This is a genomic window from Neobacillus niacini, from assembly GCF_023715415.1.
GTDB lineage: Bacteria > Bacillota > Bacilli > Bacillales > Cytobacillaceae > Neobacillus > Neobacillus niacini_C.
Window position 1 is genome coordinate 1 of record NZ_JAMBOB010000006.1, and the last position, 57,671, is coordinate 57,671.

At 37.3% G+C, this 57,671-nt stretch carries 61 protein-coding genes, 2 tRNA genes and 1 riboswitch (1 of these 64 running past the window's edge); of the genes, 18 read left to right on the top strand and 45 right to left on the bottom strand.

Features of this window, described 5'->3' with window-relative positions:
- Nucleotides 1-50: 50 nt before the first annotated feature.
- Together M3189_RS14565 and M3189_RS14570 are read right to left on the bottom strand one after the other, a co-directional pair.
- A tRNA-Gly gene (locus M3189_RS14565) sits at nt 51-125 on the bottom strand.
- A gap of 67 nt (nt 126-192) precedes the next feature.
- Nucleotides 193-274 (bottom strand) — tRNA-Leu (locus M3189_RS14570).
- Between the two features lie 265 nt (nt 275-539).
- Between M3189_RS14570 and M3189_RS14575 the strand changes: the two genes are divergently transcribed.
- The gene (locus M3189_RS14575; protein ID WP_251634802.1) at nt 540-686 is read left to right on the top strand and encodes a hypothetical protein; all 147 of its coding nucleotides are present in this window, start codon (nt 540-542) and stop codon (nt 684-686) included.
- Nucleotides 687-736: 50 nt separating this feature from the next.
- Here the strand turns inward: M3189_RS14575 and M3189_RS14580 are convergent, their stop codons facing one another.
- The 6 genes from M3189_RS14580 to M3189_RS14605 form a co-directional block, all read right to left on the bottom strand.
- Nucleotides 737-1,507, bottom strand: coding sequence for a class I SAM-dependent methyltransferase (locus M3189_RS14580; RefSeq protein WP_251634804.1), 771 nt, complete (start codon nt 1,505-1,507; stop codon nt 737-739).
- Nucleotides 1,508-1,600: 93 nt separating this feature from the next.
- Complete coding sequence (locus tag M3189_RS14585; RefSeq protein ID WP_251634808.1) at nt 1,601-2,356, bottom strand: exodeoxyribonuclease III; 756 nt, start codon at nt 2,354-2,356, stop codon at nt 1,601-1,603.
- Between the two features lie 94 nt (nt 2,357-2,450).
- Complete coding sequence (locus M3189_RS14590) at nt 2,451-3,236, bottom strand: divergent polysaccharide deacetylase family protein (protein ID WP_251634809.1); 786 nt, start codon at nt 3,234-3,236, stop codon at nt 2,451-2,453.
- A gap of 112 nt (nt 3,237-3,348) precedes the next feature.
- The gene (locus M3189_RS14595; RefSeq protein ID WP_251634810.1) at nt 3,349-3,789 is read right to left on the bottom strand and encodes a peptidylprolyl isomerase; all 441 of its coding nucleotides are present in this window, start codon (nt 3,787-3,789) and stop codon (nt 3,349-3,351) included.
- Between the two features lie 222 nt (nt 3,790-4,011).
- Nucleotides 4,012-4,395 carry a CBO0543 family protein gene (locus M3189_RS14600; RefSeq protein WP_251634812.1) on the bottom strand — a complete coding sequence of 128 codons (384 nt, stop codon included), beginning with the start codon at nt 4,393-4,395 and terminating at the stop codon, nt 4,012-4,014.
- A complete protein-coding gene (locus tag M3189_RS14605; protein WP_251634813.1) occupies nt 4,388-5,524 on the bottom strand; it encodes a DUF2515 domain-containing protein in 1,137 nt (378 codons plus the stop codon). The genes M3189_RS14600 and M3189_RS14605 overlap by 8 nt, the downstream gene beginning before the upstream one ends.
- An 81-nt stretch (nt 5,525-5,605) precedes the next feature.
- Here M3189_RS14605 and shc point away from each other — a divergent pair, with 81 nt between their 5' ends.
- Nucleotides 5,606-7,465, top strand: a complete 1,860-nt coding sequence (gene shc / locus M3189_RS14610) for a squalene--hopene cyclase (protein WP_285889672.1) — start codon at nt 5,606-5,608, stop codon at nt 7,463-7,465.
- 152 nt (nt 7,466-7,617) lie between these two features.
- On the opposite strand, the gene mug is transcribed toward shc, so the two are convergent.
- The 18 genes from mug to M3189_RS14695 form a co-directional block, all read right to left on the bottom strand.
- On the bottom strand, nt 7,618-8,124 hold the full coding sequence (gene mug / locus M3189_RS14615; protein WP_435368088.1) for a G/U mismatch-specific DNA glycosylase: 507 nt from the start codon (nt 8,122-8,124) through the stop codon (nt 7,618-7,620).
- A gap of 46 nt (nt 8,125-8,170) precedes the next feature.
- A complete protein-coding gene (locus M3189_RS14620) occupies nt 8,171-8,746 on the bottom strand; it encodes a YitT family protein (protein ID WP_251634815.1) in 576 nt (191 codons plus the stop codon).
- Nucleotides 8,747-8,830: 84 nt separating this feature from the next.
- Nucleotides 8,831-10,144, bottom strand: a complete 1,314-nt coding sequence (locus M3189_RS14625; protein WP_251634816.1) for a Na+/H+ antiporter NhaC family protein — start codon at nt 10,142-10,144, stop codon at nt 8,831-8,833.
- A gap of 205 nt (nt 10,145-10,349) precedes the next feature.
- Nucleotides 10,350-11,342, bottom strand: coding sequence for an L-glyceraldehyde 3-phosphate reductase (gene mgrA, locus M3189_RS14630; protein ID WP_251634818.1), 993 nt, complete (start codon nt 11,340-11,342; stop codon nt 10,350-10,352).
- A gap of 89 nt (nt 11,343-11,431) precedes the next feature.
- Nucleotides 11,432-13,309 (bottom strand): ribosomal protection-like ABC-F family protein, encoded by a 1,878-nt coding sequence (gene abc-f / locus M3189_RS14635; RefSeq protein ID WP_251634819.1) that lies wholly within the window; start codon nt 13,307-13,309, stop codon nt 11,432-11,434.
- Nucleotides 13,310-13,455: 146 nt separating this feature from the next.
- A complete protein-coding gene (locus tag M3189_RS26955; protein WP_285889677.1) occupies nt 13,456-13,590 on the bottom strand; it encodes an RAxF-45 family protein in 135 nt (44 codons plus the stop codon).
- 98 nt (nt 13,591-13,688) lie between these two features.
- Nucleotides 13,689-14,102, bottom strand: coding sequence for a hypothetical protein (locus tag M3189_RS14640; protein WP_251634820.1), 414 nt, complete (start codon nt 14,100-14,102; stop codon nt 13,689-13,691).
- A 23-nt stretch (nt 14,103-14,125) separates the two neighbouring features.
- Complete coding sequence (locus M3189_RS14645) at nt 14,126-15,019, bottom strand: peptidylprolyl isomerase (protein ID WP_251634821.1); 894 nt, start codon at nt 15,017-15,019, stop codon at nt 14,126-14,128.
- 21 nt (nt 15,020-15,040) lie between these two features.
- Nucleotides 15,041-16,441 carry a S1C family serine protease gene (locus M3189_RS14650; protein WP_251634823.1) on the bottom strand — a complete coding sequence of 467 codons (1,401 nt, stop codon included), beginning with the start codon at nt 16,439-16,441 and terminating at the stop codon, nt 15,041-15,043.
- Nucleotides 16,442-16,600: 159 nt separating this feature from the next.
- Nucleotides 16,601-18,025 (bottom strand): sensor histidine kinase, encoded by a 1,425-nt coding sequence (locus M3189_RS14655; RefSeq protein ID WP_251634825.1) that lies wholly within the window; start codon nt 18,023-18,025, stop codon nt 16,601-16,603.
- Nucleotides 17,997-18,698: a response regulator transcription factor gene (locus M3189_RS14660; protein WP_251635556.1), complete on the bottom strand. Its 702-nt coding sequence runs from the start codon at nt 18,696-18,698 to the stop codon at nt 17,997-17,999. The genes M3189_RS14655 and M3189_RS14660 overlap by 29 nt, the downstream gene beginning before the upstream one ends.
- A gap of 180 nt (nt 18,699-18,878) precedes the next feature.
- Nucleotides 18,879-19,853, bottom strand: coding sequence for a quinone oxidoreductase family protein (locus tag M3189_RS14665; RefSeq protein ID WP_251634826.1), 975 nt, complete (start codon nt 19,851-19,853; stop codon nt 18,879-18,881).
- Between the two features lie 15 nt (nt 19,854-19,868).
- Nucleotides 19,869-20,648 carry an enoyl-CoA hydratase/isomerase family protein gene (locus M3189_RS14670; RefSeq protein ID WP_251634827.1) on the bottom strand — a complete coding sequence of 260 codons (780 nt, stop codon included), beginning with the start codon at nt 20,646-20,648 and terminating at the stop codon, nt 19,869-19,871.
- A gap of 286 nt (nt 20,649-20,934) precedes the next feature.
- The gene (locus tag M3189_RS14675) at nt 20,935-22,008 is read right to left on the bottom strand and encodes a phosphotransferase family protein (RefSeq protein ID WP_251634828.1); all 1,074 of its coding nucleotides are present in this window, start codon (nt 22,006-22,008) and stop codon (nt 20,935-20,937) included.
- 116 nt (nt 22,009-22,124) lie between these two features.
- Nucleotides 22,125-22,688: a TetR/AcrR family transcriptional regulator gene (locus tag M3189_RS14680; RefSeq protein ID WP_251634829.1), complete on the bottom strand. Its 564-nt coding sequence runs from the start codon at nt 22,686-22,688 to the stop codon at nt 22,125-22,127.
- A gap of 97 nt (nt 22,689-22,785) precedes the next feature.
- A complete protein-coding gene (locus M3189_RS14685) occupies nt 22,786-24,399 on the bottom strand; it encodes a long-chain-fatty-acid--CoA ligase (protein ID WP_251634830.1) in 1,614 nt (537 codons plus the stop codon).
- A 61-nt stretch (nt 24,400-24,460) separates the two neighbouring features.
- The gene (locus tag M3189_RS14690) at nt 24,461-25,669 is read right to left on the bottom strand and encodes an acyl-CoA dehydrogenase (protein WP_251634831.1); all 1,209 of its coding nucleotides are present in this window, start codon (nt 25,667-25,669) and stop codon (nt 24,461-24,463) included.
- Nucleotides 25,670-25,778: 109 nt separating this feature from the next.
- Nucleotides 25,779-25,973: a hypothetical protein gene (locus M3189_RS14695; protein ID WP_251634832.1), complete on the bottom strand. Its 195-nt coding sequence runs from the start codon at nt 25,971-25,973 to the stop codon at nt 25,779-25,781.
- 216 nt (nt 25,974-26,189) lie between these two features.
- On the opposite strand from M3189_RS14695, the gene M3189_RS14700 reads away from it, so the two are divergent.
- A complete protein-coding gene (locus M3189_RS14700) occupies nt 26,190-27,071 on the top strand; it encodes a VanW family protein (protein WP_251634837.1) in 882 nt (293 codons plus the stop codon).
- 28 nt (nt 27,072-27,099) lie between these two features.
- Here the strand turns inward: M3189_RS14700 and M3189_RS14705 are convergent, their stop codons facing one another.
- Nucleotides 27,100-27,369: a hypothetical protein gene (locus M3189_RS14705; RefSeq protein ID WP_251634838.1), complete on the bottom strand. Its 270-nt coding sequence runs from the start codon at nt 27,367-27,369 to the stop codon at nt 27,100-27,102.
- A gap of 148 nt (nt 27,370-27,517) precedes the next feature.
- The gene (gene pssA / locus M3189_RS14710) at nt 27,518-28,009 is read right to left on the bottom strand and encodes a CDP-diacylglycerol--serine O-phosphatidyltransferase (protein ID WP_251634840.1); all 492 of its coding nucleotides are present in this window, start codon (nt 28,007-28,009) and stop codon (nt 27,518-27,520) included.
- A gap of 143 nt (nt 28,010-28,152) precedes the next feature.
- On the opposite strand from pssA, the gene M3189_RS14715 reads away from it, so the two are divergent.
- Nucleotides 28,153-28,404, top strand: coding sequence for a sigma-G-dependent sporulation-specific acid-soluble spore protein CsgA (locus tag M3189_RS14715; RefSeq protein ID WP_251634841.1), 252 nt, complete (start codon nt 28,153-28,155; stop codon nt 28,402-28,404).
- 267 nt (nt 28,405-28,671) lie between these two features.
- On the opposite strand, the gene M3189_RS14720 is transcribed toward M3189_RS14715, so the two are convergent.
- Nucleotides 28,672-29,541, bottom strand: coding sequence for a YitT family protein (locus M3189_RS14720; RefSeq protein ID WP_435368094.1), 870 nt, complete (start codon nt 29,539-29,541; stop codon nt 28,672-28,674).
- An 842-nt stretch (nt 29,542-30,383) separates the two neighbouring features.
- On the bottom strand, nt 30,384-30,515 hold the full coding sequence (locus M3189_RS26960) for a hypothetical protein (RefSeq protein ID WP_285889678.1): 132 nt from the start codon (nt 30,513-30,515) through the stop codon (nt 30,384-30,386).
- Nucleotides 30,516-30,689: 174 nt separating this feature from the next.
- Between M3189_RS26960 and M3189_RS14725 the strand changes: the two genes are divergently transcribed.
- The 4 genes from M3189_RS14725 to M3189_RS14740 all read left to right on the top strand — a co-directional run bounded on the left by M3189_RS14725 (nt 30,690) and on the right by M3189_RS14740 (nt 33,388).
- Nucleotides 30,690-31,943 carry an erythromycin esterase family protein gene (locus M3189_RS14725; protein ID WP_251634843.1) on the top strand — a complete coding sequence of 418 codons (1,254 nt, stop codon included), beginning with the start codon at nt 30,690-30,692 and terminating at the stop codon, nt 31,941-31,943.
- Nucleotides 31,944-32,036: 93 nt separating this feature from the next.
- Complete coding sequence (locus M3189_RS14730; RefSeq protein ID WP_251634844.1) at nt 32,037-32,240, top strand: DUF1657 domain-containing protein; 204 nt, start codon at nt 32,037-32,039, stop codon at nt 32,238-32,240.
- A gap of 66 nt (nt 32,241-32,306) precedes the next feature.
- Nucleotides 32,307-32,510 carry a DUF1657 domain-containing protein gene (locus M3189_RS14735; protein ID WP_251634845.1) on the top strand — a complete coding sequence of 68 codons (204 nt, stop codon included), beginning with the start codon at nt 32,307-32,309 and terminating at the stop codon, nt 32,508-32,510.
- A gap of 17 nt (nt 32,511-32,527) precedes the next feature.
- A complete protein-coding gene (locus M3189_RS14740; protein WP_251634846.1) occupies nt 32,528-33,388 on the top strand; it encodes a DUF421 domain-containing protein in 861 nt (286 codons plus the stop codon).
- 43 nt (nt 33,389-33,431) lie between these two features.
- Here the strand turns inward: M3189_RS14740 and M3189_RS14745 are convergent, their stop codons facing one another.
- Complete coding sequence (locus M3189_RS14745; RefSeq protein WP_251634847.1) at nt 33,432-34,400, bottom strand: DMT family transporter; 969 nt, start codon at nt 34,398-34,400, stop codon at nt 33,432-33,434.
- Nucleotides 34,401-34,630: 230 nt separating this feature from the next.
- Between M3189_RS14745 and M3189_RS14750 the strand changes: the two genes are divergently transcribed.
- On the top strand, nt 34,631-35,245 hold the full coding sequence (locus M3189_RS14750) for a PH domain-containing protein (protein ID WP_251635558.1): 615 nt from the start codon (nt 34,631-34,633) through the stop codon (nt 35,243-35,245).
- 49 nt (nt 35,246-35,294) lie between these two features.
- Here the strand turns inward: M3189_RS14750 and M3189_RS14755 are convergent, their stop codons facing one another.
- From M3189_RS14755 to asnS, 3 genes are all read right to left on the bottom strand, one after another.
- Complete coding sequence (locus M3189_RS14755; RefSeq protein WP_045523885.1) at nt 35,295-35,495, bottom strand: cold-shock protein; 201 nt, start codon at nt 35,493-35,495, stop codon at nt 35,295-35,297.
- A gap of 245 nt (nt 35,496-35,740) precedes the next feature.
- On the bottom strand, nt 35,741-35,962 hold the full coding sequence (locus M3189_RS14760; protein ID WP_095251123.1) for a helix-turn-helix domain-containing protein: 222 nt from the start codon (nt 35,960-35,962) through the stop codon (nt 35,741-35,743).
- Between the two features lie 441 nt (nt 35,963-36,403).
- On the bottom strand, nt 36,404-37,795 hold the full coding sequence (asnS, locus tag M3189_RS14770) for an asparagine--tRNA ligase (protein WP_251634848.1): 1,392 nt from the start codon (nt 37,793-37,795) through the stop codon (nt 36,404-36,406).
- A 249-nt stretch (nt 37,796-38,044) separates the two neighbouring features.
- Between asnS and M3189_RS14775 the strand changes: the two genes are divergently transcribed.
- Entirely contained in the window at nt 38,045-38,275 is a 231-nt protein-coding gene (locus M3189_RS14775) for a hypothetical protein (RefSeq protein WP_251634849.1), read from the top strand.
- Here M3189_RS14775 and M3189_RS14780 read toward each other — a convergent pair.
- On the bottom strand, nt 38,272-38,748 hold the full coding sequence (locus M3189_RS14780) for a GNAT family N-acetyltransferase (RefSeq protein ID WP_251634850.1): 477 nt from the start codon (nt 38,746-38,748) through the stop codon (nt 38,272-38,274). The two genes, M3189_RS14775 and M3189_RS14780, sit on opposite strands and share 4 nt — an antisense overlap.
- A gap of 84 nt (nt 38,749-38,832) precedes the next feature.
- Between M3189_RS14780 and M3189_RS14785 the strand changes: the two genes are divergently transcribed.
- Nucleotides 38,833-38,970, top strand: coding sequence for a BA3454 family stress response protein (locus tag M3189_RS14785; RefSeq protein ID WP_251634851.1), 138 nt, complete (start codon nt 38,833-38,835; stop codon nt 38,968-38,970).
- A 37-nt stretch (nt 38,971-39,007) separates the two neighbouring features.
- On the opposite strand, the gene helD is transcribed toward M3189_RS14785, so the two are convergent.
- Both helD and M3189_RS14795 read right to left on the bottom strand, forming a co-directional pair.
- Complete coding sequence (gene helD / locus M3189_RS14790; RefSeq protein ID WP_251634852.1) at nt 39,008-41,335, bottom strand: RNA polymerase recycling motor HelD; 2,328 nt, start codon at nt 41,333-41,335, stop codon at nt 39,008-39,010.
- Between the two features lie 184 nt (nt 41,336-41,519).
- Nucleotides 41,520-42,413 carry a hypothetical protein gene (locus M3189_RS14795; RefSeq protein WP_251634853.1) on the bottom strand — a complete coding sequence of 298 codons (894 nt, stop codon included), beginning with the start codon at nt 42,411-42,413 and terminating at the stop codon, nt 41,520-41,522.
- Between the two features lie 595 nt (nt 42,414-43,008).
- Between M3189_RS14795 and M3189_RS14800 the strand changes: the two genes are divergently transcribed.
- Nucleotides 43,009-45,414: an immune inhibitor A domain-containing protein gene (locus tag M3189_RS14800; RefSeq protein WP_251634854.1), complete on the top strand. Its 2,406-nt coding sequence runs from the start codon at nt 43,009-43,011 to the stop codon at nt 45,412-45,414.
- A gap of 207 nt (nt 45,415-45,621) precedes the next feature.
- On the opposite strand, the gene M3189_RS14805 is transcribed toward M3189_RS14800, so the two are convergent.
- The 5 genes from M3189_RS14805 to M3189_RS14825 form a co-directional block, all read right to left on the bottom strand.
- A complete protein-coding gene (locus M3189_RS14805) occupies nt 45,622-46,119 on the bottom strand; it encodes a L,D-transpeptidase family protein (RefSeq protein WP_251634855.1) in 498 nt (165 codons plus the stop codon).
- Nucleotides 46,120-46,184: 65 nt separating this feature from the next.
- Nucleotides 46,185-47,693 carry an aminotransferase class V-fold PLP-dependent enzyme gene (locus M3189_RS14810; RefSeq protein ID WP_251634856.1) on the bottom strand — a complete coding sequence of 503 codons (1,509 nt, stop codon included), beginning with the start codon at nt 47,691-47,693 and terminating at the stop codon, nt 46,185-46,187.
- Nucleotides 47,694-47,817: 124 nt separating this feature from the next.
- Nucleotides 47,818-48,201: a hypothetical protein gene (locus tag M3189_RS14815; protein WP_435368089.1), complete on the bottom strand. Its 384-nt coding sequence runs from the start codon at nt 48,199-48,201 to the stop codon at nt 47,818-47,820.
- Between the two features lie 107 nt (nt 48,202-48,308).
- A complete protein-coding gene (locus tag M3189_RS14820; RefSeq protein WP_251634857.1) occupies nt 48,309-48,704 on the bottom strand; it encodes a sporulation protein in 396 nt (131 codons plus the stop codon).
- A 108-nt stretch (nt 48,705-48,812) separates the two neighbouring features.
- Nucleotides 48,813-48,955, bottom strand: a riboswitch (cyclic di-AMP (ydaO/yuaA leader).
- A 161-nt stretch (nt 48,956-49,116) separates the two neighbouring features.
- Nucleotides 49,117-49,839: a polysaccharide deacetylase family protein gene (locus M3189_RS14825; protein ID WP_251634858.1), complete on the bottom strand. Its 723-nt coding sequence runs from the start codon at nt 49,837-49,839 to the stop codon at nt 49,117-49,119.
- Between the two features lie 121 nt (nt 49,840-49,960).
- Between M3189_RS14825 and M3189_RS14830 the strand changes: the two genes are divergently transcribed.
- The 3 genes from M3189_RS14830 to M3189_RS14840 all read left to right on the top strand — a co-directional run bounded on the left by M3189_RS14830 (nt 49,961) and on the right by M3189_RS14840 (nt 52,374).
- Nucleotides 49,961-50,749 (top strand): Cof-type HAD-IIB family hydrolase, encoded by a 789-nt coding sequence (locus M3189_RS14830; protein ID WP_251634859.1) that lies wholly within the window; start codon nt 49,961-49,963, stop codon nt 50,747-50,749.
- A 171-nt stretch (nt 50,750-50,920) separates the two neighbouring features.
- Nucleotides 50,921-51,793 (top strand): MerR family transcriptional regulator, encoded by an 873-nt coding sequence (locus tag M3189_RS14835; protein WP_251634860.1) that lies wholly within the window; start codon nt 50,921-50,923, stop codon nt 51,791-51,793.
- Nucleotides 51,794-51,846: 53 nt separating this feature from the next.
- Nucleotides 51,847-52,374 (top strand): MerR family transcriptional regulator, encoded by a 528-nt coding sequence (locus tag M3189_RS14840; RefSeq protein ID WP_251634861.1) that lies wholly within the window; start codon nt 51,847-51,849, stop codon nt 52,372-52,374.
- Between the two features lie 75 nt (nt 52,375-52,449).
- Here M3189_RS14840 and M3189_RS14845 read toward each other — a convergent pair whose 3' ends face one another.
- Entirely contained in the window at nt 52,450-53,424 is a 975-nt protein-coding gene (locus tag M3189_RS14845) for an acyltransferase family protein (RefSeq protein ID WP_251634862.1), read from the bottom strand.
- A 271-nt stretch (nt 53,425-53,695) separates the two neighbouring features.
- Between M3189_RS14845 and M3189_RS14850 the strand changes: the two genes are divergently transcribed.
- Entirely contained in the window at nt 53,696-54,676 is a 981-nt protein-coding gene (locus M3189_RS14850; protein WP_251634863.1) for an NAD(P)H-dependent flavin oxidoreductase, read from the top strand.
- 47 nt (nt 54,677-54,723) lie between these two features.
- On the opposite strand, the gene M3189_RS14855 is transcribed toward M3189_RS14850, so the two are convergent.
- On the bottom strand, nt 54,724-55,209 hold the full coding sequence (locus M3189_RS14855) for a nitroreductase family protein (RefSeq protein ID WP_251634864.1): 486 nt from the start codon (nt 55,207-55,209) through the stop codon (nt 54,724-54,726).
- 74 nt (nt 55,210-55,283) lie between these two features.
- Entirely contained in the window at nt 55,284-56,015 is a 732-nt protein-coding gene (locus M3189_RS14860; protein WP_251634865.1) for a M50 family metallopeptidase, read from the bottom strand.
- 192 nt (nt 56,016-56,207) lie between these two features.
- Between M3189_RS14860 and M3189_RS14865 the strand changes: the two genes are divergently transcribed.
- Together M3189_RS14865 and M3189_RS14870 are read left to right on the top strand one after the other, a co-directional pair.
- On the top strand, nt 56,208-57,338 hold the full coding sequence (locus M3189_RS14865) for an ABC transporter ATP-binding protein (RefSeq protein WP_251634866.1): 1,131 nt from the start codon (nt 56,208-56,210) through the stop codon (nt 57,336-57,338).
- Nucleotides 57,338-57,671, top strand: the start of a protein-coding gene (locus M3189_RS14870) for a glycine betaine ABC transporter substrate-binding protein (protein WP_251634867.1). Its footprint extends 1,223 nt past the window's final position; the window shows 334 of its 1,557 coding nt (coding positions 1-334); it begins with the start codon at nt 57,338-57,340; its stop codon lies beyond the right edge, outside the window. Before M3189_RS14865 ends, M3189_RS14870 begins: the two co-directional genes overlap by 1 nt.

Consider the following 57,671-nt stretch of genomic DNA (forward strand, 5'->3'; position numbering starts at 1 on the left):
GCAGGATTTTAAGTCCTGTGCGTCTGCCAGTTCCGCCACCCCGGCAACATTGGAGCGGAAGACGGGATTCGAACCCGCGACCCCCACCTTGGCAAGGTGGTGTTCTACCACTGAACTACTTCCGCATTACTTTTCTGTAGTAATAAGATTTTCAAAAAAAGGTTTGGTTATTTTCTGCGAAAATAACTTAAGTGCGGGTGAAGGGAGTCGAACCCCCACGCCTTGCGGCGCCAGATCCTAAGTCTGGTGCGTCTGCCAATTCCGCCACACCCGCATGTAATTAAAACTAAATAGAAAAGTAAGTTGCTAACTTCGCCACGTCGTAGCGGCGACATTGATAATCTTACAACGAATTACGACAAAAATCAACACCAATTTTTAAAAAAATTTTTTGGAAGTAAAAAATAATACTAAATTAGCCAATCAAAGCTTTAAATCCAACTAGATTGGTGCTAAATGAAAAATAAAATGGTTTAGAACATTATTAATGGGGAAAAAATACACTATGATTCATTCCCAAAAAAAGGAGATGATGTACCTTGAGTTATATCCAGAAAAAAGACGCTGACAAAATTCTTACGAATCAGGAAAATCACGAAGAAAACTCAAGTAACGGTGAGAAATCACCTGAATTTGATGTTTTTGGAACAGCCCTTAATGACCTCCACAGTCCTTTTGAATTTTAAAAATCCATCGTATAAAAGAGATGAACCTCTTTTATACGATGGGTTTTTACTTACCGTTTTATCGCCTTTAAAACAATGGCTTCTCCAACAAAAGAAATAACTTTATCATTCTCAATCTGAATTCTAAATTTTTCTTGGATTTCTTTCGATGATTTAAGAATCAATTGAGTTAACTGATTCTTTTCAGATTCTGGCAGCTTCATATTTGCACACCATGGTTCAAAACGAAAAGTTTTCTCAAATCGGTGCCATTCAAATATTTCCAATCCACTTTCCTCAATCTTTTGTATCCATTCGGATTTTTTCCAAGCACGAAAATGACTGTAATCCCGTATTTTTTCAATCGTATTATAGAATTGATCGTAATCATTTTTCTCTGGAACTACATTATCATCCAGTATGAATTGACCTTTAGGCTTTAATACTCGATGTACTTCCTTTATGAATGAATCCACATGGGGGAAATGATGTGGCGCAATCCTACAGGTAACAATATCAAATGACTCATTCGTAAATGGAAGCTGCTCGGCATCCCCTTGAATAAATTCAACATTTTGATGACCATTTTCCTTAATGAAATTCTCAGCTGCAACTAGCATTTCTGTGGTAAGATCCACTGCCGTTACCCTACTAACTAGTGGTGCAAACGCATTCGCTGTATGCCCGCCGCCTGTGGCAATATCAAGAAGAACTTCCTGTCCAGTTAATTCAGCCATTTCCACCATCTTTAATAAGTCTTTCCCGTCCTTATGAATAGGACTGGAAACGTAAGAAGTCGCATTTTTCCCAAATTGCTGCTGGACATCATTTTTAATATCCATCATAATCACCTCTTAACTTTAATTTATAGTATTTAAATAATAATGAAAATTACGAGGTTTTTATGATTTATCATAAGAAAAACTTATGTAGGATTACATTTCCAATTCCAGCACCACTGGGCAATGATCACTGCCCATTATTTCACAATGAATATCTGCAGTAATCAATGAGTCACGAAGTTTTTCGGAGACGATAAAATAATCAATCCGCCAACCAATATTCCGCTCCCGTACCTTTGCCATGTACGACCACCATGTGTAGGAACCTTCTTTTTCCGGGTAAAAATGTCGATAGCTATCTACAAATCCTGACTCCAGAAGAGAATTCATTTTTCCACGTTCCTCGACTGTAAAACCAGAATTACCTAAATTTGATTTTGGATTTCTCAAGTCTATTTCCTGATGAGCAACATTTAAATCACCACATAAAATTACAGGCTTAACTTGATCTAAATCTTTTAAATGTGAGATAATCCTATCTTCCCAATCTAATCGGAAGCCTAGTCTCGCTAAATCTCTTTGAGAGTTTGGCGTGTAAACATTTACTAGATAAAAACCCTCAAATTCTAACGTAAGAATTCGGCCTTCATCCTGTGAATCTTCATTTCCTAAACCATATCGGACTGATATTGGTTCAATTTTTGTAAAAACAGCTGTACCTGAATAGCCCTTTTTGACAGCGTAATTCCAATATTGATGGTATCCCTCTAGTTCAAGATTAATTTGCCCCTCCTGTAATTTTGTCTCCTGTACACAAAAAATATCTGCATTTACTTCTTTAAAGTAATCTAAAAATCCTTTATTAACACAGGCTCTTAGCCCATTAACGTTCCAAGAAACTAATTTCATAGTAAATTTATTCTCCCTTACAGCCTTTTTCAATTGAATTGTTTGTCTGTTAGGTATTTTACCATGAAACAAGGCAACCCGCAGTTGCCTTGTTTCATGGTTTTAAATATTGTTCTGTTAATTGCGTAGAAAAAAGCTGTGAGGCTGGCACTATTTTGATGTTGCGTTGTTTAAATTCTTCCATTGATTGAAAAATTCCTACTGAACATACCTTTCCTGTTACCCCAACATGTCCAATGGCAATTCCCCTGCCAGTAAATTCGGTTATCTTAGCTAATCTTTTCATTTGTTTTCTCACATGACTCGAAGACGAGATATCATCTAAGAAAACATCTCTTTCTAAAAGCGGCACATTCATTTCTTCTGTAACCTTCGGAAACTTTGATTTTGGGCTCGTACCACTGTCGATAATATACATCTTCTTCTCCTTGGCAACTTCTACAATCGCTCTTACGATTTCCTCATCCTCTACCGCTAGTGAACCCATATGGTTATTCATCCCAACTGCATAGGGAACAGACTTAATTGCATCTTCCACCCTTTGTTTCACCTCTTGTGGTGATAGATCTACCGTAATGGGTTTCGGACCTAGCCATGAGCGCTTTCCTTTTTTGGGCTGCATCGGTAAATGAACGATGACCTCAAACCCATTTTTATGAGCCCATCTTGCATGCTTCGCTGAATGCTCTGTAAAAGGCATTACCGCAGCAGTAATCGGGATGTCTCCTTCTAGAAAATCTCTAACTCCACCCGTTCCACCGCCGAAGTCATCAATAATAATAGCAGCCTTTAATTGTTTTTCATCCTTGGTTTTAGCTGAAGCTGTATATTGCATGGAAAGCAGCAAAAACGGGATGAGTAAAAGAGCAAATCTTTTCATAAAAACCTCCCATATTGATGTTTTTACGTTAATTTGCCCTGAGTGATTGGATTCATGCTTGCTTTTTGAATGCACAAAAAAGAGCCCAATTGCTCGGCTCCTATTGTAAATCCTATTCTTCGTCGTATACTTCCACTTTTTCCATAACATCGCCATTACGCATAGCTTTTGCTGTTTCAAGACCAGAAGTCACTTTACCGAAAACAGTGTGAACACCATTTAGATGCGGCTGTGACTCATGAACGATAAAGAATTGGCTGCCGCCTGTATCTTTACCAGCATGTGCCATAGAAAGAGAACCTGGTACATGTTTGTGTGGATTTCCTTGTGTTTCACATTTAATTGTGTAGCCTGGCCCACCAGTTCCAGTTCCACTTGGGCACCCACCTTGGCTTACAAATCCAGGAATAACGCGGTGAAAATTCAACCCATTGTAAAATCCTTCTTTTGCTAGTTTTTCAAAGTTTGCTACTGTACCAGGTGCTTCGTTTGGATATAATTCGAATTCAATTTTTTCTCCGTTTTGCATTTGAATGTGTCCTTTTTTAGCCACAATGAACATCTCCTTTATGTAAAAAATCATTTTTATCATACACTTTCCTCAGGAGAAAAGAAAGTTTCATGGTTTAAAATCCTCAATATTGTGGTATTATAACAATACCCCTTCCGAACATTCGCTTGTTGCGGGACACTTAACCACTGTACGGACGGAAGGGGTACGTAGTGTCGTTGGTAGCGGCATTACAAGAAGCCAAGACCTGAGGTCTTGGCTTTTTTAATGTTCTTTATTTGTTAATTTATAAAACAAAAAAATAAACGAAAAGAAAACCAGATAGCCAAAGAAACTATAGATATGCTTCCAGTCAACAGAGTGCTCGAATAGACCAAATAATTCAGAAAATCTTTCACCTATAGGCATCAGTAAGCTTAGGAATAAAATAATAGCTACCTTTCCCCATTTCGTTACCTTTTTCATCATCTTTAAGAAAACCAGCACAAGAATGGGCAATCCTACAAAAGTAAAGGCAATATTAAACGACAACACCTCAGGAAATGGTCGAATAGGAAACATGTACATTTTCTTGCCAACAAAGTATAGATCCAAGGAAGTACCCAGCAATATAGCCAATATAACTACAGGGCCATATTCCTTAATCAAAAATGGTAATGACTTTTTTTGCCAAGGCGGCAAGCTCAAGCCTTTCAAGCGTTTTACAGTAGTCATATTCAATCTCCCCATTAATTTGTGTTTCATTATGCTCCAAGAGATAGTCAGCTATCTGCCACTCACTAAACCAATCTCCCTTTTCCGCATCTTGGTGATGAACATTTTTCCACGCAGACGTTAAATCTGGACTATATATTTTTCTTGCTCCCCATCTAAGCTTGCATGCATTTAAACGAAGCTTATAGGGGATTCCAGGAATTCCTTCATTCACATTATTAAAAATATGCGGCCAATAATCCTTTCTCGACCCTGTATGACGGTGTACTTTTGCCCATTGAACAAATTGACTTAGCAATTCCTTTTTTTGAAAAAGAACAGCATACAATCTTTTCCCTAAAAGTATCCGCTCATGTAGAGATTGAAACTGATGAAGTGTTTGCCCGGCAAGGCTCTTTTTTCGATTGGGAAACAAAATATGATTAAATGAGAGCACATCCTGCAGCTTAAACTCCAACGTGTTTAGTACATCCTTTTGATAGCTGGGGTTTTGAATCACCCTTTTCTCCAGATAATTTTGTTCATTAATAATAAGAGCCATTGTGAGGATATAGGTGTCAGGCACCCTCCAGAAATAATTCCAAATAGTCTCCATAAAGGTGGATATATTCAAATAAGGCAGCAAATAAAATAGAGGTTTCTTTCTTTTTATACTCTCACTGTATAGTAAAAATTGTGGATAAGCGTCTTGAAATATCAGCCAATTCCCGCGTTCTAAAAAGGTAAAAAAGACACTCCTTTCTTTTTTCGTAAGCAAGCGTGTGAGGAACTCACCCTTTAAATCGGTCATATTCCAGCCGCCATTTCTAGATACCATATGCCCTAGAAATGCCCAATGGATTTCGGGATGTTTTTGGTAAATATCAAAATAGGCATTTGTCCTTGTCAGGTTATTCAGGTTCCGTTCGCTTGTACTTTTTTTTATATTTTCTAAAAGAACTTGTTCCTCTTTTGTTACTGTTTTCAAGTCAATTACTGCACTCTTTTTCATTTTCACCTTTAATTCATCCTTAATAGTTTCAATCGGAGTTTTTTCCCTGCTTCTGATAAAAAAAATAATCATAACCTCCCTCGAGAATTCTCTGTCTACTCGCTGAATATGTATAGATGAGAATATTCAAATGGGAGAGGACTGAATATTACTTTGATCAATACTAGAAATGGCTTAGACTGGCTAGTTGAGAGACTTAGAAGGGATCAATCTCCCGATGGCTCCTGGCATTATCCATTTGAAACTGGGTTATCGACAGATGCCTATATGATCATTTTATTACGGACATTGGAAATACATGATGAAGAATTAATAAAGGGGCTTGCCGAGAGGATAGTAAAGAGACAAGAAAAAAATGGTGCCTGGAAGCTTTTTTATGATGAAGGAACTGGTAATCTCACTGCCACCGTAGAATCCTATTACGCACTCCTTTATTCTGGATACTTTGAAAAGCAGGATAAGCGGCTCCGTGCTGCCAAAAAGTTTATTTTGTCCAAGGGTGGTTTGGATGAAGTAAGTATGTTCACAAAAGTGATGTTATCCATAACAGGGCAAATGAAGTGGCCATCTTTCTCCCCACTTCCGATAGAAATACTTCTATTACCACTCCATTTCCCAATCAGTTTCTATTCCTTTTCTGTTTATGGCAGGGCAAATCTAACCCCCTTGCTGATTCTCACAGATAAGAAATTTACGTTACCGACAAAAAATAGTCCTGACCTCTCCGATTTACATGAAGAACGTGCTGATTCTGATACCTGGATTCGCTCGGGCGAAATACGTTCCCTTTTCTCTTTTATGGAAAAAGGGGTTAAGAATCTAATGGGGCTGCCCCAACAGCTTCATGAGCTGGCACTACAGCGGGCAAAAAAATATATGCTCGACCATATAGAAAAAGATGGTACATTTTTCAGCTACTACAGTTCCACCTTTTTAATGATTTTCGCCCTCCTCGCTCTGGGATATAAGAAAAACGACCCTGTTATCAAAGCCGCTATTGATGGGATAAAAGCGATGAGAACGACCATTAATGGACTTCCACATATGCAATACACGACCGCGAATGTGTGGAATACCTCGTTAATTGGCTATGCATTGCAAGAAGCAGGAATTTCACCAAAAGATTCAATAGTTTTGAAAGCGAATCAATATTTACTAGCCCATCAACACGACAAATTCGGAGATTGGGTGATTCATAATCCTAATAGTTTGCCAGGAGGCTGGGGCTTTTCAGATATTAATACAATCAATCCAGATGTCGATGATACAACTGCAACTTTAAGGTCCATTTCTAGAATGAATTCTTCCGATGCATGGAATCGGGGGATAAATTGGTTACTATCCATGCAAAACGATGATGGTGGTTGGGCTGCATTTGAAAAAAATACCGATACCAGGCTTTTTGAGTTTCTGCCTATTGAGAAGGCTCAATTTATCCTAACCGATCCCTCTTGTGCAGACATCACCGGCCGTACACTTGAGTTTTTTGGAAACTATACCAATTTGTCGAAAAATCATCAAAGTATTAAAAAGGGAGTTAAGTGGCTGCTAGATCACCAGGAGCGGGATGGTTCTTGGTATGGCAGATGGGGCATTTGTTATATTTACGGTACTTGGGGTACTGTGACAGGTTTAAAAGCGGTTGGAGTTCCTGTTCGTGATGCCTCGATTCAAAAAGCAATACAATGGCTGCATCGAATTCAAAATGGAGATGGCGGCTGGGGTGAATCCTGTTATAGTGATAGTAACGAAAGCTATAAACACCTTGGAACTAGCACCTCAACTCATACCGCCTGGGCATTAGATACATTAATAAGCGTTTCAGAAAAGCCCACAACTGAAATCAAGAAAGGTATTTCTTATTTGTTGAAGAACCTTGATAAAGAAGATTGGACCACTTCTTATCCAAATGGCCAAGGTATGGCTGGGGCTTTTTATATCCATTATCACAGTTATCGCTATATCTTTCCACTGCTTGCCTTGGCACATTATCGTAAAAAGTTCGAAAAATAACTCGACGGGCTCTAAATTCCGTCGAGTTTTTGTTCATCGCTGATTTATTTGATTTAAAGCTGATATATACGATTTAACGCTAATATATTCTACTCATGGCTGATATATTTGAATTAATCTAATAGATCGAAATATATATATAACTCTTAGAATCACTCTATTATTTCCTTAAGTCCAAGATAAATTTCTACGATTTCTTCCACTTTCATTCTTACTAAGCCGCTGGATGATGGTGCAACAAAATCAATGGTTCCAGGAACGACTGCTTTTTCCTGCCTTCCCCAAGGAACTTTTTTCAAGCCGCTATATTCCTGATAGACTCCCTTCCCTACGAAACAAACCACCCTGGGCTTTAGCAGCTCAATTTTATTCCTGAGAATTTCTTTTCCCTCTTTGTATTCTTCATTCGTAATCTCATCTGCAGCTTTGGTTGGTCTTGCCACAATATTGGTAATCCCCATCCCCAAATCTAATAGTTTGGCATCTTCAGCAGCCTCGAGTTTCCGAGGAGTCAAACCTGCATCATGTAAGATGCGCCAAAACCGGTTGTTCGGATTGGCAAAATGATGCCCCGTTTCACTCGAACGAATACTAGGATTAAATCCAACAAATAGAATCTTTAGATTCTCTTTTATATGATCATTTACTAACTTCAACATAGTAACCTCTATTCAATAGTAATGACCCTATTTTACTAAACCATCTTCATTTTTCATAATTTCCCACCGAGGTGATGACTGTCGCTAGTAACCCAACAATTGAAACGATTAATAACGAATATAATAATCTAGGCTCCCGAAGCAGCAACAGACTCGTCATAATAATCACTGTATCAATCGCATAAGCTATAATCCCTACGTTAACCTTTGTCCATTTTGCAAACAGTAAAGCAAGTAAATCCATTCCCCCTGGGCTTATCTGATTTCTCAACATTGTCCCTACTCCAATTCCGACGATAGTACCTCCGATAATCACAGAACTGATAATAGGCAAATGAAATACTCCTTTTAGAGGCACCAATATTTCAATCATGAAACCTGAGAAGAAAGCCCCAATTAATCCATAAGTAAAGTAGTTTATATCAGACTTATACGCAAGCAAGTAAACAGGAATATTCAATAAAACAAATGTTAATCCAATACTAAATTGCCATAGATAGTTGAATAATATGCTAATCCCAAACATCCCGCCGTTAATAAGATGGAAGGGCAAAATGAATCCGTTCACCCCAACACCAATCATCGTACTTCCAAATCCGATAACCGCTAATTTTTTAAGCATAATCGCCATCCCTTGTCCAAATATCTATATATCCACTTATATGTGGCTACAAGGGAGTTCATTCATAACTAAAAGGAACATAAGTTAAGCAGGCGCTATACCTTTTATCTTTCTGGCATGTTTGAACAAGGAAATCATTAGCGTCAAAAAAGGTAAAATCCATAAAAATAAGGCATAGGGCAAATACTCTAAGATTGGAATTCCGACTATGGTACTGCACATAATTGCCAACACACTCCAAGGCACCATCCCCGGAAAAATCATGGTCGTATCACCCATCACTCTTGATAATTCCTCTTTCCCATATTTACTTGACCAATGAGGTAAAAAGGACCTTCCCGTCAGAATAATCGGCAGCGTTTGATTAGCAGCAATTAAACTGATTAAGAGAGTGGCTAGCAGGGTTTTACACGTGTCTCCTGTTAAAGAAGTTGAACGTTGCAGCCATTTATCAAGATAAGGCTGAATGACGTTCAATTCCTCCAATAGACCATTGTAGGCACCCGCTAAGGCAAGAAACAGCAATAGTTCGTACATATGAAGAAAGCCCCCGCCCAACCCCTCAATTCCATTCCAAAAAGCGAGAGCAATTTCTACTAACCCAACACCATCAAGCAACGATAGGATGCAAGCCGTAATGATACTTGTTAGAAAAGCATATATAATACTCACTCGAAACAGAACTAAGAGAAGTAAAATGATGGGTGGAATAAATTTTATCAACGATAGATTACTCCATCGTAAATGATTTGAAGCACGTACTGTTACATCAGAAAAGAAATCAAAACTTCCGTAAAAAAGAATAGATACCCCTACAGCAATGAATGTAGTAACTAGCATCGCATTCCATTGTTTTTTCACGGGTATTTCAATTGTATGTGCCAGCAGCTGATGAGCACTCGAAAATGGTGAAGTTCTGTCCCCAACAAACGCCCCGGAGACCAATGCTCCTGCTACAATCTCTGCCTGCAGATTTAACACCACTGCTGTCCCCAATATTGGAATACCAATCGCACTAAGAGTTCCAACCGTTGTCCCTAGAAGCATAGAAATGACCATTGCAGCGACAAATGTTAAAACATAAAAATAATGCGGATTAATGAAATGAAGTGCGATTTTCACCATTTGATCAATCGTCCCTGAAAGATACCAGGAAGGAAGTAAAAAACTAACTAAGAATAAAATAAAAATGACAATCCGAGTCTTATAAATTCCTCTTAAACTGATTTGGAGGATTTGTTTGATATCCTGATTATTCTGTTTTGAAAGATAGACTAAAATAAGAAATCCTGGCAAAAACCCAATTACGAGCGGTTGATGAAATAGAACGGACCATATTACACCCGTTAATGTAACAGTAAGGAGGAGAATTAGTTGTTTTATAGAAAATCTTTTCATATTGAACCAACCTTATTATTTTATAAATCTAATTATAATGATAGCTATAAATTTGGAAAAGCAAAAAAATTAGAGCCAAGAAATACGGCTCCAATCGAATTAAAGTGTTATAAATATTTCCGCACTCTTCACCTGTTGGCTGATAGAAACAATGTACTTGAATCGTCCAACAAAAGTCTAAACATGGGGACAGAACTTTGCCGTTTTAACTTTTTAAGATATCCTCAATCCTATTTAATTCTTCACGAGAGAAGGAAAGGTTGTCCAAAGCAGCCACATTCTCTTCTATCTGACTTACCTTGCTGGCACCGATTAAAGCGGATGTAACCCTTCCGTCCCTCAGAACCCACGCTAGCGCCATCTGTGCTAAGTTTTGTCCGCGATCCACCGCAACTACATTCAGCTTTTTCACTTTATTTACTATATCATCTGTTACTTGATCTTTACTTAAAAAGCTTTGTGTTTTTGCCGCACGAGAATCGGTAGGGATTCCGTTTATATATTTATTCGTTAATAAACCCTGCGCCAGTGGACAAAATGCAATTGATCCTACTCCATTTTCTTGCAGGACATCCTGCAATCCATCTTCTATCCAGCGGTTCAGCATGGAATAGCTTGGTTGATGGAGTACTAGTGGAGTTCCTAATCTATTTAAGATATTTACCGCTTCCTGTGTTTGTTCCGCACTATAATTTGAAATACCAACATATAGGGCTTTACCTTGGCGGACAATTGAATCAAGTGCACCCATCGTTTCTTCAAGTGGAGTATTCGGGTCTGGACGGTGAGAGTAAAATATATCCACATAGTCTAGTCCCATTCGATTTAAGCTTTGTTCTAAACTGGCTATTAGATATTTTCTTGAACCCCAGTCTCCGTACGGTCCTGGCCACATTGTATAACCAGCTTTTGTAGAAATAATCATCTCATCTCGGTAAGGAGCAAAATCACTTTTGATCATTTTGCCAAACATTTCTTCTGCGGACCCTGGCGGCGGTCCGTAATTGTTTGCAAGGTCAAAATGTGTAATTCCTAAATCGAATGCTCTTCTAAGCAATAAACGACCATTATCATATGTATCTACTCCGCCAAAATTATGCCATAACCCTAATGAAATCGCAGGCAATTGTAAGCCCGACCGACCGCTTCGATTGTATTTCATTGTTCCGTAACGAGACTCATCCGCTAGATAAACCATACTACTCCTCCTTTTTCACTTCCATTTACATTATAAACGCTAACGAAAAAATCCCCAAGAGTAGAATACTCTTGAGGAATGGTAGTGACTTAAACAACTTCATCCAGTTGTTTATATAAATGTTCTCTTTCTATTTCCAGCTGCTCTAATTCTGTGTATTGTTTTTGAAGCATTTCCAAATCGATTGCTGATTCCATTCTCTGTTTTAGTGTGTGAATTAGATTTTCTAACTTTTCGAGCTCCTGTTCAATCTCCATCGCTTTGTTGGGTACTACTGCTACTTTAGAGGGCTTATCATTCTTTATAGGTGTTATTTTTTCGGAAGGTGTTGGCTCTGAATCCTTTAGAGCATTTAGCTTCCCCTTTGCCCAGTCGTAGTTTCCATCAAAGAAATATACTGTTCCATTTTGAAGCCAATATACCTTATTAAACAATTTATTGAGAAAATAACGGTCATGAGAAACGGCCAAAATGGTCCCGTTAAATTGTTCTAATGCCTCTTCTAAAACCTCACACGAATCAATATCAAGGTGGTTAGTCGGTTCATCCAGCACTAGAAGATTAATATCCTGATACATAAGCTGAGCAAGGCGCAATCGCATTCTTTCACCGCCGCTCAATTGATTGACCTTTCGAAATACTGCTGGTCCATAAAATAAAAAACTCGCTAGAATATGTCTTGCTTCCCCCTCATTAACGGTTACTTCAGACCGGAATACATCAATTACCCGTTCATCTCCAATGGTATGAAAGACATGTTGAGACAAATAACCGATTTTCACATTACTGCCGACCTTAACTGTGCCTTGATCACTCTCGCATCCACCAAGAATCAATTTTAACAGCGTTGATTTCCCTGTTCCGTTTTCACCGACAATCGCAGTTCGATTCTTGTACTGAACCAGCATATTTACCTTTTCAAAAAGAGTCCGGCTGCCAAAGCTTTTTGAGACATCCTCTAATTTGATGACATCCTTTCCGCTCCGGTCAGTGGCTTCAAAATCTATTCCCATTTTCTTCACATCAAGCTTGGGACGGTTCAGTTTCTCCATCCGGTCTAGTGCCCTTTGCATATTCGTAGCCCGTTTATGAAGGGCAGCGCTTGGTGGATTGGCCCGGTTGGCCCATTCACGAAGACGCTTAATTGCCTCCTTCATTTTTTTTATTTTTCGCTGCTGCTCCTGGTATTCCTGGAACTCCCTTAGTAATCGCTCTTCCTTCTCTTTTACAAACCCGCTAAAATTTGTATGGTAAAGTTCAATTTCACCATCCTCCATATCAAGAACTTTTGTTACCACCTCATCTAAAAAGTAGCGGTCATGCGAAATTAGAATAATCGTCCCTGAATATTCCTTTAGGAAGGTCCCAAGCCACTCGATTGCCATTAAATCTAAATGGTTCGTCGGCTCATCTAATAACAATAGTTCAGGTTTCATTAATAGGCTTAATGAGAGTCCAACCTTTGTCTTTTCACCACCACTCAAGAGTGAAAAAGGTTTATCTAAAAGCTCAATAATATTTAAACCATGGGAAACCATGTTCATTTGCGCATCCATTTCATAGCCGCCGCTTAAAATGAAATCATCTTGAAGTTTTCCATATTGATCCATAAGCCTTTGTAAATTGTCAGGGGTCATCTCTTGCCCCATTTCGAACTCTAACTGCTGAAGTTTCGTTTCTGTTTCTACTAATTGCTCAAATGCAGTTTTTAATACTTCTTTCACGGTTAAGTCCTTATAATCAGGAATTTGAGCAAGGTAGCCGATTTTCAACCCCTTTTTCCAATGAATCGCTCCACCATCAACTGATTCTTGATTAGCAAGCATCTTTAACAATGTGGTTTTCCCGCTGCCGTTCCGTCCAACCAAGCCCACCCGATTTCCTTCATGGACTTCAAAGGATAAATCTTCAAAAATAATATTTCCACCAAATGATTTTGCTATATGATTCACACTACATACGATCATGTTCATTCTCCTTTTTGTTGAACACTCTCTTCACAAAAAAAATGCAGGCATCCATAGATACCCGCACCGAAAAAATTGGCATGAAAAAAGAGTGCTAAAAAGGCACCCTCTTTTCACCTATTTTAATAATGGGTAAAGAGATGTGTTTATCGTTCTATATTCATTTTGTAATTTTGAAAAAAGGACAGACTTCCCCCTTTGAAAACTACATCATGAAAAATTGCACGGCACAAATATAGCGCTTCAAGCCACTGTACACGTACAAAAATAGAACGACTCATCTCTTTACACCTCCGTTTCAACTTAAGATAATTCTATTGTAAATAGTTCGAGCCATCATTGCAAGCCTATTTATTCAGACAATTTGAAAAGGTTTTAACTAATGAAGATACTTTTTCCTTCCGCCAAACCGTCTCCTATAGACAAATTTCCTTACGTCTTCTTCGGTTATTTTTCCATCATAAGCGGCAAACAATAGAGCCTGGAGATCACGATAGCGCTCCATGACAAAAAGGGCAAACTCCTTCCGTTCGCCCTTTGCCTGTTTCTTAAATTCCTCATCGTTAAGTATTTCTTCAATCTGGTTGAGATAAAATGCCTTCGTATCCTCCCATTTTTTCTTTCGATTCCCCAGAATATCACGAGCATATTCAGGCATTTTTTCAACTACGAGATCGATATATCCTTGGGACCACATAAGCATTTTGTCTTTTTCAGGTAGTTCCATGACCATTTTCATCAGTTCGAGCCCATCTACTTCTTCACTTGCTGCATACCTTCCGACCTGATTCATCATTTTCACCTCTTAATGAAGAGTTATCCTTCAACACTTTCAAGGCTGTTTTCAATATCGTAATCTTTTTTCTTTTCTTCAAGCCAAGAAGTGTATTCTGCTTCCATTCTTTCATCTACCAATGTTTCTTTTATTCCAGCCTTACTATCATCAAAATTTGCCTCTTTTGCTTCCTTTTTCTCTTCAACCTTAATAATATGGTACCCATAATCAGATTTTACTGGCTCACTAATTTCATTTACTGGAAGTGAAAAAGCCATATCTTCAAATTCTGTTACCATAGTACCTCTAGGGAAGTATCCAAGCTCTCCGCCATTTTCCTTGGAACCTTCATCCGTTGAGTATTCCTTTGCTAACTCAGCAAAATCAGCACCATCCGCAAGCTTTTGTTTTATTTCTTTAGCAGTTGCTTCATCTTCAACTAGAATATGGCTTGCTTTTACTTGTTCTGCTTCGCCAAGAGAGTCTTTATTTTCATCAAAATAAGTCTTTAACTCTTCATCCGTAATCTTTATTTGTGGTTCGATTAATTTACGCATCGTCAAATAGTTTTTAAGGTCCTCTTTTAGTACATCGACTGTGGTATTATTTGAAGCCAGTACCTGATTAAATACTTCCTCGCCGCCATATGACTCCTTTAATTTGTCCACTTCTTTATTCAAATCTTCATCGGAGATCGTTATTTTTTGTTTTTTAGCTTCAGAGGCAACAATTTTATCAGCTATCAATTGTTCCACCGTAGCAGCTCCATATTGCTTCACCATTACATCATACAATTCATCTTTACTAATCGAATCACCATTAATTTTTGCAATTGCTTTATCCTTTGGCAGCGCTAAGCTTAGAAAAACACCTATTGCGAGTATGAGTACTCCTATACCTAAAACTAATTTTTTATTTTGCTTGATAAAAACCATTCTATTATTTGCTCCCTTAGGTTATTTCGCTAGCTTAACGTTTACAGTGGTAAGCTTTCCGTCACGGTATACTTCAAATTTAACTTCATCGCCAATTTTTACATCAGCATACAAAAACCTTCTTAATTCAGAGGAATCGGCAATTTTAGTACCATTCATGCTAACAATCACATCCTGTGCTTCTAAACCACCATTGGACGCTGCAGAGTTCGGTTCAACGGCTGTAATCATTACCCCTTCTTTGACACTTTTAGGAAGGTTCTCCCAATATAATTGCGGAACTTCTGTTAAATCGGCAAGTCCTATACCAAGATATGGTCTCTCTACCTTACCGTTCTCAATTAATTCATTCACAATTGGAAGGAGGTCATTACTAGGAATCGCAAAGCCCAACCCTTCTACGCCGCTTTCAGAAATTTTCAAGCTATTGATCCCAATCACTAAACCTTCCGGGTTAATTAACGCTCCACCACTATTTCCAGGATTAATCGCCGCATCTGTTTGAATGACATTTGTTTCCCAATTTCCTGCTGATGTTGAGACTGCGATACTTCTGTTAATTGCACTTACGATTCCTTCGGTTACCGTCCTAGCAAAATCAAGTCCAAGCGGGTTTCCGATTGCAAATACCTGGTCACCCGGTCTTAGTGTGGATGAATCACCAAACTGTGCAATTGCCTCAACATGTTTACTATCAATTTTCAAAACTGCTAAATCCGTTAAGGCATCTGTTCCAACAATCTCTGCACTTACTTTTTCTCCGTTATATAGCGATACTTCTAGTTTCGTAGCACCCTCCACAACATGGTTATTGGTTACGATGTAGGCAGTATCATTATTCTTTTGAAAAATAACCCCTGAGCCTGTACCACTTTCAACATTTTGAGACGAACCGCTTCCATAAAATCCCCGGCTTTGACGCTGTTGGTAATTGACAATTCCAACAATTGTTTTTGACAATTGCTCGACTGTATCTGCAATGGACGAGGAAGACTTTGCAGATGTTGGCTGTGCAGTTACGGTATTCACTTCTGAATTTGCGCTTTGCTGGGTAATACCAAGGGTTTGTTTTTCATCAGCTTGTTGGAAATTATCCAGGTAATTGGTATATGGGAGAACGGTCAATGTCAACACAGACCCCACTACACCTGCTGCTACCATTGAGACAAAACCTTTTACCTTCCTTTTCTTTTTCTTGGTATTGTTTTTATACTCTATACGGTTCGCATGTGGTTCAGTCACTATTTCTTCGTTGGTTTTCTCTACTTCCTCCGTTCTTACTGGCTCGTGCTCTGTTAGGACTGATTCTTCAACCGATTGTGTCTCTGGTTCTATTTCTTCTGGTTTGTTATCTGAAATTCCGTCTGATGGATTTTGTAAATTATTCTCATTCTCTCTTTCGAATTCATTTTTGTAATTCATACTTTTTCTTCTCCTTTACACTAAAGTTTGAGTTATCTTATTTATAATTTAGCCCATAATTATGAAAAAATTGTTAACAAACTATAACGGGAATTGGAAATTATTAAGAAAAAAGTCGGATATTTAGAAAAATAAAAACAGCAGGAATCTCCCTGCTGCTTACTGTTTGAAGGTAATCGTAAATATTGTCCCTCTTCCTTTTTCACTTTGTACATCAATCTCGCCATTATGAAGAAGTACCAGCTGCTTCACAATCGATAAACCTAGACCAAAAGCACCATATGGATTACTTGTCCTGGATATTTCAGCTTTGTAAAAACGACGCCAAATGTTTTGGACCTCACTTGGGTCAATGCCAATACCTGTGTCTTCCACTTCAATAATCGTCTTATTTTGTTCACTTCTTCCTCTAATCCAAATGGTACCGTCTGAAGTAAACTGAATACTGTTTTTAGTAATATTAATCAAAATTTGAACAAGGCGATCATAGTCTGCGTTGACCATCACATCTTCGTCTGACTCAACGATAATTTGAACATTCTTCTCATCTGCCTGTGCTGCCAATTGCTCTTGAATAATTTCTAACACTTCTAACAGTTGGATATCTTCTCTATATAACTGGATTTGATTGGACCTTATTTTTTCATAATCAAGATTTTCATTTACGAGGCGAATCAGTCTTCTAGCCTCTTGACTCACTAAATTTATTCCTCGTTCCTTATCCTCTTCAGGAATCATGTCATTTTTCAATCCCTCAACGACGCCGCTAATAGTTGTTAATGGTGTCCGCATTTCATGGGAAACATCCGCCATAAATTGCCGTCTACGATTCTCTAGTGCTTCAATTTCCTCCATCGAATGGTTTAATTTTTTTACCATATGGTTGAAGTCATTGGCCAACTCACCTATTTCATCAAAGTTAGAGGACGGTACGTGAACATGATAATCTCCAGCTGATACTAGCGATGTCGCTTCACGTAGCCGTTTAATCCGATTCACATGAATTTTTGAAAGCAGCCAGCTGAGTAAAAACGAAACCCCTAAGGCAATGAGGATGGTATAAATTAAAAATTGATTCACTTGGCGAATCATCGCACTTGACCCACTGATTGGCGAGGTTAACAATATCCCACCTACAAACCTGTCGTGATTATCTATATAGGGTAAAACGACAAAAGTTACCCCGTCTTGATCAAATCGTTTGTAATCGCTTTGGACAATAATGGTTTGCCCTTTTGTAATCTTTTCCCATTCTGAAGGTTTCAACTCAATGGCAGGTCCACTACGTCCGACAGCATAAAGATTTGCCTCTTGGTCAAACATACTAAAGCTAATTTTTCTTGAACGTAAAGAATTACTATATTGAGTAATAATTTGATCAGTAGCAATCGGATTCCGTTCAATATCAGAAATGATGGCTTTTCCATATGAGATTAACTCATCTGCTTTTTCCTCATAAACCAAATTTCCGACATAATGAGCGAACAAAAGACTTAAGACAAGAAAAGCGACAATGATAATACTAATGTGGCTGATAAACTGTTGAGAAAAGTATTTAATTCTTATCTGTTTGAATCGACTCATCAAACTTATAACCTACTCCCCATACAGTGTGGAAGAATGGCTGAGATGTAGTTTCTACTTTTTTCCGAAGTCGCTTAATGTGAACATCTACCGTCCGTTCATCACCGTAAAATTGATATCCCCAAACCCGTTCAAGCAGCTGTTCCCTTGAAAAAACCTGCCGGGGATGCTCCACCATATAATATAAGAGATCAAACTCTTTTGGCGTAAGATTTGTAATTGGCACCCCATTAACAAGCACTTCCCGGGTATTTTTGCTTATCTTAAAATGTTCTGTCTGAAGGAAATCCTCTGTTAGAGAGGTCACTTGCGTTTGATATCTGCGTGTGACCGCTTTAATTCTTGCCATTAGCGTAAGCGGGCTAAAAGGCTTTGTCACATAGTCATCTGCTCCCATTTCAAGACCGAGCACTTGATCTGACTCTGTATCCTTCGCAGTCAGCATAATAATGGGCACCGTATATTTTTCCTCTCTAATTTTCCGGCAAATGGTTACCCCATCCATTCCAGGCAGCATCCAATCGACAATCAAAGCATCCCAAGTACCTGTTTTGAACGTGTTGTATCCTTCACTACCATCATTCACAAAGGTACCTTCAATTCCTTCCTTTGCAAAAAACATTTCTATCATCGAACAAACACTTGTATTATCTTCAATCACGAGTATTTTCAACATCCTTCAACTCCTAGCAAAATCTCTTCTTTTCTTCAGTTTAAACGATTTTTACCTCATATCAACTATATCGCAAAAACTTCCCGGCTATTTAATAATTTGTTCATAGTTTGTTAATATACACGCAAAAAAGAGGCCAGGACATATGTCCAGACCTCAAAATGCTTACCTGTTAAAGATTTAAGGTTCTAGTAGTAACTTACCCGTCGTTTTTCTTGATTGTAACAATACATGTACATTTGCTGCTTCCTCTAGTGGAAACACACCACCAATCGTAAGCTTCAGTTTTCCTTCTCCTAGATAAGATAGTAATTCTACTAAACTACGCTGAAGCAACTCAGGCTTTCTCATTATCTGCGGGAGGAAAAAGCCGATAACAGACTGATTTCGAGCCATCAGTGAAGATGGATACATTCTGCTCTGCTCTCCGCTTGCTGCACCAAATACAACTAAACGTCCAAAAGTAGCTAGACATTTTAAGGTATTATTGAAAACCTCTCCGCCTACCATCTCAAGAGCAACATCTACTCCCTTTCCTCCAGTTGCTTCAAGAACCTGTTCTACCCAGTTAGACTCTGTATAGTTAATCAGGACATCTGCACCCATTTTGCGGGCTAGTTCTAATTTTTCAGGAGAGCTTGCGGTTGCAATGATTTTCCCCGCACCAAACAGCTTTGCCAATTGTACAGAAAGAGTTCCGACACCACCTGCAGCTGCATGAACGAGAACACTTTCCCCTTTCTCCAAACGTCCCATTGTTTTTAACACATGATAGGCGCTTAACCCTTGGAGCGGTAATGCTGCTGCATTCTGAAAGTCTAATTGCTCAGGAATCGGAATCAACGAGCGCTCATCAGCAACTGCAAATTCTGAATATCCTCCTGATTCGATTAGCGTAACAACCCTCATCCCCGGCTTAGCGTTTGTAACCTTTTCGCCAACTGATGTAACTACTCCAGCAATTTCTGCTCCTGGAATAAATGGGAGAGGAGTTTTAACGACATATTGTCCCTCTCTTCTTGCTGTATCTGCATAGTTGACGCCTATTGCCTTTATTTCAATAAGTACCTCATGCCCTTTTGGAACGGGTCTATCAATCTCAACAATCTCTAATACTTCAGGTCCACCAAATTTTTGTAATTGAACTGCTTTCATGTAAAAACTCCCTTTCTATCTGCCTTTATAAACTGGATTTCTTTTTTCCTTAAAGGCAGCGACGCCTTCCTTGTGGTCTTCTGTTTGAATCATTAATACCTGTGTAAGCCGCTCTTCTTCAAGGATTTCTTCGAGTGTTGCGTTGAAGGAATGGTCAATTAATTTCTTTTGTTTACCAAATGCTTTTCCAGGACCCTGGGCTAAATTAAGTGCTATTTTTGTTGTTTCCTCTTGGAGCCGCTCTAATGAGAACAAAGCATTAATCACACCTAATTGGTAGAGACGCTTGGCAGGAATCGGTTCCGCACTAAAGAAGAATTGCTTGGCTAAGTGTGGGCCAATCAGCTTCGGAAGGAAATAGGATCCACCACCATCCGATACGAGACCTACCTTCGAGAAGCTAAGGGCAAATTTACTATCCTCAGCAGCAACAATTATGTCACACGCTAACGCTAAATTGAAACCAGCACCTGCTGCAAAACCATGCACAGAAGCGATAATTGGTTTTTCTATATCCTTCATCAATAGAATGAGCTCATTTAATTTACCTATATGTTCATAGGTTTGATTCCCATCTGCCTGTCCCATTGTTTTCACATCACCGCCAGCACTAAAAGCACGGCCTGAACCAGACAAGACAATTACCTGTACATCAAGATCATTTTTTGCTTCATGCAGTGCGTCTTTCAATCCTAGAATCATATCCGAACTAAATGCATTCAAACTCTCAGGACGGTTCAGCGTTAAAGACAAAACCGGTCCTAACTTCTCAACTATTAAGTCATTATTTTTCAATAAAATCTTCCTCCCTTATCTCCTTGCTTGCTATCCGCTAGTAAATTTCGCTATCCGCTAGTAAATTTCGTTATCCGCTAGTAAATCCCGCTATCCGCTAGTAAATCCCGCTATCCGCTAGTAAATTTCGCTATCCGCTAGTAAATCCCGCTATCCGCTAGTAAATTTCGCTATCCGCTAGTAAATCCCGCTATCCGCCAGTAAATTTCGTTATCCGCCAGTAAATTTCGTTATCCGCCAGTAAATTTCGTTATCCGCCAGTAAATTTCGTTATCCGCTAGTAATTCTACAATTCTCCAGAAGAAACCCTGGCCGCATGCTCAATTAACATTTTTGCTTTGTCATTAAAATGAGCAAACCGAAGATCATTGGTTTGACCTTTTATATACCGATAGTAAATTTGTTGGCAAATGACAGCTAGTTTAAAGTAGGCAAAGGTTAAATAAAAGTTCATATTGGTTACGTCTCGGCCGCTTTTCTTCGCATAAAGCTCAATGAATTGCTTTCTTGTAAAGAATCCATCATTTACCGTGACAGGTGCTTTGCCTAGCCCATTTTTTATTTCCACCGGATCATCGGCTTGATTCCAATAACTCATGACCACCCCAAGATCTGCCAGCGGATCACCGACTGTTGTCATTTCCCAATCAAATAACCCCACCATTTCCGATAAACTTTCATTAAACATCGCATTATTAAATTTGTAGTCATAGTGAATGACAGTTGAAGTTTGTTGAACCGGAATATTTGCTGCAAGCCATCTTTTCAGAGATTCAACAGCAGCAATTTCACCCGTTTTCACTCTTTCATAGCGTCCTAACCAGCTATGGACCTGTCTTTCAGTGAAACCCTCAGGCTTACTAATTGCTCCCAGGCCGGTCTCTTTATAGTTAATCCCGTGAAGTTCCACTAATTTTTCTACCATCACCTCGGACAGTTGTTGACATAGCGCTTTCGTTACCGAAATTCCCTCCGGAAAAGAAGTGTCAATGACCGTACCGTTTTTCCGTTCCATGATGAAAAATGGACTTCCAACAATTCCCTCCTGCTTGGAAAACAGGATTGGTTTCGGGGTGACTGAAAAGACTGGATGAAGCTCAGAGATAATGGTAAATTCTCTTTCCATATCATGTGCTTTAGGTGCAAGTGGTCCTAAAGGCGGACGTCGCAAAACCGCTTCCCAATCGCCTATTTTTATTTGATACGTTAAATTAGAATGACCTGCGGAAAATTGCAGAAGTTCGAGAGTGCCATTTGGCAGGTTTTCAATATTGCTGCGTAAAAATAGTTCTAATACAGCTAAATCTAATTCCTCCCCTTTTCGGACAGGAATGGTATCTTTACTCAATTGGTGCGGCATTAAATTCCCCCTATCTATTTTTTTAAAAAATTCAGTCTATTCTGTACATTCTGACTGGATAGTAGGTAATAGTGTGAAGGGAGAGTTAGCAGATAGTCTAAACCCTCCTTTTTTTATTAATTTACTTGAATTCCTTCTAATATCATTTCAACAAAAGTCTCAGCTACTTCACGATCAGTAGAAACTCCACTTGGATTAAACCATTGATAACTCCAATTGGATGCACCTAGAATACCAAAGGTTACGATATGCGTATTTAAGTCGCCTCGGAATTCTCCCTTATCCACTCCGTCAATCAGTAGTTTCTCAATATTCAAACGGAATTCATCCCGTTTAGGTACGATGAGGGCAAGTCTTTCTTCATTTAGATTTTTCATTTCCCTAAAGAAGATTTTAGCAGCAGATCCTTGTGTTTTTATTTTCCCAATTAGCAAGTAAACAATCCCGAACAGCTTCTCTTTGCAGCTTCCGGTATCCGCCAAAATTTCTCTTTGTTTTTCTAGTAAATAATTAATGTATCCCAAATTAATATCCATTAAGAGTTCTTCTTTACTAGAAAAATAATAATAAAAGGTCCCTTTGGTTACACCTATAGAATCCACAATGTCCTGAATAGATGTTTCCTTAAAGCCCTTTTTCTCAAACAATCGGATACTGTGCTCTGTTAATTTATCTTTCACCGCTTATGTCCTCGCAATCTGTAATAGGTCTAGTGAAATTATAACATATTCTTTTTCGCAACTATTACGGGCAATATACAGAAAATTGTTAGTCTTTCTATTTTTTTACTGACTCTTCTCGTAAGGCACGACGGAGAATTTTACCGACTTGTGTCTTAGGTAATTGCTCACGGAATTCAACATTTCTTGGAACTTTATAAGATGCCATATTTTGCTTACAATAGTGAATAACATCTTCCTCAGTAAGTGATTGACCAGCCTTTAAAACGACAAAAGCCTTTACATCCTCTCCACGGTAAGCATCAGGAACTCCAATGACAACGGCTTCTTGAATAGCAGGATGCTCATAAAGCACTTCTTCGATATCTCGAGGATAAATATTGAAACCGCTCGCAATAATTAAATCCTTTTTACGATCAACGATATATAAATAACCATCTTCATCCACTCTTGCTAAATCCCCAGTATATAGCCAGCCATCTCTTAATGTATTGGCTGTTTCTTCGGGCATATTCCAGTAACCCTTCATAATCTGCGGGCCTTTAATAATCACTTCACCTAATTCCCCAACTGGAACTTCTTCTAAACCACTGGCCACATCTACAATTTTATATTCTGTAGATGGCATCCCAATGCCAACACTTCCTGGCTTACGGTCTGCAAAAGGCGGGTTGCAATGTGTGGTTGGAGACGCTTCGGAAAGTCCATAACCTTCCAAAATCTTTGCCCCTGTTTTTCTTTCAAATTCACGGAGAAGTTCTACCGGCATAGGTGCACTGCCGCTATTACAGGTTTTTATACTATTCAATCCGTACTCCTCTGCACGTGGATGATTGGTAATAGCCACATACATGGTTGGAACCCCTGGGAAAGTAGTAGGCTGTTCATGTTTGATTGTATTTAATACTTCCTCTAAATCAAAACGTGGAAGCATAATCGATTCCCCGCCAGTAAAAATGGTTAGGTTCATACAGGCTGTCATTCCAAATACATGGAAAAGAGGAATAACTGTTAAACAGCGTTCTTTTCCTAATTCAAACTCATGTTTGAAAAATTCATAGGATTGAAGCACGTTTGCCACAATGTTTCGGTGGGTTAACATCGCTCCCTTTGACCTTCCGGTTGTGCCGCCTGTATATTGAAGGACAGCGATATCATGCTCCAATTCAATCTTTACAGGAGTTACCTTTCCGTTTCCAGTTGCTACGAATTGTTCAAAGCTGCAATCTGGAGTGAAATCTTGTCCAGATGGCTGCAGGCTGACGACAATGATATTCTTTAAACTAGTCCGTTGCTGAACACTTTTTACTCGAGGATACAACGCATCCATGACTACGATGGTTTCTGCTCCAGAGTCATTCAGGATATATTCAAGCTCTCGCTCTACACTCATAGGATTTACTTGAGTCACAATTGCCCCAGCACCTAGCGTGCCATAATAAGAAATGACATATTGCGGGCAGTTCGGAAGCATTAGTGCCACACGGTCCCCCTTTTGAACTTGATTTTGCTGAAGAGCAGAAGTAAACCCTTGAGATAGTCCTAATAATTGCTGATAGGTTATTTTTCTTCCAAAGAAGGATAGTGCATTATTTGTAGGATATTTTGCGGTCGTTTCTTGTAGTATTTCTACTAGATTTGTTTCAGGAGTTGAGATTGTTGATGAAATCGAGTCAGGATATTGTGCCATACCAATTTTCTTTCCAGCCATTATTTTCCCTCCAAATTCTCACTTAAGGTTAAAAAAACAAGACCCCCAACATCAACGGAAATCATTGATATTTTCTTAATTCAAGCTTCGCTATCTGAGCACGGTGCACCTCATCTGGACCGTCTGCAAGTCTTAGTGTTCTAGAGTTCGCCCACATCGCTGCGAGTGGAAAATCATCTGATACACCTGCACCTCCGAAAGCTTGAATCGCTCTGTCTATCACACGTAAAGCCATGTTAGGTGCCACCACTTTGATCATAGCAATCTCTGTTTTCGCCTCTTTGTTTCCAACAGTATCCATCATATATGCTGCCTTTAGTGTCAATAACCTAGCTTGTTCAATTTCTATCCTTGAATCAGCAATCCATTCCTTAATAACCCCTTGGCTTGAAAGTGGTCTTCCAAAAGCTTCAAGTTCTTGAACACGCTTACATAAAAGTTCAAGAGCACGCTCCGCTGCACCAATCGATCTCATACAGTGATGAATTCTTCCAGGTCCTAATCTTCCTTGAGCTATCGCAAATCCTTTACCTTCACCCCACAGAATATTTTCTGCAGGAACTCTAACATTTTCAAAAGAAATTTCAGCGTGCCCATGAGGGGCATGATCATAGCCGAAAACATGCAGCATCCTTTCAATTGTAACCCCCGGGGTATCAAGAGGTACGAGAATCATCGACTGCTGTTCATGATGGTTGGCATTAAAATCTGTTTTCCCCATGACAATCGCTATCTTACATCTAGGATCTCCAGCGCCAGATGACCACCATTTACGTCCATTTATGATATACTCATCGCCATCTCTGACAATGCTTGCTTCAATATTTGTTGCATCAGAAGAAGCTACCGCCGGTTCAGTCATGGAAAAGCAAGAACGTATTTCCCCTGCTAGTAAAGGTTTAAGCCACTTTTCCTTTTGTTCCGCTTTACCATAGCGAACAATTACTTCCATATTGCCAGTATCTGGTGCACTGCAGTTAAACACTTCAGGTCCAATCATGGAGCGCCCCATAATTTCGCAAAGCGGTGCATATTCTAAGTTTGTTAAACCTGCTCCATATTCACTTTCGGGGAGAAATAAGTTCCAGAGACCAGCAGCCTTTGCTTTTCCCTTTAAGTCCTCCATTACCTGAGGAACAGTGCTCCACCTATTTTCCTGCTCGTTTAATTGCAGCTCATACACTTTTTCATTAGGATATACGTTTTGTTCCATGAAGTTTGTCAGCTTTGTCTGTAACTCTTTCACTTTAGCAGAATATAAAAATTCCATCACTTCACCCTCCTCTATACATACTAACCAGTAGGTATGCCACAGCTACTATTATACCTCCAAACATTAAATATTCAAAATTATTTCTAAATATTCTAACAAATAATCACTAATATCTCTTTATACCCATTTTTTGCTTTTTCATTAATTCGTATGATTTTTCTATGATATCGGTGAGTACATCACCTTTATATACTCTGCCTAATCTAAGATTTTCTTGATAGTATTCGACTATTTCGTCCAGTTTGTCAGAGGTTTCTTTTGAAATCCTTACATTTAATTGAATTCTTCCGTTTTCAGCCAAGGGAGACACTCCTATCATTTATATAGCAAACTGCTAGCACTTTGCAGAATTCGTGTTATTACTTGATTATATACTATTATTCTACACTTTTTTTCAATCAAAGATAAAAAAAGAGTTACGCTTGTATGTAAATTCACTGTCAAAACTTTTTAGGTTATTTTCTTACATAAAAATACAAATTTTGCCTCAAATTATCATGAGGGAGGTTTCTGCTATATGAGCTTTACTTGGTTATTCACTTTCTTATTTATGATTCAGCAAATAACGCCTCAAGCTGGTGTGGACATTACAAGAGATGGTAAACTCATTTATACTATAAATAAAGAAGATTACGCTGTTGGGAATCCAAGCTACTTAATTTTGGATACAAAAAAACACAACCAACTCTTAGATCAATTAGAAAAGAAGTTATCCGTATTACCTAAAAATGCAAAATTGGATCCGCATGGTAATATTATTCCTGAACAGGTTGGTTTGAGTATCAATCGACAAGCTTTTACAGAGAGCTTCTATTCCCTTTTTTTCGAACAAAACAAATCAACATTGGAAATACCTATGTATCCTGTCTATCCAAAAGTAGATAGTGAATTACTTTCAGATATCCGCAGTATTCGAATTGGCCGGTACATTACTTCTTTTAATCCCAGAAATAAAAAGCGATCGCACAATATTCAATTGGCAGTCGAAGCAATTAATAATCATGTCGTTTTTCCTGGTGAAACCTTTTCATTTAATTCTGTAGTTGGAAAAAGAACAACTGAGAAGGGATATGAAAAGGCTAAAGTGATTGTTAGGGGTGAATATGCAGAAGACATTGGCGGAGGAATATGTCAGGTTTCTTCAACATTATTTAATGCTGTCGATAGCGCAGGACTGAAAATCGTTCAGCGTTTTTCTCACAGCAGAGTTGTCCCCTATATTCCACCAGGACGTGATGCAACCGTAAGCTGGTATGGTCCTGATTTTGAATTTAAGAATTTGTACAATCAGCCCATTTTAATTCAAGCAAGAACGATTGGGAATCTTTTAGTCATTAAGTTATTTTCCTCCGAGGTAATAGAGTATAAACCTAAGAAAGTTCCATTCCCAACACTTTGAAAAAGTCCGCATGGTATGCGGACTTTTTTTATCGATTTTTATCATTTCTTAGTGCGCTAGCCAATAGCTCTTCTGAGAATTCAGCTAGTGCAGGATTACTCATACCATTTAAGTTAGTTTTTGGGGTAAAGCTTTGGACTACATCTTGAAAGGGCACGGCTATATTATTTCGTTTTCCTCTTGTTAGTCCAAAAACGGCGGCACTGATTCCGACTCCAAGTAATGAGGCCCACATGGCACCCCTGCTCTTTCGTTTCTTTCCAAACAAATTGAAAAACGGCTTAATCATATTTCTCATCCAAAGCACTCCTTTATCTAACATGGGAATGGAAGTAAAAAGACCCTTCCATTAGCTTAATCTTTACCATTAAGATGAGAATATGATTGGAAAACTACTGGTGATTTGTTATTTGTTTACAGAATATACTTTGGTTAGCAAGATGGTTTTATAGCTTCTTTATTCTTACAGGACTCACCATGAGAATGGATAGTAAGATGGTAATGAATGCATTACTGTATAGAAATATTCCCATGCAAGCCATTAACAGCCCGGCTGCCGTTATGGGCAAACCCATAAAATAACCTCTAGTTGGCTTTACATTAAATTTCGCTAACCGTAAAGCCCCCATCGTTGGAAATAGCATAAATGCAATGGTTGTGAAAAATGATGGAGGCTCTAATGAGTAAAATAATAGTGCTGGTGCTACACCGAGACTAACAATATCTGCTAATGAATCCAATTCAACTCCAAATTCACTATTCACCTTCAACCTTCTTGCTAAGCGTCCATCAAAAAGATCAAATATTGCCGATAAGAAGATAAACATGGCTGCCATCTGCAAATATCCATTCATATTGAAGGTAATCGAAAAGACACCCGATAATAAGTTCCCAATGGTAAATAAATTTGGTACTGCTTTAACCAAATGGTTTAACAAGCAGATTCCCCCTTTTTAGACAACAACCTTCCGTTCATTACGATATAGTCTGCACCATTAATACTAATGTGAATCTAATTATAGACAGGTATTATTAGTCCCCTTTCGTCAAAAGATAAAAAGTGAAAGGATGGTTGACTTTAATGGATAAAACATTAGGCTATTTACGTGAAATCTTATCAAATTACAGTGAGCAGCACTCGGAAGGGAAACAATTATATCGGAAATTATCTGAAGGAAGATATTCTACTGAAGGGGATTTTGTGAGACAGTTAAGTCAAAAGGAGATTGCCTTTTTAAATGAAATGCTCCCTCAAGAAATTAATTATGCAAAGGAAGAGCAGGATGAAAAAAGGGCTCATGAATTAAATGAAGTATTCGAATTGCTATTTTAGACTTTTGCTACATAAAAATGAGATGTTAGTTGGGAACTAACATCTCTACATTGGGAAATAAATAAACGAGTCTGCGGTTATTTCCTAGGTAAGCGCATACAATGACAAAAAACGAGGTTCACCAAGCGCAAATTCATCACCAAACGACAGAATGTGAGTTGTTTTTAAGGGATTTCCTTGAATCGACAATCCCTCAAATTTCAAGGATATTATTCCTCTTTTTAATATTGAAATAGCCACAAAAAAAACTACCCTATGGCAGTTTTCCTAATGAATATCTCGTTTCTTAAACCTGCCTCCGCGAACTTCGGCAATATCAGCAACAGCGAGGAATGCGTTTTCATCACTTTCAGTAACAATTTCCTTCAGCTTTGCTTCCTCAAGTCGGTTGATTACACAGAAAATAACCTTCTTGTGATCTCCTGAATAAGCACCCTCTCCATTAATATAGGTAACGCCACGACCAAGGCGATTCATAATGGCCTCACCAATTTCTTTTGAATTGTCGCTAATAATCCAAACCGATTTGGACTCGTCTAAGCCAGTGATGGTAATATCAATTGTTTTATAGGCAACAAAATAAGCAATTAGTGAATACATGGCTCGATCCCAGGAGAATACAAAGCCTGCGCTTCCAAGGATAAATAAATTAAAAAACATAATAATTTCACCAACAGAAAATGGAAGCTTTTTATTAAATAAAATAGCGAGAATTTCCGTTCCATCCAAGGAACCTCCATAGCGGATGACCATACCTACCCCGATTCCGAGAACGATTCCGCCGAAAACGGTTGCAAGCAGGATATCTTGAGTAAAGGCAGGTACTGGATGAAGTAATGTAGTACCAATTGAAAGAATGATGATTCCATAAAGGGTGGATAATGCGAAGGTTTTTCCTATTTGTTTATAACCGATAAAGAAAAATGGAATGTTAAGAATAAAGATAAAAATACCGAGTTTCCAACCTGTTAAATAAGAGAGCATGATTGAAATTCCTACAATGCCTCCATCAATAACATGATTAGGAACGAGAAAAATTTCTAATCCTACAGCCATTAAAGCTGCCCCGATTGTAATGAGCATGATTCTTTGAATGATTTTTCTGGATGTTAATCCTTTGTGTTGAACTTTCTCCATTAGCACTTTCTGTTGTTCGTTAAGGTTTACATTTGAAATTCCTGTCATTATCTTGCCCCTTTCGTATAGACTTGTGATTCCATTATATCAGTTTATTTATAGTTTTTTGAATTTTTATGCACTTTATTTCCCAGATTTTCTTAGTGAAATTCTAAGATTATATTTTAAAAAGTCAAAATAAAGAAGCCGCCTCCATTGAGACAGCTTCTTGGGAATATTAACCTCTTAGGGGACCCAACCATGACATCAGCCAAAATGTTCTTTCCTCTTCCTTTTAGTCATTTTACGATCTAATGGAAGGTTGGAGATTTAGCCGATGGGTGTTGTTCCGTTGAAGGAATTAATTCACATGGAATTTAATGGAATTCAAATCCCTTTAAAGAAACAAATTTACCGGTACTACCAATTGACTCATTATCCTTTTATTTGGATTGGTTTCTTGGCAATATAAGATTTGGATTGGTTGAAGGTTTAGATAATAATATGAACAAAGATTCTTCATTCATTTATATCATTATCTCCTTACTACTCCTTACTTTTTAGGTGAGCTTCTTTATCAAATTTAAGGACCAAACAGTGGACTGCACCCATTTGTTTTAGTTATTGTTTTCTAGATTCTTTCTATACTTCATTACTTTAGGTTTCTTCGCAAAGGAAGCTCCATCATAATATTAAGAAAGATCTTTTTTGGTTTGAGATTTTTATCTACGTACTTGATACATAGGTAGATAAACTATCTTTACTCCCAAATTTACAATAACTTGTGTACCATCATTTGAAAAGATGATTTCCTCTTTCACTAAATAGTAAGTTTCGTTCGTCTTGCACCTTTCCAATTCAATTTACATCGCTCCACCAACCAAACTTTGCAAAGGGAAAACCTTTACTACTCGTTCACGAACGGAACGAACACGGATGGTTGAGTCTCCTAAGAAGTTAATTTGTATATCTTCTTTACACTTATAGTATATCACCTTAAATCTCTTCCTAACACACTCCATTGTGGCAAATTGGTGAACTTTTCAAAATTACTAGACTATTAAAATTACTCTATTAAACCAATCTACTCACTGTTTAGCCCACCTTGTAAAAGTAATACATTTAGGGAAGATTACCATTATAACTATGTATTGAAAGGATGTCTTCCAATGTTTGATTCCATAAAAAAACATGCTAAACCCTTCGAATCCATTAATGATCTTGATCCCTTGATAGAGGCTATTGGTGACTCAAAGTATGTCCTTCTCGGTGAGTCATCACATGGGACTGCAGAGTTTTATACAATTCGCGCTGAGCTTACGAAAAGATTAATCAAAGAAAAGGGCTTCTCCATTATTGCTGTTGAAGGAGATTGGCCTTCCTGCCAATCCGTCAATCGATATATAAAAAACATTGGGTCACAAACAACCGATGCCAGAGAGGCTCTTCGCAGCTTTAATCGTTGGCCAACATGGATGTGGGCCAATCAGGAAATCATTGAATTAATTGAGTGGTTAAAAGACTTTAATCAACAAACTAAACGAAAGAGCAAAGTGGGGTTTTACGGATTAGATGTCTATAGTCTATGGGAGAGTATGGATGAAATTATAAAATACTTAGAAAGTACCGGTAACTCTGGACTTAAACAGGCTAGAAATGCGTTTAACTGTTTTGAACCCTTTAACCGAAATAATGAATCCTATGCTGTCTCAGCGGGTTATTTATCTGAGGACTGCATGAAGGAGGCCCTCGGACTTCTAACTACGATACAAAAGAACAAGTGGAAATATGATGATGAAGAAGAAAACAGCTTAAATATGGAGGTTAATGCACTCGTTACTGTTAATGCTGAAGAATATTACCGGACCATGGTTACTAATGATTCGAAATCTTGGAACGTGAGAGACATACACATGGTAGAAGCTTTGAATGCGGTAATGAAGTATTACGGTGATGGTGCAAAAGTAATCATCTGGGAACACAATACACATGTAGGAGATGCTCGGGCAACCGATATGAAAGATGCAGGGATGGTAAATGTTGGTCAGTTAATTAGGCAGCAGAATTATCCTGAAGATGTCTATATTGTTGGCTTTGGAACAAACAAAGGTACAGTAATCGCCTCGACTGAGTGGGGAGTTGATTTCCGCATCACGAATGTTCCCTCCGCTCAAACTGGCAGCTGGGAAAACTTGCTTCACAAGGTGGGGCCTGTTAACCAATACCTTTTATTCAATAATGAAAATCGTGAAGAATTTAATAAATCAATTGGTCACCGTGCAATTGGTGTTGTTTATCACCCTGAACATGAGCAATATGGAAACTACGTGCCTTCTGTCATGAGCAGCCGCTACGATGGATTTATCTTTGTTGATGAAACGCATGCTCTACATCCGCTAGAAATGGAAAGTTTTATTTATTAAAACGTACTATCTTCACATCACATAAATTATGAAAAATTACACATAATACTGCGTGTAATTTATTTTTGAAAAAGAAAGAAGGCACACAAAAACATGACAGTCGGGACACAAGTTAAACAAGCTTTAGCGGGATTAAAAAGTGCACAAGCAAGCTTCGAAACCTTTGCTTTAGCAACGGATAATCAGAATGCAAAAAAACTCTATCAGGATGCGGCACAGAAAACTCAATCTGTCCTAGATAGTCTTGAACCACGGCTTCAAGAAATTTTAGCTGAAGAACCTCAATATAACCAATAATAATGATTGAAGGGTTGGCTCCCTAGCCAACTCTTTTCCTTAGGATTTATGAAAGGAAGTAGGATTATGACTATTGCAGCAAGTGTTAAGCAATGCCTAGCCAATATGAAAGGAATTGAAGCACAGTTATCCTCTCTAGCCTTAAATTCTAATGATAAAGGTGCTCAAGAAGTCTTCCATACTACCATGGAAACCATAGCTTCCGTTAAAAAGGATTTACAGACTCGTGTTTTGGAGCTTGAACGACTTGAACCACAATATAAAGGTTAATTTGGAGGTGAATGAATATGCCTAGTTGGTTTGATATTATCATTCGTTCCTTTGTCTTCTTAGCTCTATTATTTTTCATGACAAAAATATTAGGAAAGAAGCAAATCTCTGAGCTTTCTTTTTTTGAATATGTTTCAGGGATTACAATCGGAAGTATTGCAGGTGAGGCCATAACTGGTCTTGAAAAAAATATTTTTCAAGGAATGACTGCTATTATTATCTTTAGCCTTGCAACTCTCTTCGCTGACATTTTAGCATTAAAGAGTAAATCCTTCCGGGACTTCATTGAAGGTAGAGGGACCGTATTTATTAAGGATGGGAAGGTACTCGAGGAGAATTTAAAGAAGGAAAAATACTCCATTGATGAATTATCTGCCCTTCTTAGGCAAAAAGATATTTACCGTGTAGCAGACGTTGAATTTGCAGTGCTGGAGCCTAGAGGTACCTTAAGTGCCTTATTGAAAAAAGAAAATCGTCCATTGACACCTAAAGATTTACAAATGAAGGTCCCTATCGAAAAAGAACCACAAACAGTAATCATGGACGGAAACATTTTGGATGAAGCATTGAGGTCTGCAGGAAAAAGCAGAGGATGGTTAGAAACGGAATTAGAAAAGCTTCAACTAACCCTCGATAATGTATTTATTGGACAAGTGGATTCATACGGCGAATTAACTGTAGACATCTATGATGACAAAATACAAGTCCCCTCTCCTACTCAGCGCCCTCTTTTATTAGCCTCACTAAAAAAGGCACAGGCTGATTTAGAAATATTTTCTCTCGAAACAGAAGACGAGGCATCAAAAGCTATGTATATGAAAAACGCAAAACTCCTTCAGGAAACAATTGATAAACTAACACCCTATCTTACAAGTTAAAGCCACCTGAGCCTAATCGAAACTAAATTAGGCTCTATTCGTTTTATGCACTGACTTTTTTTCCATCAGGGAAATCACCTTTATGCGACACGTAGCTATGAAGCACCATTCCAGCCATGACAAGAATCATTCCAGTCCAAGAAAGTGTAGATGGAAATGCAGCTTTCAAGAGGATGAGCTCCCCTATTAAGGCAAATAAAACCTCCATGGACTGTGTAGCTTCTACATTTCCCAGCTTTTGCATATTTCCTCGTACAAGATCGGTTGCTTGGAAAAATAAAATGGTCGCAATTACACCAGAGGTAATCGCAACAAGGCCAGATTGAATACTTTGACCACCACTTGGTAGACCAACCGTAAACAAACCATAAATCGCTAGTATAATCCAGAACGGCATACTGGCGAGTGTCATTCCTAAAACACGTTGAAAAACATCGAGCCTTCCCCCACAAACATCCATCATCTTTCTGTTCCCTAATGGATAAGCAAATGATGCGATAATGACAGGTACCACTCCTAATAAAACATCGATTGGTGTGAGAGAACTTGCTTGCTCTATTTGCATTAATATAATACCAAGCAAGATAATTAATGACATAGCCATACCTTTGAATGGTATTCTGCCTTTTATCAGGATTGGGCCTTTTTTAGTCAAAACAGTTTCAAAAAACAACGGGGCTAATAACGATCCAGAGATAATAGTTATTTGCCAGGTAGAAGCGATTAACCAGCCAGGTGCATAGGCAGCGGAGAAACAAATTGGTCCGTAAAATAGACCAAAGCCCACAAAGCTCCACAAGAGCCAAGCACGGGGATTATTTTTCATCTCTACTAATAATGGCTTTAGATTTTTTCTCCCGTAAACAAGAAGCAATAGTGGAGGAACCATGAAGAAATATCGAAGTGAAGCACTCCATATCCAGCTCCCTCCATCTAACTCCATGGAACGGTTAATTATAAACGTAAAGGCAAAAAAGAAGGCAGCTAATATGCCTAATACAATCAGTCGCATTACCAATATTCCCCTTTAAAATTCATTTCCTTCCAATGAAAATTGTTCACTCCAATGGATGCATTTTTTATTATATCAAATATCTGAATTATTTGTAATTTCTTAAGAGAGCATAAGACGAAAAAATGACGCATAAATTATTTCGTCGTTCAAAAAAACACGAAACTTCTTGAGAACCTAACCGTATAAATTGAATGGCAACTAAAATTTGGGTGAGTGAGGTTGATAGCATGTTTGGAAAAGTAGCAGCGGATCTATTAGGGTTAAGTGATGTTGGATCTGTTATTAAACCAGAAAATTATGATAAGGTTGATTCCGATGATTATGTTATGCACGAGGATGACGAAAGAATTTACTTCTTAATTAAATCAAAATCGGATGAATATTGCTTCACAAATAATGCCCTTATTCATCTTGATGGAACAAGTGCTACAAGTAAAAAAAGGATGCTTTATCGTTATAGTTACGCAACAAATAAAATATCCGATGTGATGCTTGAGACTGCTGGTACAGTCGACCTTGATATTGAAATTAAATTTAAAATCGGCTCACAGCCATTTTCGATTGATGTTCATAAAAAACATATTGAAGAAGTCAAAGACTTATACAAGGCGCTTATAAAAATTTCAGAAATGACTCATGATAATGAAATTTCGCTTCGTTTCGCAAAGGAAAGTCTTGATATCGCCTCCACTACATTGGGACGTGTTACTAGTACAGATAACAACTTAGTCGTACAATTCAAAATGCTAAATCAAGCTGCATTCCAATGGAAAGAGGAAAGCAAAAAGCAATATAGTGTAAAAGACTTTGGCTTTGTATTTGAAAAATACATTAATAATTAGGTAACAAAAAAACAGACCTATCAAGGTCTGTTTTTTACATGCTATGTGATTAAGCTTTGTTTACGTTAGCTGCTTGAGGTCCACGAGCGCCTTTTTCAACATCAAAAGTTACTGCTTGACCTTCTTCTAGAGTTTTAAAGCCTTCGCCTTGGATTGCTGAAAAGTGTACGAATACATCTTCTCCACCTTCGCGCTCGATGAATCCGAAACCTTTTTCTGCATTAAACCATTTTACTTTACCGTTTTCCATATTTGTTGCCTCCTAGTGTGTAATCCACACATTGTATTACTATTCTTGCTCTTTAAAGATCCAGGCGAAAAGCTGTGACTTATTCTTCCCTTTACTACCGAACAAAAATAATTCTACATAATCATACCAGAGAAAGAAAAATTAAGCAAGTTCTCGTCCATTACTACCTGAATAAACACCTGATAGAATGGTCAAGTTATTAAAAATGTCACTAGGAGCATTCCCCTAGTGACACAAATAAGAACTTAAGCTTTCTTTTCTAATTCCCAGTCATATAAATCTTCAATTTGGCAATTTAATTCTTTGGAAATCGTCATGGCTGTACTTAGATTCATCACTTTCTTTGACATATAGCCATTAAGCTGGTCTAAAGGAATGTGTGTGTTCTTTTCCAAACCTTCCAGATTCATACTGTTTTTTGATAATAGGGCTTTGAGGTTACTCTTTTTCGCTTTATAAGTTGACAAAATGACACCTCACTTTTTAAATAGTGTAACACAATGGAAATATAAATGAAAGGAATCACATCTCAAGCCACTGTTTCCAACTGGTTAAAGTCACTTAAAAAGCTTCATTAGACAGTTACAGGCGATGATAGTAAAAGTGTGTTATAATTAAATTTGATGAAAAAAAGGGGTGTTGATTTGAGAAACTCAAATAACAGGTTCAATAGTGGGCAAACTGTGAAACTAAAGGACACTGGCGAAGAAGTTACTATTCTAAAATGGCAATATGTGAAAAATATGAAAAGATATTCATACATCGTGAAAGAGCATCCTGGAACATTTTTTTTCGAAGAAGAATTTCAAACTCAATAATGAATGGAAAAAGACCAAATCCATGGGATTGGTCTTCTTTTATTTATTTTCTTGTCTAGCTACAGCGCTTAGGGGCTGTAGCTTTTCTTTTTAAAATTCTGCGTTACCTGTTGTTCTTGGGAATGGAATGACGTCGCGAATGTTTGACATTCCAGTTAGATACATGATTAAGCGTTCAAAGCCTAGACCGTAGCCTGAGTGTTTTGTACCGCCATATTTTCTTAATTCCAGGTACCACCAATAATCTTCTTCATTCATACCTAAGTCATTAATTTTTCCAGCAAGAATATCCTCACGCTCTTCACGCTGGCTGCCTCCGATTAACTCGCCGATTCCTGGTACTAGTAAATCAGTTGCCGCAACAGTTTTATTATCTTCATTCAGCCTCATATAGAATGCTTTAATTTCCTTCGGATAATCTGTAACAAAAACAGGTTTTTTGAACACTTTTTCGCATAGATAACGTTCATGCTCTGTTTGTAAGTCGAGTCCCCATTCAACTGGGTATGCAAAGGTTTCACCTGACTCCATTAGAATGTTAATCGCCTCTGTATAAGTCACACGTCCAAAACTTGAGGTATACGAATTGTTAAGGCGATCTAATAAGCCTTTTTCAATAAAGCTGTTAAAGAAGTTCATTTCCTCCGGCGCTTGTTCAAGAACATATCCAATTACATACTTAACCATTTCTTCAGCAAGGTCCATAATATCTGGAAGCTCCGCAAACGCCAATTCCGGTTCAATCATCCAGAACTCAGCTGCGTGTCTTGCTGTATTAGAATTCTCAGCTCTAAAAGTAGGACCAAACGTATAAACATTGCGGAATGCTAAAGCAAAAGCCTCTGCAGATAATTGTCCGCTTACAGTCAGGTTCGTTTCTTTATTAAAGAAATCCTTTGACAAATCAGTTTTTCCCTCTTCATTTTTAGGAGGGTTATCGATGTCTAAAGTGGTAACTCGGAACATTTCACCTGCACCCTCTGTATCACTTCCTGTGATGATTGGTGAATGAACATACACAAACCCTTTGTCTTGGAAGAATTTGTGAATCGCATAAGAAGCTAAAGACCTAACACGAAAAACAGCTGAAAAAGTATTGGTGCGTGGTCTTAAATGAGAAATGGTTCTTAAGTATTCAAAGGAATGTTTTTTCTTTTGTAAAGGATAATCGCTATTTGAAAGTCCTTCGATGGAAATATTCGTTGCTTTGATCTCAAAGGGCTGTTTTGCTTGTGGAGTATGTATGAAATCACCTTCTACTCTAATAGATGAACTTATTGGGAGCTTTGCTATCTCCTTAAAGTTCTCTAATTGCTCATCAAATACGATTTGAACACCCTTAAAAAAGCTGCCATCATTCAATTCAATGAAACCAAAGGTTTTTGAATCACGAATCGTGCGAATCCAACCAGATAACTCTACCTTCTGGTCAATAAAACTTTCTGTATTTCTGTACAAATCCTTAATTAAGGCTTGTTTCATTTTTTACAACCTCCAACTCTTATGTAAAAATAAAAATCCTTCCGTCACAAGGGACTAGAAGGTAATTTTCCACAGTATCATTGTTTCTTATATCCCTACAATATTATATTAAACTCCTGACAAATAAGCAATATTCAACAAATTTTCCTGTAATCTCTTGAATATTTATCAGAATATTTGAAGGATTATTTCAAGCTTTCGTCGAATTTATTAAGAAATGTTCGATTCTTGTTAAAAGGAGTGCTGATTTTGGACAAAGTTACTTGTATTGCTTTTCTCCTGTATCATTCTTCTAAGAGTCCAGACATCCAAGAAAAAGCCATTCAATTACTGAATGGAGATGTATCCATTAGAGAATTAAAAAGAATTGCTTCCATTCAAGCCCATTTAGTAATGGCAGAATCTGCATTAAAGAAGAACACAATAGACAAAATGAAGGTTCAAAGATTCGCAGAGGAATTTTTATTACTTGAGGTCTAAGCTTCCTTCGGGAAGTTTTTTTCATAAATAAAAATTTCCTTGCCATTTTCACTAATTGCTGTTTTAATATAAAGAAATCCTAATGATTCCCAAAACTGTTTCGCCTTTACATTTTCTCTAATGACTCCAATGCGAGTCCGCGCTAACCCTCTTTCATTCATGTCACTTTCGTAAAGTGCATATGCCTGTGTTCCAAAACCAAATCCTTGGTAATCACCATGAATCATCAGAAGTCCCAGCCACGGGCATTGATCTTTTGGATTTTCCATTAAGTAATCCATAACCCCAATATAGGTATCATCCAGCTTGATAAATACACTAGTAGTGTCAGTGTTTAACAACTTTTCTTCAATTTCTGCAAGTTCCCTATGGGCACGTTCATTTTCAATGAGATTATACTGTGAATTAGAATTTATGATTTCAAGCGCAATATATAGCGTTTCTTTGGTTATCTCTTCAAAGTGTACGGACATGTTGTCCCTCCTGTTTCTGATCGTTAAAACAATTATACCAATGACTTTAAATGTCATACAAATTAAAATGAGAAAGGTGATAGTATGCTTCAAGTAAATGTTAAAGTAACCTATGAGGGAAAAAACTATTTAACAAACGTATTAGCCAACCCAAACACATCCGAAGAAGAAATTTACCGTCTAGCTTATGAACAGGTTCAAAAGCAATGGCAAAATAACTAAAACAGCGTCCTATTTCTTGGACGCTGTTTTTTGTTCTTTATTCTACATTATATAGCGTTTCCGCAACATCCTTCATTAATGGACTCAGTTCATTTGTTATAAACATATGGAGCGTGTGCATCGCACGGGTGCAGACGGTATAAAATAATTTTCGTTCACTTTCATTTCTATATTGAGAACTGTCAGATAAAATAACGGCGTCAAATTCGATTCCTTTCGCTAAATACGATGGAATTACCAAAACGCCTTTTTCATATGCGATGGTAGCCTTCTCGATTAAATGTAATGGAACTTCATCCTTAAGTGCATGATATACTTTTTTACTCTCTGCAGCCGTCCTGCAAATAACCGCAATCGTCCTATGTCCTTCTTTAAAAAACTCATTTATTTTATCCAAAATGAACCCATCTAGTAAATGTGGCTCAACTTTTTTTATTGTTGGCTTTTCACCATGTCGATTAAAAGGTTCGATGCTTTCTCCACCTTCAATCAGGGAACTGGTGAACTCTACAATCTCCTTCGTGGAACGATAGGTTTTTGTCAAAACAATTTTCTCGACGTCTTCTCCCTCTTGTGCATAATCCGAAATTACCGTAGGTGACCCTGTCGCACCTGAGAAGATAGCTTGATTGAAGTCGCCAAGAAGTGTCATTTTACTATACGGGAAGAGCCTTTCTATTAAAGCAAACTGAAAGGGTGAATAGTCCTGCGCTTCGTCAATGAAAATATGACGTATCCCTGTTGTTGATTTCCTGCCTTTCAGCAAATCCTGCAAGTAGACAAAAGGAGTTGCGTCCTCATAGGCAATTTTAAAGTCTGCTACCTTTTCAACAGTCTGTAAACAAATCTGTGTCCAGTCATCAAGAAGGACTTCGTTATTATCAGTCCCCCTTTTAAATAATTGTCTATACAATCCCTGCATATCGATAAAATTCAACCTTTTAACTCGAGTAAATAACGGTTTGAATTTTTGTTTCACAACTTTTTCAGCAAGAAATTTTTGTTCCAGTTCAAAATCATCAAAACTCTTATCCGTAAAACGGTTTTTCTCCTGCAGTTCTTGGTATACCTCTAAATAGTCCTCTTTATCAAGATATTGAACTTCTTCCTCGACCCAGCTTCTTGAACGTTCCTGTTTAACTCTTCTCTTTAACTCTCTTAATAGCCAATCTTTTACCGTCTCTAGCCGATTAGGAATGGTAAAACTATTATCTAACGAATAGAAGTAATCATAGATTGCCTCCTTAGAGATGACAATCTCGCCTCGGAAAATCAAATCTTTAAACAGCAGACCTTTCCTAGATAAATCAATGACGTACTGATCAATAACTTGTTTAAACGCTAGGCTTGATTTATAGCGGATTCCTTTGACCCGAGCTTGATAATCTGAATGCCCTTCCTTGTTGTTAAGTAAAAATTCCATCTGGTCAAAAGGATCCTCTACTTCGAATTGATTCCCGATTCGACTATTTAAATATTCCATGAAGGTAGCCTGCTCCATGTTCTCTTCCCCTAATTCAGGGAGTACCGTGGATACGTAAGAGTTAAACAATGGATTCGGTGAGAACAGCATAATATTTTCAGACTTCAACGTATCACGATACCGGTAAAGCAAATAAGCAACACGCTGAAGTGCAGCAGATGTTTTACCACTGCCTGCTACCCCTTGAACAATAAGGAGTTTACTATTCTCATTTCGAATAATTAAATTTTGTTCTCGCTGAATCGTCGCTACAATACTTTTCATTTGTGCATTAGCATTATTTCCAAGGACCTCTTGAAGCATTTCATCCCCAATCGTTACTCCTGTATCAAACATAGCTTTTATATTGGCCGCTCGAATGATAAATTGCCTTTTTAAATTCATCTCCCCTTCAATCTTACCATCCAATGTATGATAGGAAGCAGGTCCAGGAGCAAAGTCATAATAAAGACTGGAAATAGGGGCACGCCAATCATAAATTAAAAAATTCTCATCATTTTCATCCATAAGGGAAGCAATTCCGAGATAAACATGGTCAACGTTCTTCTCTCCATTTTCCAAAAAATCAATCCGACCAAAATAAGGGGAATAACTTAAGCGTTCAAGGATACGGAGCTGTTTATCCATTTGTTTATATGTTCGTTCCCGTTCTGATAACAATTCTGCCTGTTGTTTTATGCTGGCGGCTGTTTCAATAACATCATCTGGCTCATCCATATTAACCGTTACATCTTCCCAGAATGTCTTTCGAAGCTCTAGGACATCCGCACTAACTCCTCCAGTATTTTGCTGGAGTTTTTTCTTTTTTTTATCAATTTCCTTAATTACTGAACTTACTCGTTCCTGCTCCATTTGCAAGTCCGTATTCAGGGTTCCGCTCATTTGACCACTCTCCAGACAAATTTTGTTCCCTTATATATTTGACATCCACACACTTGATGTGCTAATATATTATTAGGTAATTTTTATTCTATTGAAAATAAAATCCAAAACCAAAATTTATTTTATCATGATTACCTAGTGATTTCAATATAAATCCTGCGCCCAGAAGGCGTTTTTTTTATGTCTATTCCTGATTTGTCACTATTTTGTTTCCCTTTTCAACCTCAAAATCCTGTATATTATCAGTTTTACTCCCTACATAAACCCAATCTCTAAATTTCCCATATAGTAATATCACTAAAATACGTATAGAAAAATAGTTTATACCATGAAATTTCCCCTTTGAAAGCTTAAATATTTTAAAAAACCAATCTAACCCAACGCTCATTACCAAAACCCTTATTTTTGAATTCCAATTATTCTCTTTCAAGAAGGACATAGTTGAAAAAAGAGCAAGGGAAATTGCATAAAATGGGACGATAATAAAATGCTCTGTCCATGAATGATACTTGCCAAATCCGAAACGAATCTTACGTGTTGCCGCAAAGACAAATAATAAATTGGCTTCTGTTACCATGATCATTAAAAACAGTGAAATAAAGCGAATGATTGGATTCTTCTTACTTAAAAATAGATTCCACCAATCACTGATGTTAAAGTATATAGGAATCAAAATTAAGGTGTAGACGGTTTTCCACCAATAATGTTTATATACTTTTAACCGCAAAAACAAAATCTCCACTAGTGTAAAATAAACACCACCAAGCAGTTTCCATACCCACCCTAATTTGAAAACAGTTAAGAATACAGCAGTAAATGGGACAAAAATTGCCTGTGATAATATAGCACCAAAAATATTATCAAAAAAGTTACTTTTCATCACTTTTGGTTTATACTTATAAGCTTTAAAAAGATTTAATACAAAAAACTCCAGTAAATAAGCAAAACCGATATTTGACATTAAAAGAGTAAATAAGTGCTTTTTACTTTTAGATTTATAAAAAGAAACACCAAGAAGAGTGGAGTGGATAAGGAACAAGATAATAAAGGGTATTTTATTTTGTTTTGGTTTCTTCATACACATTTCCCATTTCATTAAGCAGTATTATTGGTAGTATTTGAATTTCTACCCGTTTCATTCCAACATTTCGTCTACAACATTGAAAAAAGCTCTCCGGTAAGAGAGCTTTTAATTTTTTTTCAATTCCTCAATTTGTATGTATTTGTTGAAGTATTCCTACTTTTTAGTCGATTGTAGCATTTTCTGAGAATATTTGCAGTCAATTTTTAATATATCGATATAATAGTTAATTAACCATGATATTTTCATATAATTAATAAGATTTTACAGTATTGTTTTTCCTTGCTAAATAAAAAAATTGTTCCCCATACTCCTAGTTATTACTTCTTCTTTGGTGTTCAAATGACTTTCAAGTAAAGCACATCTAATTACTACTGTAAAATACTTTATTATTATTTTAATAATACATTTATTTTTCTTGATAATTTGCTAGTTTAGACAAAATAACCAAGTTTTTTGTCGAAACCCCATGCAATTAGACCTAAATACTAATTAAAGTGCCTAAAATTAGGGGAAATTTCCCTATTGTTTTGTCCTAATTTTCAAAATATTATATTAATACGGCCGAAAAACACTGAAATGGGGAATACATTTGAATAAGTTTATAAAAACTAGTCTTTCTTCTGTTATGCTTGCTGGTACTTTATTTGCAGGATTTCCAAGTATCGATGCTTCTTCTAAGGAAGTGGGACTTATACATAAAGCGGAAGCTTCTTCTTTTTCGTCAAACAGCTCACTAGATTTAGCAATTGTAAATGAAGAAAGATTAATAGAATCATTCATTAAACAAGGGCTGCTTTCAAAAAATGCTTCTGAAGAAGTTAAGCAAAAGTTCCTAAAAAACTACCTTGAGTTAAAAGGTAAGCAATCCAAAGTTAAGGAATCAGATCCATTAGCGGCAAAAGTAAAAAAAGCTGAAGCAGAAAAGCAAAATAACTTTAAAGAATTTAACAATGGTTTATTAAATGGAACTGGAAAGAAAAACGGACACCTAAAAGGTAATCCAGACCCAGTTCAGGAATCTGATTACACTGGTGAAGCTAGAGAAGACAAAGTTCTTGTGCTAGCTGTAGAATATTCTGACTTTGCTCATAATAACATTAAGCCTACTGAAACGGATAACTATTATCCAGATTATCCATTAGGACACTATGAAGATATGATTTTTGGTGAAGATGGTGTAGAAGGTCCAAACGGTGAAGATTTTGTCTCAATGAAACAATTTTACGAAGAGCAATCAGGCGGAACTTACTCAGTTGATGGTAAAGCCTATGGTTGGCTAAAGGTTCCTGGAACTGCTAAGTTTTATGGTGCTGATAGAGCAACCGGTGGTCATGATAATGTTACTCCAGGTGGATCAAAGCAGTTAGTAATTGATGCTTACGCAGCTGCATTAGCTGCTGGGGTTCCAGTAGAACAATATGACAATGAAGATGTTCATGATTTAGATGGAGATGGAAATATTAATGAACCCGATGGTTTAGTCGACCACTTAATGATTATCCACTCTGGTGTTGGTCAAGAAGCTGGTGGAGGTTCATTAGGAAATGATGCCATCTGGTCACACCGTTCAGCAAAATTTGTTGATAATGATGGCTTAGGGGTAGGAAAACCAGGATTTTACGATTACACAATGATGCCAGAAGACGGTGCAACGGGTGTATTTGCACATGAATACGGTCATGATTTAGGTTACCCTGATGAATATGATACCGTGTACTCTGGCACTGGTGAAGCAGTTGCTTACTGGTCAATCATGGCAAGTGGTTCATGGGCAGGTAAAATTGGCGGTACAGAACCAACTGGATTTTCTCCATTGGCAAAATCATATTTCCAATCCTATCTAGGTGGAAACTGGACAAATGACACGGTTGAATTAGATTGGAATGAAGTATCTACAAAAGGAACACAAGTTTTACTAGATCAAGCAAACTCACCAAATGGTAAAAATCCAATTGCGGCAAAAGTAAACTTGCCACAAAAGAAAACACCAGTAAACACTCCTGCTTCGGGCAGCATCGAATATTGGGGTGGACAAGCAGATGAAACGGATACAAATATGGTAACTGATGTTGATTTAACAGGCAAAACTTCTGCTACACTTACTTTTGATGCTTGGTATGATATTGAACCACAATGGGATTTCGCCTTCGTTCAAGTATCAACTGATGACGGTGCAACTTGGAATTCACTAGGAAATGGAAATACCCGTTCGGATGTTGTTCCAGAGGGTTATCCAACGATTTTAACTTCTATGCCGGGATTCACTGGTAATTCTAACGGATGGCAAGCACAATCCTTTGATTTATCAGAGTATAAAAATCAGAAAATTAAGCTTCGACTTCGATATGCAACTGACTGGGGTACCTCTTTCATTGGCTTCTTTGCTGATAATATCAAAGTGGTTGCTGATGGACAAACTCTAGTAGACGATGGCGGGGAAACTGTCACATCTCCATTTACTATAAATGGTTTTACAAAGATGGATGGAAATAAACTAACAGATCATTACTATCTCCTTGAATGGCGTAACCATAATGGTGTCGATGAAGGTCTTGCTCATATTGCGCGTGGTAAATCCCTAATGAGTTATGATGGTGGGTTAGTTGTTTGGTATGTTGATGACAGCTTTACTGATAACTGGACAGGAGAACACCCTGGTGAAGGCTTTGTAGGGGTTGTAGATGCTCATCCAAATACCGACTTACAATGGAGCTTTGCAAACGGCGCATTACCAGTTCAAGCATCTACTCGCTATCATATTGCAGATGCAGCATTTGGTTTAAATCCAACTTCTGGATTAAATCTAGACTATCCAGGTCTTCAAACATTGTTTGGTCCAAGCCAACCTGCGGTTTCCCTATTTAATGACAGCAACTCTTTTGATAATTCTTTCATGCCAGATGCTGGACGCAGCATTGGTAACTTTGGTCTTAAGGTACGTGTAAATGGACAAGCAAAAGACAAATCAGTTGGTTCGATTGTAATCTACAAATAAACGAAAAAATCTCACCTCCCTTCTATGGGGGTGAGACTTTTTATTGAGTTAATTCGGCTTTTTACTTTACATGTTCAAACAAAATCCTTGTTTGTCTGGATTTCTATCATTAATAAATATCTTTCTATCCTACAGTTCAATATAAACATAATGGCTTCACTTTCTTAAAAGAAAAAAGAGGGCCGACCATCGACCCTTATACATGTATTAAGTTGGCCTGATAACGACCCTTGTGCCGTTTGGGACCTTTTCGGCAAGCTGAAGAACATCGCGATTATGCATTCGAACGCAACCATGAGAAACTGCTTTACCTATCGAACTCGGATTATTGGTGCCATGAATACCATACCCCTGCTTTGATAACGATAACCACAATACCCCAAAAGGTCCACCTGGATTCATCTGTCGATTCACAATCACAAATTCTCCAGTCGGAGTAGCTGTGAGCATTTTTCCTACTGCAATCGGGTAGATTTTTTCAAGCTTTCCATTCCGGTATAATGAAAGTCTTCTTTTCCCAACCGAAATTTGTATCGAATAGGGAATGGTATTTGGATCTGGCAGACCAGGGATTTGAATTTTTTGTCCTACATATAATTGCTGGTGATTGACCCCTGGATTGGCTGCATAAAGACTTGCGAGGCTTACCCGATAATCCAAAGAGATTTGGTAAAGGGTATCACCCCGCTTCACAATATGAATCATGATATCCCACCTTTTTTCTTATAACATATGTTGGAGTATCATAACCGTTGCCTATAACAAAGGTGTCAAAGACCAGTTAGGTCAAAAAGAGGTGACATATCCCTTCGGACATGTTGATTATAGAAATAATCATTACTGACTGGATCATATACATAATCCATTTTCCACTCGTTAATGTTCTTGGTTATTTCTTTCATGGCTTTTACAAATAAAATAATTTCAGCATTGGTCATAATGGGATGCAGGGAAAACCGGATCCAACCTGGTTTAGTAGATAGATCCCCCTGATTAATTTTTTCAACGATTTTCTTTGAATTATTCTTGTCGATTTCCAATAAATAATGACCATATGTTCCTGCACATGAGCAGCCTCCGCGGACTTGAAAACCAAATCGATCATTTAGCAAACGGACAATAAGGTTGTAATGAATGTCTGTTATGGTAAATGAAACAATTCCGATTCGATTGCGTTGATGACTCTCTAATACATGCAGATTAGGAATATTCGCTAATCCAGATAAAAGCAGCTCTAACTGTTCTTTCTCTCTCGCTAAGATTTGTTCTATTCCCATTTGTTCCTTTAATTTAATACACAAAGCTGCCCGGATCGCCTGAAGGATTCCTGGTGTTCCTCCATCCTCACGATGCTCAATGTCTTTAATATATTGGTGACCACCCCAAGGATTTGTCCATGTCACCGTCCCCCCTCCTGGATGATCTGGCACCTTATTTGTATAAATTCTTTTATCAAAAACCAAGACACCGCTCGTACCGGGTCCACCTAAAAATTTATGTGGAGAAAAGAGAATGGCGTCGAGTTTTTCCATAGGGTCTTCTGGGTGCATATTAATCTTCACATAAGGTGCTGAGGCTGCAAAGTCAACAAAGCATAGACCTCCGTGCTGATGCATGATTTTGGCCAGCCTATGATACGGTGTCTGTATTCCCGTTACATTCGAGCATGCCGTAAAGGATCCAATCTTAATTGCTCGGTCACGGTACTGTGACAGAAGTTGTTCTAGATGATTTATATCTACTAGTCCTTCTGAGTCAGGTTTTATAATCTCAACATCTGCTAATGTCTCCAGCCAAGAGGTTTGGTTGGAATGATGCTCCATATGTGTCAGGAAAACAATCGGTTTATTCCTCTCTGAAAGTGTAATCCTGTCCTTCCATTGTTCCGGGACCCTAATTCCCATTATTCTTTGTAATTTATTCATCACAGATGTCATCCCAAATCCATCAAGAATGACCGCATCATACTCATTAGCATTAACATGTTCTTTTATGATCTTTCTTGATTGATTATAAATTCCAGTCATCATCAGACTCGTAATATTGGATTCCGTATGCGTATTTGCCATAAATGGCCCAAACACCTCTGTGATTTTTTGTTCAATTGGTCTAAATAACCTTCCACTTGCCGTCCAATCTGCATAAATAATCGGTTTTCTTCCGTATGGGGAGTCAAACTCATGGTTAATACCGATAACTTGAGACCTATATTTATGAAAATACGTCTCAAGATTATCTGGCATTGTATACCATTTACTCCCAATCCTTGCAGTAATCATACTTCGGCTCCTCTCCAATGAATCCTGCTAATTACTATATGCAACCCGCTTTTCTCTTGCCGACATTTCCCAAATTATGATAAAAAAAGCCTGATCCGAATGGACCAGACTTTTACCTTCTTTATTAGTTTGTATTTTTTGATGATTCCTTGCGATTCACTTCATCAATCTTCTGAACAAACATGTGAAAAACTCGCTGCTTTTCTTCCAAATCTTTTATATACTCTTTTAATTGGTTATAACTTTCTTCAAACGGTTTATGATACCTTTGGCGGATACTTTCAATTATCTCTTCGTTGACAGTTGATTGAATAACCTGCTTGGTAATTCCGTATTTGTATGAGTATACCTTTAATTCTTGTGCCACTTCTTCATATTCTTTATCAATTTCAGTTAGGACTATTGAAATATCATCCTTCCACTCTTCTAGTGATTTCTGTAAATAAGATTTAACCATTGTGTCTTCCATCATTGCACCCGCCCTAATAAAGTCTACTGTTACCTTCATTATAACGGTTATTGTTTACAGCCTAATTTCTAGTAGTTTACAAAGCTATATCATTAAATAGGATAATATTCCGATTTACAAGAAATAACTAGTTTAATAGATACATACTATGAAACGGCATCTATCATAATTGGGACATTTTGCGTAATATTGTTTGCATTTCCTAAATCAATATTAATATTTAAAGAATAATTTAAGGAGTTTTGATTTTTTTTAATATCGTCAGGTACATTGATTAAGAACGAAATTTTTCCAGTCTGGTTTGGACTACACTCAAGAGAACAGAAAACGGAATGACTATTTACTATTTCTTCCACAAATGCCTGGGAATCAATCCCTACTAGATCGATATCATATCTTTTTATTTTATTTTTTAACAGTCCACCTGTTATCTCAATGGTACCGTTAATAACACTTCCGGCTTCATATACCTTTTTATCCAAATGGACCATTGTTTTTGGCAAACCAATCTTTAGCTTTGTTAAATAATCTTTGAATGTCATTTTCTTCACCTGTTCCCTAAAATAGGCATAAATAAAAGACCAACAGTAAGTCAAGCTGCTTAAAGTGTTTATGAAAACAAAAAAAGCCCCCTGTACTTGGCGGTCCATGACCTCCTTCGCTTTAGCCGACGAAGTTAGCTGACGGGTAGGATGGCGAAAGAGTTTCTCATCCCTTCTACAAATTGTAGAATTAACCCCAGTAATTTGGTTCCTCCGTACCCAAAAATGATGGGTTTTGGCCGAAATATTTAATTTCTTGTTGATTATGACGCTAATTTTATCCTCAACCTGATTACTTGTAAAGAGTGATATTTGCCTAAATTAACTGCCTAATCTCCAAATTCAAATGAAAACAATGATTTTTCTAGTGTTTGCTCATGAATCATCGATATTTGAAAACTTTGTTCCATTTTTATTTTATAATTAATTTTGCAAAATCCTCTAAATTGGTTGAATACTTAACATAAAGACGTGGCAGGTAAAAATCCTCGTTTTTGATACCCTTTTTTGAATAAATTTCTGGTGTTGTTGTCAATCCAACTGAATAATACTTTTTCGTTTCTGAAGCTGTACGTTCATTAAAACTTCCATATGGGTAAGCTAAGGCAATAACAGGTTCCCCTGTTATCTTTTCTATTTTCTCCTTTGAACCTTTTAATTCATAATAGAGATTTTCAGACTTTGTCAGATCTGGATGTGTAGCTGTATGCGACTGAACAGAAATCATACCAGAGTCCGACATCATTCTTAATTCTGATTGATTTAACCGATTCATGTTACCGACAAAATCCGATATTACAAAAAAGGTTGCTGTTGGCTTAAATGTATCATCTTTTAACCTCTGAAGAATTTCAAAAGCGTTACGATTATTTTTATATCCATCATCAAAGGTAATAAAAATAGGTTTCTTGATTTTACTAAGTTCATGCCACCGTTCAAATGTTACTAACTGATATCCCTGATTTTTCAAATAGGTCATTTGCTTTTCAAAATTCTCCGGAGTTACAAATAACTCCTTAGACCCATGACCGGAATAATTATCGATTGAATGATAAACTAAAATAGGTACCTTTTGCTGTGCAAAGACCTGTTCAGGCAAGCAAAGTAGAAAGATAATAACTACTAGTCTTAACATACAGTATAGTCTCCCCTTTTTTATCAATGTTCGTTTTACCTAGTATTCCTCAATCTGTATGTTTTATCTTGTAAATAACCATGATAAACTGAAAGAACATATCTATTTTAGGAGAGATTTAATGGCTGATTATAAGGTATTATTTTTAGATATTGATGGAACCATCATTAAGCCGGATGATACCATCGAGGATACTACCATCCATTCAATTCGTCAGGTTCAAGAAAAAGGAATAGAAGTTTTTTTAGCAACCGGCAGACCTTTACACGAAATCAGGGAACTCGCGAAAGAGTTAAATGTCCATTCCCTCATTGGATACAATGGTGCGTTTGCTATTTATCAGGGTAAAGACCTGTTTCAAGAGCCAATGAACACGGAGAGTGTCAAACAATTTATTGATGTAGCAAGTAAAAATCAACATGAACTTGTCTTATATACGAAGGACCAAAATATATTCACTGATTTAGAAACAGATTGTGTGAAAGAATTCATTGAAAAGTTTCATTTACATAAAAACGACTCCTATTCACCCTCAAAGAATTATGAAGTACTCGGAATGACCTTGATCAATTTAGAATCAAAAGATGTTGCATTATATAAAAATGATGATCAAGTCCACTTATCACAAGTAAACCTTGAAGGTATGCTTCATTGTTATGACGTGATTAGAGATCAGGTCAATAAAGGCATTGGCGTTCAATATGTCCTAAAGCATCTCGGCATAAAGAAGGAAAACGCAATTGCATTCGGTGATGGGATGAATGACAAAGAAATGCTCCTGAGTGTTGGTGAAGGTTTTGCTATGGGAAATGGCCATCCAGACCTCTTTCAATATGCTAAACATAAAACCACCTCCGTAACAGATTCAGGTATCTTTAATGGTTTAAAAACATTGGGGATTATTAAGTAAACGAAAGCTGTGCATATTGCACAGCTTTTTTTGCATGAATTTGTTGCTATTTCGTGATATACGTCTTGTTTTGATAGCTTTTGTCAACCTGCAGGAAAATGGGGTGCACCTTATAGAATTTACTATCTATAGATGTTTTACCGTAAATTGGATAGAAGGGATTTGAAAACTATGAGAACTTTCACGTTAAAGGAAGTTTCCAAAAAAATAAATGTTAAGCCAGCTATTTTAAGAAAATGGGAAAAGGAACTTGAGGAATATCTTGATATTCCCAGGACCAGACAAGGTGCAAGAATTTATTCGGAGGTAGAACTCGATTTACTCTTAGATATTAAACAAATGTACGAAAACAAATTAAGTACGGAGATGATCCTACAAAACTTACGAACAAAGGATGAACCGGTAGAAAGTGAGATTTCTGAACCTCCCACCTCCTCCTTGCCAATTGTTTCAGAAGCAATTCCAGAAGTAACCAATGAGGAGATTGCCATTAAGGATACAGATCAATTCTTCGATGCGATGGATAATTATAAACAAAACTTCTTAAGTGAGGTAAAGGATGAAATTCGAAGTATCCTCCGTAAAGAGGTCGTTGAAGAGGTAAAAAAGGAGATTTCAAAAGGTACCTTCTATACAGTGAAGTCCATTTCTGATTCCATTTATAAATCGTCAGCGAATACAAAAGCAGAAATTGAGGAACTTTCGGAACACATTGAAAAGACAGCAGAACAGACGACTGAAAGACTTCATTATTTATCAAAAAGTATTGTTAATGCCTCACAGGAAACTTCAGAAGAAATTTATACATTATCAAAGCAATTATCTGAATCTACAGAGGAACTTGCTCACTACGTTGATCTTACAAACACAGAAATCAATAGTTTATCGGAAGTTATCGAAAAGGACCGTGAAAATCGCATGATAGAACGTGATCAATTCCTACATGAAATCACGCAAAGAGAAGCTGCTTTTCAGGATTTATTAATAAGCTTCCGTGATGTAGCTGCTACACGAGAAAAGAAATGGTGGAAGTTCTGGGAGTAAAACGTCACGACACTTGTTGCTAGGGTCAAATTTTTCAAGTGGAGGGAACCATTATGAACACGAGCGAAGTAGCAAAATTGTTAGGGGTGTCAGCAAGTACCATTCAACGATGGGTAAAACAGCTCGAACTGCCAATGGAGCGTAATGAACGGGGACACTATCATTTTAATAATGAGGATATTGATCTTCTAAAAAACATTCAAACACAAATACAAAATGGGACCTTACTTCAAGAAATAGCACCCGTTCAAGAGAAGAAAATTCGGAAAGGAACTGTAAAAGGAGCTCCTGAGACAAACGCGGAACTAGAAAGATTGTATACGATTGTTAGCGAATTAGAAGCAAAGGTAAATTCTAAAGCAGACTCTGTAGCCTCCTATCAGCTTCTGCAGCACCGCCGGGAAATAGAAGATTTACAGAGTCAAGTCCTAGACTTAACTAAAAAAGTGGAATCCCTGCAATCACAGCTTTATGAGAGTAAGATAACCACACCTCCTGAAAAACCTCTCGTATTCGAACAAGGAAAGCTAAATAGAAAAAAGAAGAATTTTGTTAGTTCATTATTTGGGTTTTTAGGGTAACTAGAAAAGGATAAGCACCTTGGCGCTTATGCTAGCCAAAAAAAAGAGCCGAATGTGTTAAACCACATTCGGCATTTATATTTTCAACTCAACAATTGGCCGGGTATATTTTTTTATCATATAACTGCCAAGCACCAGACAAACCACAAAGGAGAAAGCAATTAAAAATAAATAATTTTCTGAAATGGCATCCGGTAAAATAGATTGAATTGCCTTAATGATAAACCCATGGAATAAGTAAACATATAATGTTCTTTCGCCTATTTTCGTTATTCGGTACTGATTCGATGGGATTAATGGCAAGAAACCAAAAACTACAATTAAAGTTAAAATATATTGTATTCCTCGCAATAGTCCATCCGTAGGCAGCATCCCGCCCATGTTCTCATAAGAGGTGTCCCCTAACAGCCATGGTACAGCATTTTCAGGAAAACTAAATCCAAAAAATAAAAAAGTAGTAAAGATTATTACTACTCCTGCTGGAACAGCATACTTCGCCCCAATGATTCGTTTTAAATGGTCGCCTTTTAATAAGAAACCTAACAGAAAGTATGGAAAGAAAACAAATGTCCGAGAAATACTCATAAAGCTTCCTGCATGCTCAAAATAGCCAATAGCTACTCCTAAAATAACCGCAACCAACAAACCAGCCCATTTTAATCTCGCAAATACATACAGCAATAAATTCCAGAAAAATAAACTTAGTAAAAACCACAAAGACCAATGCGGCTGAAATAAATCAAATTCAAGCGTTTTTTCCTTCCCCACTAAAAAATAAAAAACTGAATAGATAATCTGAAAAATAAAATAGGGAATTAAAATTTTTTGAACAGATTTAAGTAAATACCCTTTTTTTCTAAAATCTTTAGCAAAATATCCGGATATCAAAATAAATGCTGGCATATGAAACAGAAAAATCACGGTATATAAAGTAAATAACACCTTATCTTGATCCTTATAAGGGCTAATCATATGTCCAAAAACAACAAGAAAGATTAATATGAATTTTGCATTATCAAAATACTTACTTCTATTTGTAGTCGAAGCCATCCTATCCCTCCAAACTAAAAAGATATTTCAACAAAATATTAAGATGTATATTATACACTATCTTACCTTAGTAATATTACAGAGAGATTGAATATAGGTTACTTTCTATGTCGATAAATTTACAATTTCAAAATAATAATCGTAATGTCCTATGCATATTTGACTATTGGTAATATATTCTATCACCAACTTTTAGGACCTGATGATAAAAATCACATACACAAAATATGATCCATGGTAGTATTCAGAGTAAGTTCAAAATTCTTAAACAATGAAACGGGGTTATAAATTGAATTTTCCACAATTAAAAATTGCTCATATCATGCCAAAGGTTCCAGTTTTCCAAGGAGGAATGGGTGTTGGTATTTCATTAAGCAAACTGGCTTCTGCGGTTGCAAATGCTGGCGGAGTTGGAATTATCTCAGGCACTGGTATTACAACGGATGAAATGCGTGAACATATTAGAAAAGCAAAAAGTCTTGTAAAAGATGCAGGCTATATCGGCGTAAATGTCTTGTTTGCAATGAATGATTTTGCAGAAAAAATGAAAGCTGCTCTCGAGGAAAAGGTTGATTTTATTATTTCAGGGGCAGGAATTTCAAGGGATATGTATGCATGGGGCAGACAGGCTGGCATACCCGTTATTTCCATTGTTTCTTCAGCCAAATTAGCAAGAATTTCAGAAAGGCTCGGCGCTGCAGCGGTAGTGGTGGAAGGCTTTGAAGCTGGCGGACATCTTGGAACTGATAGACCGATGTTTGACATACTGCCAGAAGTAGTGGAAGCCGTATCGATTCCTGTACTTGCAGCTGGTGGTATTATGACTGGTGAAGATATCGCCAAAGCCCTATCAATGGGAGCATCTGGGGTTCAGATGGGCACCCGATTTGTAGCAAGTGAAGAATGTGACGCTCCGCTCGCATTTAAACAGAAATATGTTGATGCACGTAAAGAGGATACTTTGTTAGTTAAAACAACGGTTGGCTTACACGGCAGAGTCATTGCGAATAACTTTTCCAAATTAATTAGTGGACCAGACAAATTAAAAATTGCCAAATGCCATGATTGTTTAAAAAATTGCTCTTATCGCTTCTGTACACTAGATTCCCTTCTAGTATCTGTTGGAGGCGATGTGGAAAATGGACTTGTGTTTGCAGGTGCCAGAGTAGATGAAATCAAGGAGATCCTTCCTGTCCAGCAAATCATGGATAATCTTACAGCAGAGTATCAAAATGCAATGAACTTAAATTAGCTTTATAAAAAAAGAGACAACCGCATTTTTGAGGTTGTCTCTTCTTATTAAGGTAAACTTTTAATTTTATTCTTGATGGATGTTCTAGGTTTAGCTTCTGGAGTTACTTCGGGATAACCAACTCCCAATACACCAATTAGATTATAGTTTTCAGGGACCTCTAGGATTTCCCGGTTTTTTGCTGAAGTTCCAATAGACGACCAGAATGTACCCACCCCTTGGGACCATGCAGCTAAATTAAAGTTTTGAACAAAACAAGCTGTCGCTAAGGCGTTTTCCTCTTTTTCAACCGCCGTTGCACCATGTTTTGAAACTACAGCCATCAGAACAGGAGCATTACCAAAATCACTCTTATGTTTAAGTTTTGCCCTCGTATCAGTACCGATAAAATATACTTCCCAGGGTTCAGTCATTCGATGATTAGGAGCCATTGTTGCAGCCTCTAACCAAGAGTATATCAAATCTAGCTCAACAGCATCTGATTTGAATTTTTTAATTGTTCGCCGGCTTTTAATGGCATCAAGAATATCCATTTAATCCCTCCATTATCTGTTGAAAATCCACATTAATCAATCATATGTTCCACTTTTTATAAATATTAACTTTTTTAATAGTAGTCTTTTGTTCCTTCTAACTGATATTTAGGCTGTATTTCTACTTCTCCTATACTGAACAAGCCTTTTTTGAATCCAAGAAAAATGAAGAAAAGTGATTGAGCAAAGAAGAATATCCCCCATCCTTGAGCTGGTATAAAGGCTGTTAATTGAGATAAGTTTGTCGCATCCCCGGCAGCGTGGGGCTGTATTAAACTAATGATGAAAATATCATATGCGGTACTCACTGATTCTACTAAAATGACAGAGGCAATTAACAACACAAGGTTATGCATTACTTTTTTGCTTCCTTTAATAAGCAAAGCAAGAAATAAAATACCAAAGGATGCAAGCCAGAATAAACCATAGGGATTTCGGACCCATAAAATAAAATTTATTAGTATTAATCCTAATAGCAAATCGATGAAAAATGTATGTTTATTTTTTTTGATTAACCAAAACGAAACATATGCCATGAACGAAGAAATCAAATAACCTGCTGCACAAGTAAAAAAGTCAATAATCCATATTGATTGTGTGCCGTGTGTAACTCCATCTGCATTCATAAACAATGAAATAGTTTCAACATTACCACCAAACAGTGCAATAAATGCGTGTCCAGATTCATGAATCACCGTATTAATAATTCGAAAATAATCACCTATTATCGGAACTTGTGTTAAGACGAATGCCAACCCAAGGAAGAGGAGAAATTTAATACTAAGCCTTTCTCTTATATAAACCAATTTACTTTCCCCCTTTTCAATTTACTTCCTTTTTTACTCCATCTTAACACTTTTCTTTATATTCTGAAAAATCTTTTGCTCTATAATCTTTTATAAAAGTGACCTACAAAAAAGTGCTTGATTCGACAAACCACCAACCTTTATGTTAAAATTAAGTTGTTGATATTTACTAAAGTGATTTTTTTAGGAGGAATGAATTTGATAGAGTTTAAAGATATTGAAAAAAAATATAGAAATAAATCGATTATAAAACCCTTCTCAATTGATATCGAAGCAGGTCAACTAGTTGTTTTTATTGGACCCAGTGGCTGTGGAAAAACTACATTACTAAAAATGATAAATAAATTAATTCAGCCATCAGCAGGAAAGATTTTTGTGAACGGTAAGGATATTTCCAACATGGATGCCATCGAGTTAAGAAGAAATATTGGCTACGTCATTCAAAATACAGGACTCTTCCCTCATATGTCGATTAGAGAGAACTTGGAATTAATCCCTAAACTTAAAGGTGAAGAACCAACTAAAATTGCTGAGAAAACAGAGGAACTTCTCCATGTAGTCGGATTAAATCCTAGCGAATTCTTAGACCGTTTTCCAAAGGAATTAAGTGGCGGACAGCAGCAAAGAGTCGGAGTAGCAAGAGCCTTTTCAACGGATTCAGATATTATCTTAATGGATGAGCCCTTTAGTGCCTTGGATCCTGTAACCAGAAACTCGCTGCAGGATGAACTCGTTCAAATGCAAAAGGAACTTAACAAAACCATCATTTTTGTCACCCATGATATGGACGAAGCAATAAAAATAGCCGACAAAATTTGTATTTTAAAAGACGGCAATATACTCCAGTTTGACACCCCTGAAAATATTCTCAAGAACCCAGCCAATGAATTTGTCGAAGGATTTATAGGAAAGAGAAGAGTTTGGAATAACCCAGAATTATTAATGGCTGAGGATATTATGATTCCTAATCCTGTAAAAATTACTACTAAGCGAACTGTATTACAGGCTATTGAGATAATGAAATCCAATAAGGTCGACAGCTTAATGGTGACGGACAAAAATAATATATTAATAGGATTGGTGACTTTAAAGGGAATTCAACTATTAAATCGAAATTCTGAGATTGATAGTGTTATGGAGAAAAATGTATTAGCTGTAACGGAGGATAGTAACTTAATTTCCATTTTAGCAACGATGAATGAACATAAAATTGGCTATGTGCCAGTTATCAATCATTCAAAGCAATTAACCGGTCTCATCACGAGAAGCAGTATTCTATCGGCTTTAAGCAGCCAACTAATTGATTTGGAGGTGGCCTTTTAATGGGTGATTTTTATAATTATTTAAGTACAAACTACGAACAGATAATAAATTTACTAGGTCAACATATTTATTTAAGTATTATTTCCGTCCTAGTTGCGGTTATTATCGGGATTCCATTAGGCATATTAATTTCACGACAGCCAAAGCTGTCAAAGCCAATTATAGGAACAACGAACGTCATACAGGCAATACCCAGCTTGGCCTTACTCGGATTCTTAATTCCTTTCATTGGTATCGGCAGTGCACCTGCGATAGTAATGGTTGTCCTTTATTCCCTTCTTCCAATCGTAAAGAACACCTATACAGGATTAACAAATATAGATCCAGACATTC

Excerpts from the sequence above, each read along its gene's own strand:
- M3189_RS14580 (WP_251634804.1), bottom strand. The coding sequence starts at position 1,507 with ATGGATATTAAAAATGATGTCCAGCAGCAATTTGGGAAAAATGCGACT.
- M3189_RS14585 (WP_251634808.1), bottom strand. The coding sequence starts at position 2,356 with ATGAAATTAGTTTCTTGGAACGTTAATGGGCTAAGAGCCTGTGTTAAT.
- M3189_RS14590 (WP_251634809.1), bottom strand. The coding sequence starts at position 3,236 with ATGAAAAGATTTGCTCTTTTACTCATCCCGTTTTTGCTGCTTTCCATG.
- M3189_RS14605 (WP_251634813.1), bottom strand. The coding sequence starts at position 5,524 with ATGATTATTTTTTTTATCAGAAGCAGGGAAAAAACTCCGATTGAAACT.
- mug (WP_435368088.1), bottom strand. The coding sequence starts at position 8,124 with ATGTTGAAGTTAGTAAATGATCATATAAAAGAGAATCTAAAGATTCTA.
- M3189_RS14620 (WP_251634815.1), bottom strand. The coding sequence starts at position 8,746 with ATGCTTAAAAAATTAGCGGTTATCGGATTTGGAAGTACGATGATTGGT.
- M3189_RS14625 (WP_251634816.1), bottom strand. The coding sequence starts at position 10,144 with ATGAAAAGATTTTCTATAAAACAACTAATTCTCCTCCTTACTGTTACA.
- mgrA (WP_251634818.1), bottom strand. The coding sequence starts at position 11,342 with ATGGTTTATCTAGCGGATGAGTCTCGTTACGGAACAATGAAATACAAT.
- abc-f (WP_251634819.1), bottom strand. The coding sequence starts at position 13,309 with ATGATCGTATGTAGTGTGAATCATATAGCAAAATCATTTGGTGGAAAT.
- M3189_RS26955 (WP_285889677.1), bottom strand. The coding sequence starts at position 13,590 with ATGAGTCGTTCTATTTTTGTACGTGTACAGTGGCTTGAAGCGCTATAT.
- M3189_RS14640 (WP_251634820.1), bottom strand. The coding sequence starts at position 14,102 with ATGAATCAGGTCGGAAGGTATGCAGCAAGTGAAGAAGTAGATGGGCTC.
- M3189_RS14645 (WP_251634821.1), bottom strand. The coding sequence starts at position 15,019 with ATGGTTTTTATCAAGCAAAATAAAAAATTAGTTTTAGGTATAGGAGTA.
- M3189_RS14650 (WP_251634823.1), bottom strand. The coding sequence starts at position 16,441 with ATGAATTACAAAAATGAATTCGAAAGAGAGAATGAGAATAATTTACAA.
- M3189_RS14655 (WP_251634825.1), bottom strand. The coding sequence starts at position 18,025 with ATGAGTCGATTCAAACAGATAAGAATTAAATACTTTTCTCAACAGTTT.
- M3189_RS14665 (WP_251634826.1), bottom strand. The coding sequence starts at position 19,853 with ATGAAAGCAGTTCAATTACAAAAATTTGGTGGACCTGAAGTATTAGAG.
- M3189_RS14675 (WP_251634828.1), bottom strand. The coding sequence starts at position 22,008 with ATGCCGCACCAATTGAGTAAAGATACCATTCCTGTCCGAAAAGGGGAG.
- M3189_RS14685 (WP_251634830.1), bottom strand. The coding sequence starts at position 24,399 with ATGGCTGGAAAGAAAATTGGTATGGCACAATATCCTGACTCGATTTCA.
- M3189_RS14690 (WP_251634831.1), bottom strand. The coding sequence starts at position 25,669 with ATGGAATTTTTATATTCTGCTAAAGTGAAAGAGTTACAGACAAAGCTG.
- M3189_RS14700 (WP_251634837.1), top strand. The coding sequence starts at position 26,190 with ATGAGCTTTACTTGGTTATTCACTTTCTTATTTATGATTCAGCAAATA.
- M3189_RS14705 (WP_251634838.1), bottom strand. The coding sequence starts at position 27,369 with ATGAGAAATATGATTAAGCCGTTTTTCAATTTGTTTGGAAAGAAACGA.
- M3189_RS14715 (WP_251634841.1), top strand. The coding sequence starts at position 28,153 with ATGGATAAAACATTAGGCTATTTACGTGAAATCTTATCAAATTACAGT.
- M3189_RS14720 (WP_435368094.1), bottom strand. The coding sequence starts at position 29,541 with ATGGAGAAAGTTCAACACAAAGGATTAACATCCAGAAAAATCATTCAA.
- M3189_RS14725 (WP_251634843.1), top strand. The coding sequence starts at position 30,690 with ATGTTTGATTCCATAAAAAAACATGCTAAACCCTTCGAATCCATTAAT.
- M3189_RS14730 (WP_251634844.1), top strand. The coding sequence starts at position 32,037 with ATGACAGTCGGGACACAAGTTAAACAAGCTTTAGCGGGATTAAAAAGT.
- M3189_RS14735 (WP_251634845.1), top strand. The coding sequence starts at position 32,307 with ATGACTATTGCAGCAAGTGTTAAGCAATGCCTAGCCAATATGAAAGGA.
- M3189_RS14740 (WP_251634846.1), top strand. The coding sequence starts at position 32,528 with ATGCCTAGTTGGTTTGATATTATCATTCGTTCCTTTGTCTTCTTAGCT.
- M3189_RS14745 (WP_251634847.1), bottom strand. The coding sequence starts at position 34,400 with ATGCGACTGATTGTATTAGGCATATTAGCTGCCTTCTTTTTTGCCTTT.
- M3189_RS14750 (WP_251635558.1), top strand. The coding sequence starts at position 34,631 with ATGTTTGGAAAAGTAGCAGCGGATCTATTAGGGTTAAGTGATGTTGGA.
- M3189_RS14755 (WP_045523885.1), bottom strand. The coding sequence starts at position 35,495 with ATGGAAAACGGTAAAGTAAAATGGTTTAATGCAGAAAAAGGTTTCGGA.
- asnS (WP_251634848.1), bottom strand. The coding sequence starts at position 37,795 with ATGAAACAAGCCTTAATTAAGGATTTGTACAGAAATACAGAAAGTTTT.
- M3189_RS14780 (WP_251634850.1), bottom strand. The coding sequence starts at position 38,748 with ATGTCCGTACACTTTGAAGAGATAACCAAAGAAACGCTATATATTGCG.
- M3189_RS14785 (WP_251634851.1), top strand. The coding sequence starts at position 38,833 with ATGCTTCAAGTAAATGTTAAAGTAACCTATGAGGGAAAAAACTATTTA.
- helD (WP_251634852.1), bottom strand. The coding sequence starts at position 41,335 with ATGAGCGGAACCCTGAATACGGACTTGCAAATGGAGCAGGAACGAGTA.
- M3189_RS14795 (WP_251634853.1), bottom strand. The coding sequence starts at position 42,413 with ATGAAGAAACCAAAACAAAATAAAATACCCTTTATTATCTTGTTCCTT.
- M3189_RS14805 (WP_251634855.1), bottom strand. The coding sequence starts at position 46,119 with ATGATTCATATTGTGAAGCGGGGTGATACCCTTTACCAAATCTCTTTG.
- M3189_RS14810 (WP_251634856.1), bottom strand. The coding sequence starts at position 47,693 with ATGATTACTGCAAGGATTGGGAGTAAATGGTATACAATGCCAGATAAT.
- M3189_RS14815 (WP_435368089.1), bottom strand. The coding sequence starts at position 48,201 with ATGAAGGTAACAGTAGACTTTATTAGGGCGGGTGCAATGATGGAAGAC.
- M3189_RS14820 (WP_251634857.1), bottom strand. The coding sequence starts at position 48,704 with ATGACATTCAAAGATTATTTAACAAAGCTAAAGATTGGTTTGCCAAAA.
- M3189_RS14825 (WP_251634858.1), bottom strand. The coding sequence starts at position 49,839 with ATGTTAAGACTAGTAGTTATTATCTTTCTACTTTGCTTGCCTGAACAG.
- M3189_RS14830 (WP_251634859.1), top strand. The coding sequence starts at position 49,961 with ATGGCTGATTATAAGGTATTATTTTTAGATATTGATGGAACCATCATT.
- M3189_RS14835 (WP_251634860.1), top strand. The coding sequence starts at position 50,921 with ATGAGAACTTTCACGTTAAAGGAAGTTTCCAAAAAAATAAATGTTAAG.
- M3189_RS14840 (WP_251634861.1), top strand. The coding sequence starts at position 51,847 with ATGAACACGAGCGAAGTAGCAAAATTGTTAGGGGTGTCAGCAAGTACC.
- M3189_RS14845 (WP_251634862.1), bottom strand. The coding sequence starts at position 53,424 with ATGGCTTCGACTACAAATAGAAGTAAGTATTTTGATAATGCAAAATTC.
- M3189_RS14850 (WP_251634863.1), top strand. The coding sequence starts at position 53,696 with ATGAAACGGGGTTATAAATTGAATTTTCCACAATTAAAAATTGCTCAT.
- M3189_RS14855 (WP_251634864.1), bottom strand. The coding sequence starts at position 55,209 with ATGGATATTCTTGATGCCATTAAAAGCCGGCGAACAATTAAAAAATTC.
- M3189_RS14865 (WP_251634866.1), top strand. The coding sequence starts at position 56,208 with ATGAATTTGATAGAGTTTAAAGATATTGAAAAAAAATATAGAAATAAA.